General features: G+C 64.4%; 55 protein-coding genes (2 of these 55 running past the window's edge). 27 read left to right on the plus strand and 28 right to left on the minus strand.

The window, feature by feature from the left end:
• Nucleotides 1-868, plus strand: partial view of a GMC family oxidoreductase gene (locus ACP2YO_RS40510; protein ID WP_426436778.1) — the 3' portion only. It extends 701 nt beyond the left edge of the window; 868 of the gene's 1,569 nt are visible here — the last part of the coding sequence; its start codon lies off the left edge, out of view; its stop codon occupies nt 866-868.
• Nucleotides 869-1,055: 187 nt separating this feature from the next.
• Here the strand turns inward: ACP2YO_RS40510 and ACP2YO_RS40515 are convergent, their stop codons facing one another.
• Complete coding sequence (locus ACP2YO_RS40515; protein WP_426436779.1) at nt 1,056-1,379, minus strand: ribbon-helix-helix domain-containing protein; 324 nt, start codon at nt 1,377-1,379, stop codon at nt 1,056-1,058.
• A gap of 225 nt (nt 1,380-1,604) precedes the next feature.
• Between ACP2YO_RS40515 and mutL the strand changes: the two genes are divergently transcribed.
• On the plus strand, nt 1,605-3,422 hold the full coding sequence (mutL, locus tag ACP2YO_RS40520) for a DNA mismatch repair endonuclease MutL (protein ID WP_426436780.1): 1,818 nt from the start codon (nt 1,605-1,607) through the stop codon (nt 3,420-3,422).
• A 90-nt stretch (nt 3,423-3,512) separates the two neighbouring features.
• Here mutL and rsmD read toward each other — a convergent pair whose 3' ends face one another.
• Together rsmD and ACP2YO_RS40530 are read right to left on the minus strand one after the other, a co-directional pair.
• On the minus strand, nt 3,513-4,073 hold the full coding sequence (gene rsmD, locus ACP2YO_RS40525) for a 16S rRNA (guanine(966)-N(2))-methyltransferase RsmD (RefSeq protein WP_426436781.1): 561 nt from the start codon (nt 4,071-4,073) through the stop codon (nt 3,513-3,515).
• A 6-nt stretch (nt 4,074-4,079) separates the two neighbouring features.
• Nucleotides 4,080-6,326, minus strand: a complete 2,247-nt coding sequence (locus tag ACP2YO_RS40530; protein WP_426436782.1) for a pseudouridine synthase — start codon at nt 6,324-6,326, stop codon at nt 4,080-4,082.
• Nucleotides 6,327-6,467: 141 nt separating this feature from the next.
• On the opposite strand from ACP2YO_RS40530, the gene ACP2YO_RS40535 reads away from it, so the two are divergent.
• The gene (locus ACP2YO_RS40535; RefSeq protein WP_426436783.1) at nt 6,468-6,914 is read left to right on the plus strand and encodes a nucleoside deaminase; all 447 of its coding nucleotides are present in this window, start codon (nt 6,468-6,470) and stop codon (nt 6,912-6,914) included.
• A 99-nt stretch (nt 6,915-7,013) separates the two neighbouring features.
• Here ACP2YO_RS40535 and ACP2YO_RS40540 read toward each other — a convergent pair whose 3' ends face one another.
• Entirely contained in the window at nt 7,014-7,919 is a 906-nt protein-coding gene (locus tag ACP2YO_RS40540; protein ID WP_426436784.1) for an alpha/beta fold hydrolase, read from the minus strand.
• Between the two features lie 123 nt (nt 7,920-8,042).
• Between ACP2YO_RS40540 and ACP2YO_RS40545 the strand changes: the two genes are divergently transcribed.
• Complete coding sequence (locus ACP2YO_RS40545; RefSeq protein ID WP_426436785.1) at nt 8,043-9,275, plus strand: acyl-CoA dehydrogenase family protein; 1,233 nt, start codon at nt 8,043-8,045, stop codon at nt 9,273-9,275.
• Nucleotides 9,276-9,371: 96 nt separating this feature from the next.
• Here the strand turns inward: ACP2YO_RS40545 and purD are convergent, their stop codons facing one another.
• Complete coding sequence (gene purD / locus ACP2YO_RS40550) at nt 9,372-10,652, minus strand: phosphoribosylamine--glycine ligase (RefSeq protein ID WP_426436786.1); 1,281 nt, start codon at nt 10,650-10,652, stop codon at nt 9,372-9,374.
• A 164-nt stretch (nt 10,653-10,816) separates the two neighbouring features.
• Here purD and xseA point away from each other — a divergent pair, with 164 nt between their 5' ends.
• On the plus strand, nt 10,817-12,445 hold the full coding sequence (gene xseA / locus ACP2YO_RS40555) for an exodeoxyribonuclease VII large subunit (protein ID WP_426436787.1): 1,629 nt from the start codon (nt 10,817-10,819) through the stop codon (nt 12,443-12,445).
• 1 nt (nt 12,446) lies between these two features.
• Here the strand turns inward: xseA and ACP2YO_RS40560 are convergent, their stop codons facing one another.
• Both ACP2YO_RS40560 and ACP2YO_RS40565 read right to left on the minus strand, forming a co-directional pair.
• Nucleotides 12,447-14,966: a S8 family peptidase gene (locus ACP2YO_RS40560; RefSeq protein ID WP_426436788.1), complete on the minus strand. Its 2,520-nt coding sequence runs from the start codon at nt 14,964-14,966 to the stop codon at nt 12,447-12,449.
• A gap of 3 nt (nt 14,967-14,969) precedes the next feature.
• Nucleotides 14,970-15,971 (minus strand): AAA family ATPase, encoded by a 1,002-nt coding sequence (locus ACP2YO_RS40565; protein WP_426436789.1) that lies wholly within the window; start codon nt 15,969-15,971, stop codon nt 14,970-14,972.
• Nucleotides 15,972-16,203: 232 nt separating this feature from the next.
• Here ACP2YO_RS40565 and ACP2YO_RS40570 point away from each other — a divergent pair, with 232 nt between their 5' ends.
• Complete coding sequence (locus ACP2YO_RS40570; RefSeq protein ID WP_426436790.1) at nt 16,204-16,695, plus strand: LexA family protein; 492 nt, start codon at nt 16,204-16,206, stop codon at nt 16,693-16,695.
• Between the two features lie 146 nt (nt 16,696-16,841).
• Here the strand turns inward: ACP2YO_RS40570 and ACP2YO_RS40575 are convergent, their stop codons facing one another.
• A complete protein-coding gene (locus ACP2YO_RS40575; RefSeq protein WP_426436791.1) occupies nt 16,842-17,675 on the minus strand; it encodes a dienelactone hydrolase family protein in 834 nt (277 codons plus the stop codon).
• Between the two features lie 200 nt (nt 17,676-17,875).
• Here ACP2YO_RS40575 and ACP2YO_RS40580 point away from each other — a divergent pair, with 200 nt between their 5' ends.
• Entirely contained in the window at nt 17,876-18,103 is a 228-nt protein-coding gene (locus ACP2YO_RS40580; protein WP_426436792.1) for a DUF2093 domain-containing protein, read from the plus strand.
• A gap of 6 nt (nt 18,104-18,109) precedes the next feature.
• On the opposite strand, the gene lpxK is transcribed toward ACP2YO_RS40580, so the two are convergent.
• The 6 genes from lpxK to ACP2YO_RS40610 form a co-directional block, all read right to left on the minus strand.
• A complete protein-coding gene (lpxK, locus tag ACP2YO_RS40585; protein ID WP_426436793.1) occupies nt 18,110-19,144 on the minus strand; it encodes a tetraacyldisaccharide 4'-kinase in 1,035 nt (344 codons plus the stop codon).
• Nucleotides 19,137-20,441 (minus strand): 3-deoxy-D-manno-octulosonic acid transferase, encoded by a 1,305-nt coding sequence (locus tag ACP2YO_RS40590; protein WP_426436794.1) that lies wholly within the window; start codon nt 20,439-20,441, stop codon nt 19,137-19,139. Before ACP2YO_RS40590 ends, lpxK begins: the two co-directional genes overlap by 8 nt.
• Complete coding sequence (locus tag ACP2YO_RS40595; RefSeq protein WP_426436795.1) at nt 20,434-21,147, minus strand: lysophospholipid acyltransferase family protein; 714 nt, start codon at nt 21,145-21,147, stop codon at nt 20,434-20,436. The genes ACP2YO_RS40590 and ACP2YO_RS40595 overlap by 8 nt, the downstream gene beginning before the upstream one ends.
• Entirely contained in the window at nt 21,144-21,392 is a 249-nt protein-coding gene (locus ACP2YO_RS40600) for a DUF4170 domain-containing protein (RefSeq protein ID WP_426436796.1), read from the minus strand. Before ACP2YO_RS40600 ends, ACP2YO_RS40595 begins: the two co-directional genes overlap by 4 nt.
• Before the next feature lie 130 nt (nt 21,393-21,522).
• Nucleotides 21,523-22,332 (minus strand): 3'(2'),5'-bisphosphate nucleotidase CysQ, encoded by an 810-nt coding sequence (locus ACP2YO_RS40605; RefSeq protein WP_426436797.1) that lies wholly within the window; start codon nt 22,330-22,332, stop codon nt 21,523-21,525.
• Nucleotides 22,319-23,713, minus strand: coding sequence for a TldD/PmbA family protein (locus tag ACP2YO_RS40610; RefSeq protein WP_426436798.1), 1,395 nt, complete (start codon nt 23,711-23,713; stop codon nt 22,319-22,321). Before ACP2YO_RS40610 ends, ACP2YO_RS40605 begins: the two co-directional genes overlap by 14 nt.
• A gap of 286 nt (nt 23,714-23,999) precedes the next feature.
• On the opposite strand from ACP2YO_RS40610, the gene ACP2YO_RS40615 reads away from it, so the two are divergent.
• Nucleotides 24,000-24,524: a DUF6101 family protein gene (locus tag ACP2YO_RS40615; protein WP_426436799.1), complete on the plus strand. Its 525-nt coding sequence runs from the start codon at nt 24,000-24,002 to the stop codon at nt 24,522-24,524.
• A gap of 381 nt (nt 24,525-24,905) precedes the next feature.
• Here ACP2YO_RS40615 and ubiA read toward each other — a convergent pair whose 3' ends face one another.
• Both ubiA and ACP2YO_RS40625 read right to left on the minus strand, forming a co-directional pair.
• Nucleotides 24,906-25,838: a 4-hydroxybenzoate octaprenyltransferase gene (gene ubiA, locus ACP2YO_RS40620; protein WP_426436800.1), complete on the minus strand. Its 933-nt coding sequence runs from the start codon at nt 25,836-25,838 to the stop codon at nt 24,906-24,908.
• Between the two features lie 10 nt (nt 25,839-25,848).
• Nucleotides 25,849-26,634, minus strand: coding sequence for a hypothetical protein (locus tag ACP2YO_RS40625; RefSeq protein WP_426436801.1), 786 nt, complete (start codon nt 26,632-26,634; stop codon nt 25,849-25,851).
• A 209-nt stretch (nt 26,635-26,843) separates the two neighbouring features.
• Here ACP2YO_RS40625 and ACP2YO_RS40630 point away from each other — a divergent pair, with 209 nt between their 5' ends.
• Nucleotides 26,844-27,593 carry a 16S rRNA (uracil(1498)-N(3))-methyltransferase gene (locus ACP2YO_RS40630; protein ID WP_426436802.1) on the plus strand — a complete coding sequence of 250 codons (750 nt, stop codon included), beginning with the start codon at nt 26,844-26,846 and terminating at the stop codon, nt 27,591-27,593.
• Nucleotides 27,594-27,632: 39 nt separating this feature from the next.
• Here ACP2YO_RS40630 and ACP2YO_RS40635 read toward each other — a convergent pair whose 3' ends face one another.
• Together ACP2YO_RS40635 and ACP2YO_RS40640 are read right to left on the minus strand one after the other, a co-directional pair.
• Nucleotides 27,633-27,935, minus strand: coding sequence for a type II toxin-antitoxin system RelE/ParE family toxin (locus ACP2YO_RS40635; RefSeq protein WP_426436803.1), 303 nt, complete (start codon nt 27,933-27,935; stop codon nt 27,633-27,635).
• A gap of 1 nt (nt 27,936) precedes the next feature.
• On the minus strand, nt 27,937-28,188 hold the full coding sequence (locus tag ACP2YO_RS40640; RefSeq protein WP_426436804.1) for a type II toxin-antitoxin system ParD family antitoxin: 252 nt from the start codon (nt 28,186-28,188) through the stop codon (nt 27,937-27,939).
• Between the two features lie 237 nt (nt 28,189-28,425).
• On the opposite strand from ACP2YO_RS40640, the gene ACP2YO_RS40645 reads away from it, so the two are divergent.
• From ACP2YO_RS40645 to ACP2YO_RS40665, 5 genes are all read left to right on the plus strand, one after another.
• Entirely contained in the window at nt 28,426-29,601 is a 1,176-nt protein-coding gene (locus ACP2YO_RS40645) for an ATP phosphoribosyltransferase regulatory subunit (RefSeq protein ID WP_426436805.1), read from the plus strand.
• Nucleotides 29,598-30,575 carry an ATP phosphoribosyltransferase gene (gene hisG / locus ACP2YO_RS40650; RefSeq protein ID WP_426436806.1) on the plus strand — a complete coding sequence of 326 codons (978 nt, stop codon included), beginning with the start codon at nt 29,598-29,600 and terminating at the stop codon, nt 30,573-30,575. Before ACP2YO_RS40645 ends, hisG begins: the two co-directional genes overlap by 4 nt.
• A gap of 79 nt (nt 30,576-30,654) precedes the next feature.
• Nucleotides 30,655-31,701, plus strand: a complete 1,047-nt coding sequence (locus tag ACP2YO_RS40655) for a glycosyltransferase family 2 protein (RefSeq protein WP_426436807.1) — start codon at nt 30,655-30,657, stop codon at nt 31,699-31,701.
• Nucleotides 31,698-32,543, plus strand: a complete 846-nt coding sequence (locus ACP2YO_RS40660) for a ChbG/HpnK family deacetylase (protein WP_426436808.1) — start codon at nt 31,698-31,700, stop codon at nt 32,541-32,543. Before ACP2YO_RS40655 ends, ACP2YO_RS40660 begins: the two co-directional genes overlap by 4 nt.
• Before the next feature lie 129 nt (nt 32,544-32,672).
• Nucleotides 32,673-33,560, plus strand: coding sequence for a DUF2076 domain-containing protein (locus ACP2YO_RS40665; RefSeq protein WP_426436809.1), 888 nt, complete (start codon nt 32,673-32,675; stop codon nt 33,558-33,560).
• A gap of 68 nt (nt 33,561-33,628) precedes the next feature.
• Here the strand turns inward: ACP2YO_RS40665 and ACP2YO_RS40670 are convergent, their stop codons facing one another.
• The gene (locus ACP2YO_RS40670; RefSeq protein WP_426436810.1) at nt 33,629-34,441 is read right to left on the minus strand and encodes a L,D-transpeptidase; all 813 of its coding nucleotides are present in this window, start codon (nt 34,439-34,441) and stop codon (nt 33,629-33,631) included.
• A 38-nt stretch (nt 34,442-34,479) separates the two neighbouring features.
• Here ACP2YO_RS40670 and ACP2YO_RS40675 point away from each other — a divergent pair, with 38 nt between their 5' ends.
• Both ACP2YO_RS40675 and ACP2YO_RS40680 read left to right on the plus strand, forming a co-directional pair.
• Nucleotides 34,480-34,689, plus strand: coding sequence for a hypothetical protein (locus ACP2YO_RS40675; protein WP_426436811.1), 210 nt, complete (start codon nt 34,480-34,482; stop codon nt 34,687-34,689).
• A 60-nt stretch (nt 34,690-34,749) separates the two neighbouring features.
• Nucleotides 34,750-35,535 (plus strand): protein phosphatase CheZ, encoded by a 786-nt coding sequence (locus ACP2YO_RS40680; protein ID WP_426436812.1) that lies wholly within the window; start codon nt 34,750-34,752, stop codon nt 35,533-35,535.
• 169 nt (nt 35,536-35,704) lie between these two features.
• On the opposite strand, the gene ACP2YO_RS40685 is transcribed toward ACP2YO_RS40680, so the two are convergent.
• Nucleotides 35,705-36,220: a hypothetical protein gene (locus tag ACP2YO_RS40685; protein ID WP_426436813.1), complete on the minus strand. Its 516-nt coding sequence runs from the start codon at nt 36,218-36,220 to the stop codon at nt 35,705-35,707.
• Between the two features lie 316 nt (nt 36,221-36,536).
• Between ACP2YO_RS40685 and ACP2YO_RS40690 the strand changes: the two genes are divergently transcribed.
• From ACP2YO_RS40690 to ACP2YO_RS40700, 3 genes are all read left to right on the plus strand, one after another.
• Nucleotides 36,537-36,833, plus strand: a complete 297-nt coding sequence (locus ACP2YO_RS40690; RefSeq protein ID WP_044538897.1) for a co-chaperone GroES — start codon at nt 36,537-36,539, stop codon at nt 36,831-36,833.
• Nucleotides 36,834-37,024: 191 nt separating this feature from the next.
• The gene (gene groL, locus ACP2YO_RS40695) at nt 37,025-38,671 is read left to right on the plus strand and encodes a chaperonin GroEL (RefSeq protein ID WP_426436814.1); all 1,647 of its coding nucleotides are present in this window, start codon (nt 37,025-37,027) and stop codon (nt 38,669-38,671) included.
• Nucleotides 38,672-38,794: 123 nt separating this feature from the next.
• Nucleotides 38,795-39,991 carry a hypothetical protein gene (locus tag ACP2YO_RS40700; RefSeq protein WP_426436815.1) on the plus strand — a complete coding sequence of 399 codons (1,197 nt, stop codon included), beginning with the start codon at nt 38,795-38,797 and terminating at the stop codon, nt 39,989-39,991.
• Between the two features lie 33 nt (nt 39,992-40,024).
• Here ACP2YO_RS40700 and ACP2YO_RS40705 read toward each other — a convergent pair whose 3' ends face one another.
• Complete coding sequence (locus ACP2YO_RS40705) at nt 40,025-40,222, minus strand: hypothetical protein (protein ID WP_426436816.1); 198 nt, start codon at nt 40,220-40,222, stop codon at nt 40,025-40,027.
• A 247-nt stretch (nt 40,223-40,469) separates the two neighbouring features.
• Here ACP2YO_RS40705 and ACP2YO_RS40710 point away from each other — a divergent pair, with 247 nt between their 5' ends.
• The 3 genes from ACP2YO_RS40710 to ACP2YO_RS40720 all read left to right on the plus strand — a co-directional run bounded on the left by ACP2YO_RS40710 (nt 40,470) and on the right by ACP2YO_RS40720 (nt 42,711).
• On the plus strand, nt 40,470-40,997 hold the full coding sequence (locus ACP2YO_RS40710) for an ester cyclase (RefSeq protein WP_426436817.1): 528 nt from the start codon (nt 40,470-40,472) through the stop codon (nt 40,995-40,997).
• A 428-nt stretch (nt 40,998-41,425) separates the two neighbouring features.
• On the plus strand, nt 41,426-41,809 hold the full coding sequence (locus ACP2YO_RS40715; protein ID WP_426436818.1) for a VOC family protein: 384 nt from the start codon (nt 41,426-41,428) through the stop codon (nt 41,807-41,809).
• 263 nt (nt 41,810-42,072) lie between these two features.
• Nucleotides 42,073-42,711, plus strand: a complete 639-nt coding sequence (locus ACP2YO_RS40720) for a hypothetical protein (protein WP_426436819.1) — start codon at nt 42,073-42,075, stop codon at nt 42,709-42,711.
• A 14-nt stretch (nt 42,712-42,725) separates the two neighbouring features.
• Here the strand turns inward: ACP2YO_RS40720 and ACP2YO_RS40725 are convergent, their stop codons facing one another.
• Nucleotides 42,726-43,139, minus strand: coding sequence for an META domain-containing protein (locus ACP2YO_RS40725; RefSeq protein ID WP_426436820.1), 414 nt, complete (start codon nt 43,137-43,139; stop codon nt 42,726-42,728).
• Nucleotides 43,140-43,298: 159 nt separating this feature from the next.
• On the minus strand, nt 43,299-44,963 hold the full coding sequence (locus ACP2YO_RS40730; RefSeq protein ID WP_426436821.1) for an L-lactate permease: 1,665 nt from the start codon (nt 44,961-44,963) through the stop codon (nt 43,299-43,301).
• Between the two features lie 312 nt (nt 44,964-45,275).
• Here ACP2YO_RS40730 and ACP2YO_RS40735 point away from each other — a divergent pair, with 312 nt between their 5' ends.
• Nucleotides 45,276-47,021, plus strand: a complete 1,746-nt coding sequence (locus ACP2YO_RS40735) for an ABC transporter ATP-binding protein/permease (protein WP_426436822.1) — start codon at nt 45,276-45,278, stop codon at nt 47,019-47,021.
• A 170-nt stretch (nt 47,022-47,191) separates the two neighbouring features.
• Here ACP2YO_RS40735 and ACP2YO_RS40740 read toward each other — a convergent pair whose 3' ends face one another.
• From ACP2YO_RS40740 to ACP2YO_RS40755, 4 genes are all read right to left on the minus strand, one after another.
• Complete coding sequence (locus ACP2YO_RS40740) at nt 47,192-48,181, minus strand: TorF family putative porin (protein ID WP_426436823.1); 990 nt, start codon at nt 48,179-48,181, stop codon at nt 47,192-47,194.
• Nucleotides 48,182-48,606: 425 nt separating this feature from the next.
• Nucleotides 48,607-49,059, minus strand: a complete 453-nt coding sequence (locus tag ACP2YO_RS40745) for a histone (protein ID WP_426436824.1) — start codon at nt 49,057-49,059, stop codon at nt 48,607-48,609.
• 191 nt (nt 49,060-49,250) lie between these two features.
• Entirely contained in the window at nt 49,251-50,567 is a 1,317-nt protein-coding gene (gene glcF, locus ACP2YO_RS40750) for a glycolate oxidase subunit GlcF (RefSeq protein ID WP_426436825.1), read from the minus strand.
• Nucleotides 50,564-51,814, minus strand: a complete 1,251-nt coding sequence (locus ACP2YO_RS40755) for an FAD-binding protein (RefSeq protein ID WP_426436826.1) — start codon at nt 51,812-51,814, stop codon at nt 50,564-50,566. Before ACP2YO_RS40755 ends, glcF begins: the two co-directional genes overlap by 4 nt.
• A 174-nt stretch (nt 51,815-51,988) precedes the next feature.
• On the opposite strand from ACP2YO_RS40755, the gene ACP2YO_RS40760 reads away from it, so the two are divergent.
• The 4 genes from ACP2YO_RS40760 to ACP2YO_RS40775 all read left to right on the plus strand — a co-directional run bounded on the left by ACP2YO_RS40760 (nt 51,989) and on the right by ACP2YO_RS40775 (nt 54,918).
• The gene (locus ACP2YO_RS40760; protein WP_426436827.1) at nt 51,989-52,195 is read left to right on the plus strand and encodes a hypothetical protein; all 207 of its coding nucleotides are present in this window, start codon (nt 51,989-51,991) and stop codon (nt 52,193-52,195) included.
• Nucleotides 52,196-52,557: 362 nt separating this feature from the next.
• A complete protein-coding gene (locus ACP2YO_RS40765) occupies nt 52,558-53,043 on the plus strand; it encodes a putative quinol monooxygenase (RefSeq protein ID WP_426436828.1) in 486 nt (161 codons plus the stop codon).
• A gap of 146 nt (nt 53,044-53,189) precedes the next feature.
• The gene (locus ACP2YO_RS40770) at nt 53,190-54,176 is read left to right on the plus strand and encodes an alpha/beta hydrolase (RefSeq protein ID WP_426436829.1); all 987 of its coding nucleotides are present in this window, start codon (nt 53,190-53,192) and stop codon (nt 54,174-54,176) included.
• A 19-nt stretch (nt 54,177-54,195) separates the two neighbouring features.
• The gene (locus ACP2YO_RS40775; protein WP_426436830.1) at nt 54,196-54,918 is read left to right on the plus strand and encodes an antibiotic biosynthesis monooxygenase family protein; all 723 of its coding nucleotides are present in this window, start codon (nt 54,196-54,198) and stop codon (nt 54,916-54,918) included.
• Between the two features lie 63 nt (nt 54,919-54,981).
• On the opposite strand, the gene ACP2YO_RS40780 is transcribed toward ACP2YO_RS40775, so the two are convergent.
• Nucleotides 54,982-55,614 carry the 3' portion of an acyltransferase family protein gene (locus ACP2YO_RS40780; protein ID WP_426436831.1) on the minus strand. It continues 543 nt past the right edge of the window, so the window shows 633 of its 1,176 coding nt (coding positions 544-1,176); its start codon lies beyond the right edge, outside the window; its stop codon occupies nt 54,982-54,984.

Consider the following 55,614-nt stretch of genomic DNA (forward strand, 5'->3'; position numbering starts at 1 on the left):
CAAGATCGAGCACGATCCGTCCGGCAAGGTAACCGGCGTGGTCTATGCCGACGCAACTGGCGCGATGCAGCGCCAGAAGGCGCGTGTGGTGGCGGTCGCCGGCAATTCGATCGAGAGCCCGCGGCTGTTGCTCAACAGCGCCTCGACCATGTTCCCGGACGGCCTTGCCAATTCATCAGGCCAGGTCGGACGCAACTACATGCGGCACATGACCGGCAGCGTGTACGCCGTGTTCGAGCAATCGGTGCACATGTATCGCGGCACCACGATGGCCGGCATCGTCCGTGACGAGGCAAAGAACAATCCGAAACGCGGCTTCGTCGGCGGCTACGAGATGGAGACGCTGTCGCTCGGCGTGCCATTCATGGCAGCGTTCCTCAATCCCGGCGCGTGGGGCCGCACCTTCACCGGCGCGATGGAAGGCTATCCGCGGATGGCGGGCATGTGGCTGGTCGGCGAGGACATGCCGCAGGAGACCAACCGCGTGACGCTCGACCCGGCGGCCAAGGACAAGTTCGGCATGCCGGTCGCAAGCGTGCATTTCGACGACCATCCGAACGATCTCGCGATGCGAGCGCACGCCTACAAGCAGGGGTCTGCCGTCTACGAGGCGGTCGGCGCTACGGTGACCTACCCCACGCCGCCTTATCCCTCGACCCACAACATGGGCACCAACCGGATGAGCGAGAAGCCGCGGGACGGCGTGGTCAACAAGTTCGGCCAGACCCACGACATCAAGAACCTGTTCGTCTCCGACGGCAGCCAGTTCACCTCGGGTGCGGCCTGCAATCCGACGCTGACGATCGTGTCGCTGGCGATCCGGCAGGCCGACACTATCGCCGGCGCGATGCAGCGGAAGGAGATCTAGAGCGTGATGAGTTTGGTCGGATCGGTTCGCGGCGGTTTCGGTTCACCTCTCCCCGCCGGGGAGAGGTGAACTTTCGGCGCCGTTCGAGCTCGACCTAATCTCCTCACGTTTCAGTTCCCTCTGAAACTCAGACGGCCTTGTCCGGTCAGGACAAGGCCGCTTTTTTGCGTGATCGATGAGCGGAACTCTACTCCGCCGCGTCCATGATCGCCGCCGCGGTCCGGCGATAGTCCGGGACGGCTGCGGGCGCATTCGCCTTGGAACGATAGATCAGGCAGGAGCAGCGCAACAGCGAGGCGAAATTGTTGACCTCGCCGTGATGGTCGAGCACCTCGTTGTGCATGGTGGTCAGGAACTTGGCCAGCGACATGCCTTCCTTGGCCGCAATTTCCTCCAGCGTATCCCAGAACGACATTTCCAGCCGGATCGAGGTGCAGTGGCCATCGATCCGCAACGATCGGGTCTGCGATTCATAGTCGCGTTGCGGCTGGTGCGCGAATAAGTGGCACATGGCGATCCTCCGACAAGATTATAATTTTTCTAAACGATATACCTGCCCGGACGCCCCCACAATCCCACGTAGGACGTAGCCGCCACGGTCGCGAAGATAAGCGTCTTCAAGGCGATAGGCCGGAATCATCCCCAGCTGGAATCAGGCATTCGCAGCGAGCACATGCATTTGCGCTCTCGGCGCTCTAGAATGGGCAAGCCTCGAATCTCCTCACAACGGAGCGCCATGCCCGTCCGCCAGCTCCCCGAACAGGTCGTCAACCGCATCGCCGCCGGCGAGGTGGTCGAACGTCCCGCGAGCGTGGTCAAGGAACTCGTGGAGAATGCGATCGACGCCGGCGCGAGCCGGATCGACGTCTTCACCGATGGCGGCGGGCGGCGCCGGATCAGCATCACCGATGACGGCAGCGGCATGACGCGCGCCGATCTCGCCCTGGCGGTCGACCGTCATGCCACCTCCAAGCTCGACGACGAGGACCTGTTGCGGATCCGGACGCTCGGGTTCCGCGGCGAGGCGCTGCCGTCGATCGGCGCGGTGGCCAGGCTCGCCATCACCACGCGCCACGCGAACGAGCCGCACGCCTGGTCGCTGTCGGTGGATGGCGGCGCGAAATCCGACGTGATGCCGGCGGCGCTCGGCCATGGCACCCGCGTCGAGGTCAACGATCTCTTCTATGCCACACCGGCGCGGCTCAAATTCCTGAAGACCGACCGCACCGAAGCGGAGGCGATCCGCGAGGTGGTGCGGCGCCTTGCCATGGCGCGCCCCGACATCGCCTTCACGCTCGCCGGCGAGGAGCGCGCACCGGTGACCTGGGCGGCAGCGCTGCCCGGCGCCGCCGGTCGGCTGACACGGCTCGGCGATATCCTCGGCGCCGATTTTCGCAGTAGCGCCATCGAGGTCCACGCCGGACGCGAGGGCGTCGCGGTCGAAGGCTTTGCCGCCGCGCCCTCACTCACCCGCGCCAATGCGCTCGGACAATATCTGTTCGTCAACGGCCGCCCGGTCCGTGACAAGCTGATCCTCGGCGCGGTGCGCGCGGCCTATTCCGACTATCTGCCGCGCGACCGCCATCCCGTGGTGGCGCTGTTTGTCACCTGCGATCCCGAAGGTGTCGACGCCAATGTGCATCCGGCCAAGACCGAGGTGCGGTTCCGCAATGCCGGACTGGTTCGCGCGTTGATCGTGCACGCATTGAAGGACGGGCTGGCGCGCGAGGGCAAGCGCACCGCGGCGAACGCCGTCGACGGCACGACGTTGCAGGCGTTCCGCCCGTCGTTCGCACCGCCGCACCCCGGCAATTGGGACTGGCGCAGTTCGCCTTCCTTTCCGGTCAACCCGATGCGCGCGTTCGAGGGTGGCGCGGCGACCGCCTTCGCCGAGCCCGGCCAAGCCGCCTTCGACGTCGGCACGCCGACCGCCGACGTGCGCTTCGAGGCGGCGCCCGCGCCCGATCTGCTCGACCGTCCGCTTGGTGCCGCGCGCACCCAGATCCACGAGACCTATATCGTCTCGCAAACCCGCGACGGCCTCATCGTGGTGGACCAGCATGCCGCACATGAACGTATCGTCTACGAGAAGCTGAAGGCGTCGCTGGCGAAGAACGGCGTGCAGCGGCAGATTCTCCTGATCCCCGAGATCGTCGAGCTCGATGAAGCCACGGTCGAGAAGCTGCACGATCGCTCGGAGGAACTGGCGTCCTTCGGGCTTGCGATCGACTCCTTCGGTCCGGGCGCGGTGGCCGTGCGCGAAACGCCCTCGCTGCTCGGCAAGGCCAACGCGGCCGGACTGCTGCGCGATCTTGCCGAGCACTTGGCGGAGTGGGATGAGGCGTTGCCGCTGGAGCGGCGCCTGATGCATGTCGCCGCCACCATGGCCTGCCACGGCTCGGTCCGCGCTGGCCGGCGCCTCAAGCCGGAAGAGATGAACGCGCTGCTCCGTGAGATGGAAGACACGCCGAACTCCGGCCAGTGCAACCACGGCCGCCCGACCTATGTAGAATTGAAGCTGTCGGACATCGAGAAGCTGTTCGGGCGGAGGTGAACTTCACACGGTTCCGTAGGATGGGTGGAGCGCAGCGATACCCATCATTCGTAACGCGAGGGTGATGGGTATCGCTTCGCTCCACCCATCCTACGAATTCGCAATCCGCAGAAACACGAACTCCGTGTCATCATACGCGCGCCGCTCGAGTTCCTCGAAGCCTTCAGGCGCTGCGAACGCCGCAGCTTTCGCCTCTTCCACTACCAGCAACGCGCCCGGCGTCAGCCAGCCGCCGTCGCGCAGCGAACCGAGCGCCTTGCCGGCGAGCCCCTTGCCATAGGGCGGATCGAGGAACGCCAGCGAGAACGGCTCGACCGGATGCGCAGGCCCAAGATCGGTGGCGTCGCGGCGATAGACCTTTGTCACGCCGCCGAGGCCTAGTGACTCGACGTTGTTGCGCAACAGCGCCCGCGCCTCGGCGCCATTGTCGACGAACAGCGTGAATTTTGCGCCGCGTGAGACGGCTTCAATGCCCAGCGCGCCGGTGCCGGCAAACAGATCGAGCACACGCGCGTCCTCGATCGGGTTAGCATAGGCGTGGACGAGGATGTTGAACACGGACTCGCGCAGGCGGTCCGTGGTCGGCCGGATCTCTTGCGACTGCGGCGACGCAAGATTACGGCCCCGCAATCGTCCTCCGACGACACGCATTGATCTCTACTCGTCCTGCGGCTTGAGATCGCGCTTGCCGTGATAGCCGCGCTTGGGGCGGCGCGGCGGGCCGTAGCCGTTGGCTTCGTCCTCGTTGCGCGCGCGCGCCTCCTCGCTGCCGGTGCGCTGCACCAGCACGCGGCGGCCCTTGCGGTCGTTGATCAGCGCGCTTTTGCCCGCCGGCTTGAACGGCTTCTTGCCTTCAGGCGCGTTGCCCTCGTCTTCGGTCGCGGCCACGCGCTGCTCCGGCCGGTTGAAATCCGCGCCGGCAAGCTTAGCGATCTTCTCGCCGAGCTGTTCGCGCAGCACGCGCGTCTTGACCTCTTCGACCTTGCCCTCCTCGAGCTCGCCGAGCTGGAACGGGCCGTAGGACACCCGGATCAGCCGGTTCACCTCGAGGCCAAGATGCCCCATCACGTTGCGCACCTCGCGGTTCTTGCCTTCGCGGATCGCAAACACCACCCAGACGTTGGCGCCCTGGTCGCGCTCCAGCGTCGCATCGATCGGGCCATATTTGACGCCGTCGACCTCAATGCCGTTCTTCAGCGTGTCGAGTTGTCCCTGCGTCACCTCGCCATGCGCGCGAACGCGGTAGCGCCGCAGCCATCCGGTGTCGGGATGCTCCAGCGTGCGCGCCAGCCCGCCGTCATTGGTGAGCAGCAGCAGGCCCTCGGTGTTGAAATCGAGCCGGCCGATCGAGATCAAACGCGGCAGGCCCTCCGGCAGATTGTCGAACACCGTCGGCCGCCCCTCGGGGTCGGCATGCGTCGTCATCAGCCCGCGCGGCTTGTGATACATGAACAGCCGCGTTCGCTCGCGCGGCGGCAATTGCTTGCCGTCGACGGCCACGACATCGTTCTCGGTGACATCGAGCGCCGGCGAGTTGACCACACGGCCGTTGACGGTGACGCGCCCCTGCGTGACCATCTCCTCGGCATCGCGGCGCGAAGCGAGACCGGCGCGCGCCAGCACCTTTGCGATGCGCTCGCCCGCCTTCTTCGGCTTTGGCTCGGGACGCGAGCGTCTGTCGTCGTCATAGGAACGTTCGCGATAGGCGCCGCGGCCGCCGAAGGCCGGACGTTTCGCGAAGACCTTGCTGTCGTCCTCGTTTTCACGCCGCGGGCGGTCGTCGAAACGGCCTTCGCTGCGCGGGTGTTCCTGCCAGCCGGTGCGGCCTTCGGGCCGGTCGCCACCTTCTTCTTTGCGATCCCCGGAGTCGCCCTTGCGATCCCATCGCGGACGGCTGAATTTCGGGCGGTCGCCCTGTTCACGATCCTCGCGGGGCCGCGAAAACCGCGGCCGCTCCTCGCCACCGCGATCGTCGCGTGGCTTGTCATAACGGGGCTTGTCGAAGCGCGGCCTGTCGAAGTTCCGTGCACCATCGCGGGGCGGGCGCGAGTCGCGGTCACCCCGGTCATCGCGCTTCTGCCACGGCTTGGATTCGCCGCGCGGCGGCCGATCGCCAAAGTCCTTGCGCGGGCCGCGATCTGCCCGGTCGCTCTTGCGATCCGGAGCACCGCGGGAGAATTTCCTGTCGCCGCCGAATTTCCGTTCCGGCCGATCGCCATCACGCGGCGGACGCGGACTATACGGGCGATCACCGCGCGGCCGGTCACCGTCCTTGCGAAAACCTTCGCCGCGCGGCGTGTAGGGCCGCTTCTCGCCATCACGGTCTCGCGGCGTATATGGCTTCCGGTCGCCGAACTTGCGGTCGGACGAGCGCGCCGCCGGGCGCGCGTCGTCGCGATTATTCGGGCGATCGCCGCGGGGCGTGTACGGGCGCTTGCCCTCACGATCTTCGCGCGGCTTGTACGGACGCTTTTCCCGATCACCAGGGGCGCGATCGCGATCAAATCCCGGCCGATCGCCACGGGGCTTGAACGTGCGCTTCTCGCCGTCACCGTCGCGCGCGGGACGCTCACGGAACGGCCGATCGCCGCGGGGACGATCATCGCGGTTGAACCTCGGCTTGTCGGCGAAATCGCGGCGCGGCGCATCGCCGTCCTCGCGTTTGCGGAACGGACGATCACCGCCGAACGCGCGCTTCTCGCCGGTCGAGTCCTTGGCCCCAAAGCCGCGCTTGGCGAACTTCTTCTCCGGCCCACGGGCGGCGCCGGAGCGGCCTTTACCGCCGTCCGCGCGGCCCTTGCCGTCGCTGGCGCGGCCCTTACCGTCGCTGGCGCGGCCCTTGCCGCCAGAGGGACGATCACGCCGGCCGCGGGAATCGTTGTTTTTGTCGCTGTCGCGGGGCATGAATGATCTCGCTGGACGTTCAATTGGGATGCAAGGGTCACCGGACGTACGCGCCCTGTTGGCGGCGCGTTTGACGCAAAACCGGTATCCACTTTTGCTGAAGGCGAAGCTACTAGCAGGTTTCTTCCGATGATACGAGGCATGACAGCCCCTTCTTTTATGGATCTGGCGCTGAAAACGGCCGAAAATGCCGGAAAATCGGGCGAAGTCCCGATCGGATGCGTGATTGTGCGGGGTTACGAGGTGATCGCCACGGCCGGCAACCGCACGCTGACCGACTGCGATCCCACCGCCCATGCCGAGATTCTGGCGCTCCGGCAGGCCGCGGAGACCATCGGCACCGAGCGGCTGGTCGATTGCGACCTCTACGTCACCCTCGAGCCGTGCACGATGTGCGCCGGCGCGATCTCGTTGGCGCGCATCCGCAGGCTCTATTACGGCGCCACCGACCCCAAGGGCGGCGCGGTCGAGTCAGGCGTGCGGTTCTTCGCCCAGCCGACCTGTCACCACGTCCCGGAGGTCTACGGCGCCGTCGGCGAGCGCGAGGCCGCAACGCTGCTGAAGGATTTTTTCAGGGTGCGAAGGTAGGACCTTCCGCGTCATTGCGAGGAGCGATAGCGACGAAGCAATCCATGCCTCCGCCTGCGGTGAGATGGATTGCTTCGCTTCGCTCGCAATGACGGCGGGCTACGCTGCCAGGAAAAACTCCCGCAGCAGCTTCGCCGTCGCGTCCGGAGCTTCCTCGGTGAGAAAATGCCCCGAATCCACCGGCGCGCCGCTTACATTGGTCGCCCATTTCTTCCAGGTATCGAGCGGCGTGGTCGCCGCACTCGCAACGCCGGCATCGCCCCACAGGGCCAGCATCGGAATCGTGATCTTCTTGCCGGCGTCGACATCGGCCTTGTCGATCTCGTAATCGGCATAGGCGCCGGCACGGTAGTCCTCGCACATCGCGTGGATGCGGGCGGGATCGCGGAACGGGGCCAGATAGTGCTCCCGCGCGCGCGGATCGATGGCCGCGAGCGTCTTGCTCTTGGTCTGGCTCGCCATCTTCTCCTTGAGAAAGAACTCGCCCTGCCCCGAGATCAATGTCTCCGGCAGCGGATAAGGCTGCGCCAGGAAGGCCCAATGATAGATCTTCAGTGCTGACAGCCGGTTCAGCCGCTCCCAATAATCATAAGTCGGCGCGATATCGAGCACCGCGAGTTTTGACAGCCGGCCCGGATGATCGAGCGCCAGTCGATACGACACGCGGCCGCCGCGGTCGTGGCCGGCGAGCGCGAAATGCACATGGCCGAGTTGCTCCATCGCCTCGATCATGGTCTTTGCCCACGCGCGCTTGGTGTAGGGCGTGTGGTCCTTGTTGCTGTCCGGCATGTCGGACCAGCCATAGCCCGGCAAATCGGGGATGATCAGCGTGAATCGGTCGTCGAGTTTCGGCGCCACCTGATGCCACATCACATGCGTCGACGAGAATCCGTGCAGCAGCAATAGCGGCGGCCCCTTGCCGCCGACGCGGGCGAAGATGCGGCCCTGCGAGGTATTGATCCATTCTGAAGCGTAGCCGGGAAAAAGATCAGCGAGATCAGGCATCGATGGCTCCTTCCCTGCCGCGGCGCATCCTGCTTCAAACTTTGTTTGGCGTTGCCGCTGGCAGATCGCGGGTTTATGCCATTTCCAAGCTGCGCCAACAACAAACCGAAACGAGGAAGTGCCATGTCGATCGATTTCGAGATTCCCGCCGAAGCCAAGGCGATCCGCGAGAAGGTCCGCAAGTTCGTGCACGACGAGTGCATCCCCGCCGAAAAGGAACTCGACACCAAGCCGCTTGCCGACGTGCTCGGTCCGCTGCGCAAGAAAGCTCGCGCCCAGGGCCTGTGGTGCCCGTTCGTGCCGAAGGAGTATGGCGGTATGGGGCTCGGCCCGCTGGCGAACGCGCTGGTGCAGATGGAGCTCGGCGAAAGCATGCTCGGTGCGCTCTCGATGAACACGCAGGGGCCCGACGACGCCTCGATGATGACGATCCTCGCGCACGGCACGGAGTACCAGAAGGAGAAGTTCCTTAAGCCGCTTCTCAATGGCGAGAAGCGCATCTGCTTCTCTATGACAGAAAAGGCGGCCGGCGCCGACGCCACCGGCATGCAAACCACGGCGGTGAAGGACGGCAACGAGAACTACATCCTCAACGGCGAAAAGTGGTTTTCCTCGTCGGCGAGCGTCGCCGACATGGCGCTGGTGATGGCCAAGACCGATCCGAACGCGCCACGCCACAAGCAGTATTCGACCTTCATCGTCGAGCTGCCGAACCCCGGCTACCGTATCAAGCGCAACGTTGCGAACATGGCGATCGAAGGCCCACATGACGACGTCATCCATGGCGGTCATTCCGAGATCGAGATCAAGGACCTGAAGGTGTCCGCCGACAATCTGCTTGGCGGCGAGGGCAACGGCTTCAACATGGGCCAGCATCGCCTCGCCTATGGCCGGTTGCGCCACGGCATGCATAACGTCGCCAAGGCGCAGCGCGCGCTCGACATGGCCGTCGCCCACGTCACCAAACGCTCGACCTTCGGCCAGTTGCTGGCCGACCGCCAGGGGGTGCAGTTCATGCTCGCCGACTGCGCGAGCGAGCTCTATATCGGCCGGCTGATGCTGCTGCACATCGCCTACAAGGCCGAGAAGGGTCTCGACATCAGACAGGAAAACTCGATCGCGAAAATCTTCCATGCCCACATGGTGCATAAGGTGATCGACACCGCGATCCAGCTCCACGGCGCGCTCGGCTTCAGCCAGGATACGCCGCTCGCCAAATGGTACACGCAAGTGCGCTCGCAGCGGCTGGTCGACGGTCCCGACGAGGTGCACAAATGGAAGATCGGCAAGAACGTCATCAAGGCGTTCCGTGAGCACGGGACAACGGCAAGTGCGGCGGGGGGAGATTTGCTCTAGCTTATCGTCATTGCGAGCGAAGCGAAGCAATCCACTTCTCCGCGCAGGGATAGGTGGATTGCTTCGTCGCTTCGCTCCTCGCAATGACGAGGCGAGCTAACCCTTCCTCTCCACCTCCACCGCCTGCCAGGCGATGTCGCGGCGGCAGAAGCCGTCGGGCCATTTGATCCGGTCGACCGCCTGATAGGCGCGCTCTTGCGCTTCCGTGACCGTCTTGGCCATCGCGCAGACGTTCAACACGCGCCCGCCGTTCGCAAGGATCGCGCCATCCTTCGCCACCGTGCCAGCGTGGAAAATCTCGACGCCCTCGACCTTTGCGGCGTCATCGAGCCCGTCGATCCGCGTGCCCTTGGCGTAGTCGCCCGGATAGCCTTTCGCGGCCAGCACGATGGTCACGGCCGGGTCCGGAAACCAGCGGATGTCAAAGTTCTTCAGCTGCCCATCGCAAGCCGCGAGGAAGGCCGGCACAATGTCCGACATCATCCGCAGCATCAGCACCTGGCATTCGGGATCGCCGAAGCGGACATTGTACTCGAACAGTTTTGGGCCCTGCTCGGTCAGCATCACGCCGGCATAGAGCACACCGGTGAACGGCGTGCCGCGGCTCTTCATGCCCGCGACCGTCGGCAGGATGATCCGCGCCATGATCTGGTCGTGGATCTCCGATGTCACGAACGGGGTCGGCGAATAGGCGCCCATGCCGCCGGTGTTCGGGCCCTCGTCATGGTCGAACACGCGCTTGTGGTCCTGGGCGGTCGCGAGCGGGATTGCGGTCCCGCCGTCGCACAGCGCGAAGAAGCTGATCTCGCGGCCGGACAGGAACTCCTCGATCACGACCTCGGCGCCGGCCGAACCGAACGCGCCGTCGAACATCATGGCGATCGCGGCCTCGGCCTCGGCCAGCGTCTTCGCCACCACGACGCCCTTGCCGGCGGCGAGCCCGTCGGCCTTCACCACGATCGGCGCGCCCTGCGCGCGGACATAAGCCAGCGCGTCGTCGGCATTGTCGAAGCGGCGATAGGCGCCGGTCGGAATGTCGAACTCGCTGCAGAGGTCTTTTGTAAATCCCTTGGAGCCCTCGAGCTGCGCGGCCAACTTGTTTGGCCCAAATGCCTTGATACCGGCGACCGCGAGATCGTCGACGATGCCCGCCGCCAGCGGCGTCTCCGGCCCGACCACAACCAGATCGACCGCGTTGCGCTTGCAGAACTCGATCACCGCGGCATGGTCGGCGACGTCGAGCGCGATGCATTCGGCTTCGCGCGCGATCCCGGCATTGCCCGGCGCACACCAGAGTTTCGTCACCAGCGGAGACGCCGCGATCTTCCACGCCAGCGCATGTTCGCGGCCGCCGGAACCGAGCAGAAGGATGTTCATGAATGCAGCCAATTTGGGGGTACGGCGCCGTTTGGCACGGTGTAGCACGGCCCCGGACCGCCGCAATCGAGCAGTGCGATCCCATGTGGATATGTGAAACCGTGCCCGAAATGGGCCGCCGGGACCTTGCACATGGGAGCGAAAACCCCGATTCTATAAGCCGAATGACTGCTGCCCCGAATCTCGTCAACGCGCCCGAATTCACCGTTTCGGAACTCTCCTCCGCCCTCAAGCGGACCGTGGAGGACCGCTTCGGGCATGTCCGCGTCCGCGGCGAAATCTCCGGTTTTCGCGGGCCGCATTCCTCCGGCCACTGCTATTTCGCGCTGAAGGATGAGAACGCCAAGATCGAGGCGGTGATCTGGAAATTCGCCCACGCCCGGATGCGCTTCAAGCCGCAGGAAGGGCTCGAGGTCATCGCGACCGGCAAGCTGACGACCTATCCGAACTCCTCGAAATACCAGATCGTCATCGACTCGCTGGAACCGGCCGGCGTCGGCGCGCTGATGGCGCTGATGGAAGAGCGCAAGAAGAAGCTCGCGGCCGAGGGCCTGTTCGACGAGGCGCGCAAGCAGCTGTTGCCCTGGCTGCCGGAGGTGATCGGCGTCGTCACCTCGCCGACCGGCGCCGTGATCCGCGATATTTTGCACCGGCTGGAGGATCGTTTTCCCCGCCGCGTGCTGGTCTGGCCGGTCAAGGTGCAGGGCGAAGGTTCGGCCGAGCAGGTCGCAGCCGCCATCCGTGGCTTCAACGCGCTCCCCGAAGGCGGCCGGATTCCGCGGCCTGATTTGCTGATCGTCGCGCGCGGCGGCGGTTCGCTGGAGGACCTCTGGTCGTTCAACGAGGAGATCGTGGTCCGCGCCGCGGCCGAGAGCCATATCCCGCTGATCTCGGCGGTCGGTCACGAGACTGATATCACGCTGATCGACTTCGTCGCCGACAAGCGCGCGCCGACCCCGACGGCCGCCGCCGAAATGGCAGTGCCTGTGCGCAGCGAGCTGATGGTGGAAGTCGCGGGGCTCGCCCGCCGCACCATGGTGTGCTGGCAACGCGGCCAGGAGGCGCGCCGCAACGAGCTGCGCGCAGCGGCCCGCGCGCTGCCCGCGGCAAATGAATTGCTCGCGATTCCCCGGCAACGGCTCGACCATCTCGGTGCGGCGCTGCCGCGCGGGCTGAAGGCCAACACGCACGCGCATTTCCGCCGCTTCGCCGCGAGTAGCGCGCGGCTGACGATCGGCGTGCTGCGCGGCCAGGTCGTGCATGCGCGGCAGCGGCTGACCGCATCGGGCGAACGCATCACCCTGTCGGCGCGCTCGCTGCTTCATCGCCGGCGCGAGCGTTTTGCCGGGCTTGAGATCCGGCTGAAGGCCTCGAAGCTCGCCAATGCCCAGGCCCAGCGCAACGCGATCGCCCGCGATCTCGAACGCACCCACCGCCTTGCCGAGCGCGCCCGCCGGGCGCTGGCAACAGCAATGCAGCGGCTCGAGGCCCGCGTGACCCATAGCGGACAGTTGCTGTCGGCGCTGTCCTATCGCGGCGTGCTGGCGCGCGGCTTTGCGCTGGTTCGCGACGAGCGCGGCCATGCGATCCATGCAGCTGCGGCGGTCGGCCCCGGCGCCAGCCTCTCGATCGAGTTTGCCGACGGCCGCGTGGCGGCCACCGCAGACGCCGATCGAACGCCGGCCACGGCGGCGCCCGCGAGCGAGCCCAAGCCGCAGCCGCCACGTGAGGCAAAGGCTGCGGTCGGTCCCAAGCGCGTCGCCAAGCCGGTCGACCAGGGTAGTTTGTTTTAGTCTAAATCTCGACTTGGACCGGCACTCTGACTGCCGCCGCCGCGACGGGCGTGTGGATGTCGAGTTCCACATTGCTTGTCTTGAGAGTCACGACAAGCGCGTACCGGGCATTGCGATTGCAGGTCTTAGTCGAAGCCCTTCTGCGCCACCAGCCGTTCACCGGCTTCACGCACAACATGCTCCGCTGCAATAACTCGATAGCCCGGCCTTGCCAGACATCGCAATGCACTGACCCTGCTGAGATGCTGTCTTCGCCAAGCATCCATTTGCCATCAGCGGGTTCTCGCGATACGCGCGGGACTGGTGCAGGCTCGGAGGCGTTCACCCGCGCTTTGAACCGGGCGACCGACTCGTTACGTCGCTGATGGTCAAAACGCAGCCCGTAAGACTGATACCGCTGCGGGTCCACGTTTGCCGACAACCCCGGATTTGGGTCGATGAAGTATGACAGGGTCACCTTCAGCTCGACTGGCTCGTTCTCCAACTCTTCGAGCATAGAAGCCGGGATTGGCAAATCGTAGTAATGGCACTCGTTGAAACTGCGACCGCCTTGGGAGCGGAAAGGCTGGATATCAGCCTGCGCAATCAATGCGAGATGATTGCGTGCTGAGGCATTCGCTCGTTCGAAACTCGGCACACCATATCCGAACCTCCGGATCAGATCGTATCTGTTCCGTTTGTTCGGTGTGTCGCGAAACGCCGCCAGCATCGGGTCCGTCCATTCCGCGCTATGGATCATGAGCGCCCGGATGGTTTCGGACCAGTAGTCCGGATGCTCTGCCGACAACTGCGCTGCCATGCGCGCGACCTGTGCCGCTGCTGCGCTGGTCGCATCGAACGGGACAAGTGGTTGTCCCGTGTCGCTGCCAGTGGTCAGAAGAGAAAGCGACCCCATGGTCAGCATTTCCGTTCGGCCAGGATTGACCGCACGGTTGCCCGCTTCCATGACCAGTTCCGGTTTGAACGGGGATAGGCCTTGCGGCCATGTGACGCTTGTGCGGCTGTGCGGACTAAGTTCGCCTGCACCAGCCATCGGCGACCAATCGGTGTATCCGCCGTCCTGAATATCGATAAGGTCGGTATATCCGCCAACCGTCAGTGCGTTCCACGCCTGCGCCGGATCTTCTATTGGATATTCGTCCTGAGAGCGCAGCCTCGTATAGTCAACTTCGCTGACAATATTTCCGGCCGACAAAACGATGAGGCGCTTGGGCCGGACGATATCGGCTTCGTCTTCTTCGCCATCGCGTTCTTCATCGCCATTGGCGCGGTCGTCGTCCGCAATCATCCAGCCGGATGCCGCCTGATCAATGGCCGCGCTCCAGCCCGATGACGTAGCGCCAGACACGTTGTCATTGGTGATTGCCATGCAGTAGACGCGTCTGCGCTCTGGCGCCTCGAATTCCGGCAATACAATCGCGGATTGTGTGAGCACGCCGTAGCTGTTTGGTTCGTTTGCATCAAAACCATCGGGCGGCAGAAACTTCACCGACTCTACCCTGTGAGTCAATGTCCGCTCCTCTGTATCAGCCAGCGCGGCTGTCAAGTCGCCATGCAAAGCCATCCCGGCCATCGCCGTGCCATGTCCTTCCGCATCGTGGTCATCGACATCCCACTCATCGTTCAGGGCATGCATGTCTTGAGTAGATAGCGCGGGCTCAATGAGAGAATGTCCACGGTTTACGCCAGTATCAAAAATGCAAACCGCCGGAGCGTCTGTGCCCGGCCAGATAATACGCTCGGCAAGACCATCAACCCACTCCTGCTGCTCGCCACGCACCTCATCGGTGAAAAATATCGGGTTGTCCGTGCCGAGGCGCAACTCCGCGATGGCATCTGTCGCAAACATCATAAGCTCAATCGTCGTGCGATTGGTCAAAACCGGTACCACGACAATTTCAGGGAAATACAAGCGACGGTCGGCATCAGCAACACGCAGATTGAGACGCGCGCAGACATCCAAAATGGCTGCTTCGCGATCGCGGAAGCACCACAGGCCCCACCACATTTGCGTCTGCGTATCGTCAGGGGTCGGCTTTTGATCAGTCCAAAGCGTCGCTATCCGGACCGTGCGGATTGCTTCGATTGCCTCAACCTTCGTCTTGTTTGGCGGGTTCTGGCTTTCCTCCAGAAGCGCGCCGTTCAGATATTCATCCAGAATTCGCTCGAAAGCCGCGCGCGCGTGATCGGGAACATAGAGCGCAATCGTTCGCCGATTGGTGTCATCGGTCTTTACCGCGCCCGCTCGAATTCCTTGCGTTTTCATGTCAAGTGAATCGGCAGGCGTGCCTCGACGCAGTTCTACTTCGACATAAGCGCCGGTCGCCGGTTCAAGACGTTCGTCCGTCGTCCGCAACTGGTCAGCCGCCGCAAAAGCGACGTTCAGTTCATTTTGGATACGCGCGCCGTGCTCTTCGCGAATACGGACCGCCGGATTGCCGCGAGAGCCTTCACCGGAATAGTCGCTGACAGCAACAGACGCCGTAACATCAATATGAGGAAGCGTGAACCTTGAAGCCATACATTATGAGCTTTCCGAATCCATGAAAGCCGTTCGCATCGAATGACGCTCTTGCAAACGGTCGATAATATCTTCCGTAGTCAATTGCCTGCGCTCATCAAGAATTGCCGTCTTCACCGCATCGTCCGCCCCACGAACGATTTCCGACTGGCTTAAGCCTTCGGCTGCGTGAATGATTTTCTGCCAAGCAGGCTTCACGATCTTCATCGGGCCGACGTTGGCGGCAATAAGAAGTTTGATTTGCGCAGAAGTAGGCGCATCGAATTCAAGAACCTGATCGTACCGGCGCAGCAAGGCGCGGTCGAGCAGTGACGGGTGATTTGTCGAGCAGATTATGACGCTGTCCGTCGAATTGCCTTCTTCCATGAACTGCAAAAACGAATTGAGAACGCGGCGCATTTCCGCCACGTCGTTCGTCGCGGTGCGTTGCCCGCCGACGGCGTCGAATTCGTCGAATAGATATACGCCGCGCCGTTTGGCGGTCTCGTCAAATATCAAGCGCAGCTTCGCAGCCGTCTCGCCCATGTAGCGCGTGATCAAGCCCTCAAGGCGGATGATATAAAGCGGTAGATGCAGCTCTCCTGCGAGTGCTTCTGCCGACATCGTCTTGCCGGAACCGGGCGGGCCGACGAATAAAACGCGGCGGTTCGGCGTCTTACCATGTTCGCGTAGCGAGTCGCGCTTGCGCTGCTGGCGCAGAATGTCCGTAAATCTCGCGAGCAATCGGTCATTCAGGACGACATCCTTGAGCGTGTATCGCGGGTCGCGCAGCTCAAGCAAACCCTCGAGGCTGCCGCGAGGACTTGCAAACGCAATTGGCACCGACGCGCCGCGCGAATTGCGCGCGCGGGCCTTGTCGATCTCAGACCGCAGTTCCTGCGCCGTTTCCTTGCGACCCTGTCGCGCCTCGGAAGCCGCCACCTGCAAAGCAATCGAGAAGAACGCGTCTTCATCGCCTTCGGCGCGGCTTCGCAACATTGCGATGATTTGCTTCGTATTCGACACGGAAACGGACCTTTCGGGGCAATCTTATTATAGCGCGGCCTACCAACGAACGAGTTTTTGCGCCCCTGCAACCGGCCGGAGAGTAGCGGGGAAATCTCAAGGGACTTTCAACGCCCCTAAAGATTCCTCTGGACTAATCTAACAGGCTTCCGAATAATTGTAACAGAAATTCGGGGATGTTATGGCAACTGCAAGAAAAGGCCGGGGACGGCCCGCTAAGCGGCCTACAACGGTGGTCCGGCTACCGATCCCGATAGCCCGGGTCGCCAAACAATTCGCCAGCCAGCCATTTCGGGCGTCCGGCATTACCGCATTTCTTGATGTGGCCACCCGTACCAGCGCCACGATATCCTTGGTCAGCTCCAAGGTCGCCGCAGGGTTTCCATCGCCGGCGGACGACTATTTGGACCGGGCACTCGACTTCAACGAACTGCTCGTAAAAAACCCTGCCGCCACCTTCGCGGTTCGCGTCGCTGGTGACAGCATGATTGGCGCGGGCATTTTTCCTGATGACATCGCTATCGTGGACCGTTCACTGGCCCCGACCGACCGATGCATCATCCTCGCGCTGGTGGACGGTGAGTTCACCTTAAAGAGATATCGCCGGCGCGGCGGCAAGACTTGGCTTCAGGCCGAGAACCCCGACTACAAAGACATTCAGATTACGGACGATGTTCCGTTTGAAGTGTGGGGCGTCGTCAGCAATTCAATCCGCACATTTTGAGGAAACATGCCGGTCCCCATTGCGCTCGTTGACTGCAATAATTTCTACGCGTCCAGCGAGCGCGTCTTTCAGTCCGGATGCGCTACAAGTCAGTTGTGGTGCTCTGGTAACGACGACTGAATCATCACTCGCGCGATCTAGCTAGCCTAGCGCGCCAGCCATTCGGCGACGCGCTTTTGCGCATCCTTTCGCGCGTCGGTGTCGGTGCCGACGTGACCGCGCTCGTCGGCCGCAACTTCGGACGAGGCAGCGATCACATGAAGCGGCAGGTTGGCGCGGTCGAAGCCGTGATAGGCATCGGGATAGACCACGATCCTGGCAAGCGCGCTGCGGCCGCGGGCGCCGTCGACCATCTGATGACAGGCCGACGGTGACGAGACATCGTCGCGACCGCCGATCAGCACCAAGGTCGGCACCCGCGCGCTCCAGCCGAGACCGGAAGACGAGCGGCAGTCCGGATAGAACGCAATCGCCGAGCGGAAATCCGGCTCGGCGTTGCGCGACCACATCTGGGGCCGCACCGCCCACAGCAAGGCGGCAGCGCCATTGCCCCAGCCGACCAGGCTGATGCGATCGTGCGCGGCCCATTTCTGCTGCACCAGCCATTGCCGCGCGGCATTGATGTCGGCCACGCGCTCGCGGCGGATCAGAACCTGATGCTCCTTGGAGCGGCATTGCGGACCAAGCTCGCGCGAGCCGTAACTATCCGGCAACAGCACCGCGCGGCCCGTCTTCAGGAGCTCCTCGGCCCAGTCGCGATAGCGCGGCAGCACCGGCTCGGAATGGCTGGCGAGGCCGCCGCAACCATGCAGCGCGATGACGGTGGGAAACGGACCATCGCCATCGGGCCGGTAGAGCTGCGCGTGCAGCGTCACATTGCCGTCGGAGATTTCGACCTGATGCGGAGCCGGCAGAGGCGCCGCGGCCGCAAGCGGCGCAGCAAACATCGTCAGAAACATGAACGCTGACTTGAGGCGCATCCCGTCCGGCCGTCTCGTTATGGTGCTGGATTCACAGCGAACCACACCTGCAAGGCTATCATGTGCCTCCGCCGCCAAATCATCACAAGTCGGTGGTTTAACGGGCGGACACCGCACCCTATCTGTGATAGACGACTTCATGAACATCCAGTAAGCCTTGCGCGAGGCAAGCGCCGAAATAGGAAGATCGGAACTCAATCGTGCTGAACAAGTTCGGTCCCTCGGGCCATGGCGAAGCGCAGGTGCAGTATCTCGACGGCGACTTCCGCGTGATCTCGCCCGGTACCTATGTGCGCTGCGCGATATCTGATGCGCGGATTCCGCTCGACGAACTGAAGTACTGGAGCGTCGACCTGCAGGAGGCCTACGCCGTTCCGAGTGCGGTGCTGCAGCGCCATTACCCCGGCGCGCTCAAGACGCAAAGCTAACTCCTCTCAAGGCTCGCTCCTCTCTCGCAATCGCCTGTCCCTTGCCCTGAACAGCTGATCGGTCACGAAACGCCGCAGCGCGGCGGCGTCCTCGAATTGCAGCATCACCGGGAATGGCACGATAGCCTGTGCCCAGACGGGCAGGCCATCCGCGCCGCGCAACCGCGCCAGGTCTTTTTCCGTCGTCACCAGCGTCAACCCATCACGCGCAGCGTCCGCCACGAGCTCATCGATCTCGCCGCGCGTAAAGGCATGATGATCGGCAAAGGACCTGCCGCGCACGACCTCGACGCCGTTTGCCCGCAGCGTGTTGAAGAAGCGCGCGGGATCGCCGATGCCGGCGAAGGCAAGGACGCGTTTGCCGCGCAGCACCGCGAGCGAGGCTTCGTCCGGCTTCAGATGCGCGGACAGCACCAGCCTGCCGCGCGACGCGACCTCGGCCGCGATCCTCTCGGCGGCCTGCCCCTCGCCGACGACGATCAGCGCGTCGGTGCGCTCGAGCTGCGGCGGCAGCGGCGCGCGCAACGGGCCCGCCGGAATCACCCGGCCGTTGCCAACGCCGCGCGTGCCGTCGATCACGATCAGCGAGGCATCCTTGACGACAGCTGGATTCTGGAAGCCGTCATCCATCAGGATGACGCTCGCGTTCTGTGCCCGCGCCAGGGTGAGACCCTCGGCGCGGTCGCGTGCGATCACGACCGGCAGCGTCGTCGCCATCATCAGGGGCTCGTCGCCGACATCTGCCGCCATATAGCGTTCCGGATCGACCTGGACCGGGCCGCGTAGCCTGCCGCCGTAGCCGCGGCTGAGCACGACCGGCCGCTCGTCGAGCTCGCGCAGCAGCTTGGCCAGCGCCAGCACGGTCGGCGTCTTGCCGGCGCCACCGACGTGATAATTGCCAACGCAGAGCACGGGAATCCCGGCATCGACGCCGGCGCCCTGCATGCGCTGCGCGGCGACTGCGCCGTAAAGCGCGGCAAGTGGGGTCAACAGATGCGATGTCCAAGACGACGGCCGGTGCCAGAAGGCCGGCTCACGCATTGGCGGCTCCCATCTCGAGCCGCAATTGCAACAGATAGGGCTCCAGCGCCGCAAGCGTGCGGTCGAGCGCACCGCCGAGTTGCTCGACCACGCGTTCGGACGCCGCGAGCGACGTCTCGCGGGCAACAGGATCGGCGAGGAACTGGCCGAGCTGCTTGACCAGCGCTTCCTGGCCATCGGCGCGCCTGCCGCCGCCGGCCCGATCGAGCGCATCATAGACATCGGTGAAATTGAAGACATGCGGACCATGCACGATCGCAGCTCCGAGCTTCACCGCCTCGATCGGATTTTGTCCGCCATGCGCGACCAGCGAGCCGCCCATGAACACGATCGGCGCCAACCGGTAAAACAGGCCGAGCTCGCCCATCGTATCGGCGACATAGATGTCGGTGGTCGCGACCGGCAGGTCCTCATGCGAACGCAGGCCGGGCCGCAGGCCAGCTTCCGTCACCAGCCGCGCGACCGCCTCGCCGCGATCGGCATGGCGCGGCACGATCACCGTCAGCAGACCAGGGAAGAATCCCGAGAGCGTCTTGTGCGCCTCGATCAGGATCTCTTCCTCGCCCGGATGGGTGGATGCCGCGACCACGATCGGGCGGCCGCGCGTCACCGACATCAGCCGCTCCAGCTTGGCGGGATCGGCCGGCGGTGCCGCGACGTCGAGCTTGAGATTGCCCGTGGTGATGACGTTGCGGCCGCCGAGCGCGGCAAAGCGTTCGCCATCGGTGTTCGACTGCGCGAGGCACAGGTCGAAGCGTCCGAGCAGCGCCGAGATGGTGTTGGAGACCCGGCGCCAGCGCGGGAACGAGCGCTGCGACATCCGCCCGTTGATCAGCACCATCGGCAGCCGCCGTGCCGCGCACGACAGGATCAGGTTCGGCCACAGGTCGGACTCGATGAACAGCGCCAGCGAGGGCCGCCAGTGATCGAGAAAACGCGCGACATAGCGCGGCGAGTCATACGGCACGTATTGATGGATCACGTCGGGCGGGAAACGTTTGGCAACGATTGCGGCCGAGGTCACCGTGCCTGAGGTGACGAGAATGCGCAGATTGAGCGCGCGCAAGCGCTCGATCAGCGCCGCGGCCGCCAGCACCTCGCCGACGCTGGCGCCATGGATCCAGACCAGCGGGCCGTGCGGGCGGACATCGGCGCTCATGCCGCGCCGCTCGTCGACCCTTTCAGGGTCTTCCTTGCCGAGCTTGAGCCGCCGCTTGATCAGGGCAGGCGCGAGCGGCACCATCGCGGACGACAGCTTGCGGTAGACGCGCAACGTCATCGGGAGCGAGCTAGCCAAGCGCTGCCTCCGGTCGCCCGACCGCTGCATAGGCGCGTCGGGTCGATTCGTTCAGAAGATGCTCCACCTGCTGCCGAAGCTTTTCCATCGTCTCCGCGTCGGCATCGGGCGGCACACGGACCGGATCAATACCTACCACTGCGCCGCGCCCGAATGGCAAATTGATGGTGGTGGAATCCCAGTTTTTCAACCGGATGAACCGGCTGGTGACCATCGCAAAGGGAATGATCGGCCGGCCGGTTTCCCGCGCCAGCATGATGGGGCCGAGACCGGCGACCCGCGCCCGCTTTGGCACATCGGCCGTGGTCGCGATATTGCAGCCGTCCTGCAGCGCCCGCACCATCTCCATGAAGGCGCCGACGCCGCCCTTGCGGTGGAACCCGCCGGAATGGTCGCCGGAACCTCTGATAGTGCCGATGCCGAGCCGTTCGGCCGCAAGGGCGTTGAATTCACCATCACGGTGGCGGGAAATCAGCACCTTGGCGCGGTAGCTGTCGTTGGTCCTGATGAACGGCGTCATGAAGTGCTGGCCATGCCAGAACACGAAGATCGCCGGCATCATCGGCTCGACCTGCGCGTAGACATCCGGCGGGTCGTAGACAAAGCGGTTGGTCAGCCAGACCAGCCGCAGATACTCGGCCGCAAGCACACCCAGCGCGCGCTGCACGAAGCTGCTGCGCAGCAAATCGCGAAATAGTCGTTTCAATTGGAGTGCTTCGCGTCCTGCTCTGGGTCGAGCAACCGGTGGAGATGTACCACGAAATAGCGCATCTGGGCATTGTCCACGGTCTGCTGCGCCTTCGACCTCCAGGCCGCATAAGCGGTCGCGTAGTTCGGGTACACGCCGACGATCTCGACCTCGTCGAGATTCTTGAAGGTGTTGTGTTCGAGATCGGTCAACTCGCCGCCGATGACCAAATGAAGCAATTGCGGCTGGGCATTGTCTGACATGATGGATCTTTCCTAACGAGATGCCCGGCAAGCAAATTGGGTAACGGTCTTCACAGCTCAGGTCGTAACAAGTCTGGTCGTAACAAGTCTGGTCGCAACGGTCGGACGCGCGGCGCGGATCGAGGTGGCCTCATGGCAATGGACGGTTGCGAAAATGCTCGACAATGCGTGCATGACGATCGCGTCCTGCTGCCACGAGCACCCCATGCGTCACCTCCCGGCGATTGTACTCAATCGCATGCCCCGAGAGCGCCGTCATCTTACCATCGGCTTCCTGCACGATCAAATTCGCGGCCGCAAGGTCCCAATCGCGGCTTTGCCCACCCGCAAAGGCGGCGTCAAGGCTGCCTTGTGCGACCCGGCACAGCCGCAGCGCCAGCGATCCGATCCGGGGAAAGAGCGTGATCTCGTCCGGGGTGTCGCTCAGCCGCTGCACCAGCGGTTTCGGCCCCGCCATGCGCGGGAAATCGAAACCGGTCCCTGCGGTGGCGTGCACGGCCATGTCGTTGCGGGTCGCGCCCTGTCCACGGGCGGCGAAGAAGAACTCGTCGGTCGCCGGCGCGTAAACCGCCGCGAGCACCGGAACGGCCTTTTCAACCAGCGCGACACTGACGCACCAGTCCTCGCGGCCCGCGAGGTAGGCGCGGGTGCCGTCGATTGGATCGACGATCCAGGTCAGCCGCTTGCCAAGCCGCGCCTCGTCGTCGGCGCTCTCCTCCGACAACCAGCCATAGTTGGGCGTTGCCGAGCGCAGCCGTTCCTCGAGCAGGTCGTTGACCGCGATATCGGCTTCCGAAACCGGCGAGGAAGCGCCCTTGATCCAGTTCTTCAGCTCGGTGCGGAACAGCGACAGCGCGAGGCGGCCCGCCTCCTGCACCGACCGGGTCAGCAAAGCGGCGTCGCGCGCCTTGGTCCAGTCGTCCGTATCAGCGTCCGCCAAGCGTCAGTCCCTCGATGCGCAATGTCGGCGCGTTGACGCCGTAGCGGAATTCGAGGTCGTTGGCTGCGACCAGCGACTTGAACATCGGCAGCAAATGGCCCGCGATCGTCACCTCGCTGACCGGATAGGTGATCTCGCCGTTCTCGATCCAGAACCCCGATGCGCCGCGGCTGTAGTCGCCGGTCACGCCGTTGACGCCGGATCCGATCAGATCCGTCACATAGAATCCCTGCTTGATGTCCGAGATCAATTCCTTCGGCGTCGCCGTGCCGGGCTCAAGATGCAGATTGTAGGTTCCCGGCGACGGCGAGGAGGACACGCCGCGATGGGCATGCCCGGTCGTGACCAGGCCAAGCTCGCGCGCCGTCGCGGAGTCCAGGACCCATGTGGTCAGCACGCCTTCGTCGATCAGCGCAATCTTCTTCACCTTGACGCCCTCGGCGTCGAAGGTCTGCGAGCGCAGGCCGCGCACCCGCAACGGATCGTCGATGATGCGGATGTCCCTGGAGAACAGCTGCTCGCCGAGCCGGTCCTTCAGGAAAGAGGTCTTGCGCGCGATCGAGGCGCCGTTGATGGCGCCGACCAGATGGCCGATGATCGAGCCCGCGGCCCGCGGATCGAACACCACAGGCACCTTGCAGGTCTCGACCTTGCGTGGATTGGACCGCGCCACTGCGCGCTCGCCGGCGCTGCGGCCGACGGACGCGGGTGAATCGAGATCGGAGGCATGTGGCGCGCTGGTGAAATCGTAATCGCGCTCCATGCCGGTGCCCTCACCGGAGATCGCGGTCGTCGAGATGCCGTGGCTGGAGCGCAGATAAGAGCCGTGGAAGCCGGTCGATGTCACCAGCACCATGCCGCCGATTCCGGTCGAGGCCGACGCACCGCCGGATTTGCTGACGCCCTTGACCGCAAGCGCCGCAGCCTCTGCCTCCATGGCGCGCTGCTCGAGTTCGGCGGTGGTAGGGACCTTGCGGTCGAGCAGATCGAGATCGGGGAAATCACGCGCATGCAGCGCCGGATCGGCCAGACCAACATATTTGTCGTCGGGCGCCACGCGCGCCATCGCGACCGCGCGTTCGGCAAGCGTGGCGACCCCGTCGCCACTGACGTCATTGGTCGACACCACCGCCTGGCGCCGGCCGACGAACACGCGCAGTCCGACGTCGTCGCCTTCGGAACGCTCGGTCTCCTCGACGCGGCCGTCGCGCACCTCGACGCCTTGCGAGACACCGCGCACCGCGACCGCATCGGCCGCGTCGGCGCCGGCGCGCCTGGCGGCTTCGACCAGGCGCTGCGCGAGATCGCTTAGGGCCGATTGGTCGAACAGGTCGGAGGTATCACCGTGTCGCGACGACGATGCAGATGGTGAAGGGTTCACGAACACATTCCTGCGGATTGGACGGGGATCTGAGGCGAGAGCGGTAACCCAACCAGATGTGCCGGATTCACAGGGATTTCAAGCACTTTACTTCGGCAGAAGACAAAGATTCTCGGCATCAAGGCAAGGCTTCGTCAATCATGCGGGCCAACCTCTTGTCAATCATGCCTGCAGAAGCGGCGCCGGTGACATCGGGTTAACCAGGCTTTTTAAGCCGAAACGGAAACCGCTCGGCTAAGGTCTCACGCATCGACCGGGAACATAATCCCGGCGGGGAGATAAAGCCGTGAGGCGTCAAACACCAACAAGCGGAATCAATTCCGCCGGGTCGAGCTGCGCGTTGCGGCTCGACCCTCTTTCCCTGCCCCTCAGCTTCCATGCGCAGGATGTGCGCGCGGATGGCGGGGTGCGTCAGATCGAGCTTCATCGCGAGCGTGTCGTGCTGCGCCGTGCCATCAAGGGCATGCGGATGGCCGTCAACGTTCGCGTCAGCGATTTCCTCGGCATCGCGGTGCGTGGCATCGACGATGCGCAGATGCTGGTGCTGGTTCACCGCGATCCCTCGCTTGCCATTCCGCTCGGCACCAGCGCCGATGCCGACGAGATCGCGCAGGCCTGGCAGATGTGGAGCGACATCTTCCGTCTTCCGCAACTGACCGAGCAGGCGCCGCGCGAACCGGCGCAGCGCCGCCGTCGCCGCAACGCCATCCGCGCCCGCCGCCCGAAATTCCTGGTCCGCCGCCGCACCGGCTTTCGCCTCAACGAGGCAAGCGTGCATCAGGGCGAGCGCGAGATCATCGCGCAGGATTGAGCTGCGCGGGATTACGTACAGTCCTTTGCGAGTGTCGTCCTTCGTGCTCTCCCCGGTGAGACTAGGGTTGCTTGTCACCGTCTTCGCAACGACGCTTTCGCGTCTTGCGAGGAGACACCTGCCACTGGGGCGTCAGGACCACACGACTTCACCGTCCGCGTCACACGCTCTCGTCAGTTGCGCATTCGGCGTCCACCGCATCCCACCGCGCGTTCGTGACGTGCGCTCGCCCCTCAATCGGGTGGGACGGGGGATTCATACACTGAGTTGCGATTCCAATAAACAGAAATATTTTTTGGTGCAAGGGCTTGCGCCGTCGGGCAAATCAATGATTGGCGTGCTCACCTCACGTTCGATAGAGCGAAGCGGAATGATCGCACCTCACGCGGCGCGCATCACCGCGTCGACCACCAGCGCGGCAAACAGGATCAACCCTGCTGCGCGATTGGACCAGAAGATCCGCAGGCAGAGCGCGGGATCACGGACATCGAGCCGCCTGATCTGCCAGGCCAGTTGAACGGCGAAGGCCGCAAGCCCAATCCAGGCCGGCCAGCGCACGCCCGCGAGCACGAAGGAGACACCGATCAAGAGCACGGCAAGACCGTAGAACACCGCGAGCGCGCGATGGGTGCGGGCGCCGAACAGGCGCGCGGTGGACTTGACGCCGATCAGCGCGTCGTCCTCGGCGTCCTGATGGGCGTAGATGGTGTCGTAACCGATCACCCAGGCAATCGATCCGGCGTAGAGCGCGAGCGCAGTCGCATCGATCCGCGCGAACGTCACCGCAAATCCCATCAGCGCGCCGTAGGAAAAGGCGAGGCCGAGCACGACCTGCGGCCACCAGGTGATGCGCTTCATGAAGGGGTAGATCGCGACGATCACGAGCGAGGCGATGCCGGTCAACACCGCAAAGCGATTGAACTGCAGCAGCACCGCAAGCCCGACCAGGGCCTGCAGGACCATGAAGGCCAGCGCCTGCTTCACGGTCACCTGCCCGGCCGGAATCGGCCGCGACCGGGTGCGCTCGACCTTGGCATCGAGATCGCGATCCGTGATGTCGTTCCAGGTGCAGCCTGCACCGCGCATCACAAAGGCGCCGATCAAGAACAACAGCACGACGAGCGGCAATGATTTGACGTCGTGCGCGACGCCGGCGGCGAGCGCCGCCGACCACCAGCACGGTATCAGAAGCAGCCACGACCCGATCGAGCGGTCGAACCGCGCGAGCCGCAGATAAGGCCGCGACCATGCCGGCGCATGCGTATCGACCCAGTTGCCCGTGGAGTCGGCAACGCGGGTGGAGACGTCGCTCATGGGTAACGGATCATCGGGTGAGGACGTTGCCGTTCAGCGTATCGAAGGTGCTGCCGCCCTTCTTGGTCGCCGTCGCCTCGGGCAACGCTGCCGACGAACCCAGCACGTCGCTCAGGGACGGACCTGCGGGCCCGCGCGGCTGTGCCGCCGCCTGCTGCGCGACGGTACAAACCTTCTTCTGCAAGGCTTCCGTGCTTTTGTGATTATTCTTGAGCTGGTCGGCGATCTGCGCCGGGATGCCGCATTTGGTTGCGTTGACCTCGACGTATTTGATCATCTTGGTTTCGGCTTGGCCGTAATTGCCGATCAGCTTGCAGGCCTCGTCCGGACCGGCATGCCGGTCGCTGGCCGCCTTGATCATCTTGCCGCGCTTTTCAGCCTCCTCGCGCAACGGAACGAAGTTCTTCATGCAGGCTTCCTGTGGGCCACCTTGCGCGGGTCCTGGCGGGGGTGGCGGCGTGAGCGCACCGCCGCCGGCAATGGGTGCGGCACCGTCGCTCGGAAACGCCGATGGCGCCACGCCAACCCTGGTTGCAGGCGCGCCATTGACCGGCGGAAAGGCAGGGTCGGCGGCGGGGCCGGCCCTCGACGTCCGCGCGCCATTGATCGGCGGAAACGCAGGGTCCGCGGCGGTGCCGGCCCTGGACGGCCCCGCACCCTTGACCGCTGGAAACGCAGGGTCATTGGCGGTGCCGGCCTGACCGGGCAACGGGGCCGGAAATGCACTCTGGGCAGCGGCCTGGCCTGCGGACAGGGCGGTCGCGGCAATGGTCAGCACCAGCAGGCGGCGGATCATCGAGGGTGGTTCTCCGGCAAAAGGTCCAGGCAACCCCGGCCGCTTCCAAACGAAGCAACGAAATTTGAGGGGCGTTTTACGATTCCTGCGAACCCTTAACAACCCGTGGATTTGGGCGACAGCGCGGCGTAGAGCCACATTGGCCACATTAAATTGTTCCCGGATTCTAAGTCTTTAGACTAGAAACGGGGCGAAACGGACCATTAAATATGCCTGAACTCGACTTTCGCGCCCCCCGGCTGTTCGTCGAGGCGCCCTTGCGCGCCGGACAAACGGTCGAGCTCGACCGCAACCAGAGCAACTATCTCGGCAACGTGCTGCGGCTGGCGGCCGGCGATACCGTGCTGGTGTTCAACGGGCGTGATGGCGAGTGGCGCGCGGAAATCGGCGGTCGCAAGCGGGCCGACGCGCTCACCATCACCGCGCAGACCCGGCCGCAGGATCACCTGCCCGATATCGCCTACGTGTTTGCGCCGCTGAAGCATGCGCGGCTCGATTACATGGTGCAGAAGGCGGTCGAGATGGGGTGCGCGCGGCTCGTGCCGGTGCTGACGCGATTCACCCAGGTGTCACGGGTCAATGGCGAGCGGATGCGCGCCAATGTGATCGAGGCGGCCGAGCAATGCGGCATCATCGCGCTCGCCGAAGTGGTTGAGCCGATCCCGCTCGAACGGTTCCTCACGGGCCGCGACCCGGCGCGGCTGCTGGTGTTTTGCGACGAGGCCGCCGAGGTCAGAGATCCCGTGCAGGCCTTGCAGGCGGCAGCGGCGACGAAAGCCGCGATCGACGTCCTGATCGGCCCCGAGGGCGGCTTCGCCGAGGAGGAGCGCGCGCTGCTGATGCGCCAGCCCAATATCCTCAGGCTGGCACTCGGGCCGCGAATCCTCCGCGCAGACACAGCCGCAGTGGCGGCGCTGGCGGTGGTGCAAGCGGTGTTGGGGGATTGGGGAAGCGCGTAGATGGGGTAACGGGCCCCGTTACCCCGTCTACGAATTTGCTCACTCGCCGGACAGATCCAGCTCTCCCAGGTTCCGCGCGGCATCGACAATGCGCATGATGCGCACGCCATCTGTGGTCATCTCGTAGAGCGCCAGCCATCGCGCAATCACGAGCATCCTCGCGCCCTCGGCGATATCGGATCGGGCCGGCCCCAACTCGGGAAACCGCGCCAATTGCCGACACCGCTCTTCAATGCGGTCGATCCAATGGTCTGCTCTGGCCGGGCCGTTGCCGGCCGCGATACGAGTCCAGATATCGACGAGATCACGCTCTGCGAGCCGGGAAAGGCGAACCTCTCCCAACTTATTTGCCCGCCGCCTTCAGCAGGGCTCGCCCTTGCGCCTTGATGTCAGCGAAGTCGGCTACACCGGCATCGCCGCTCGCCTGGCCCGCAGCCCAGGCGTTGCGCAGGAACGCCAGCCGCGCCTCTTCCGTCTGCTCCATGATCCGCAGCGCTTCGCGTACGACCTCGCTTGCCGAGGTGTAGCGGCCGCTCGCGACCTTGGCTTTGACGAAGTCACTCAGCTCATCAGTCAGTGAGACGTTCATGTTCATCGCAGGCCTCTCCTCTTCTATTATGGGAGTGGCCACAAAATTTGGCAATCTTTGCCATTGACCTAGGGAATCGAGCGTTCCAGCTAGCCAAGCTGTCGTAAAATCGTTAACGCACGCAATCATTAAGCCATCTGGCCGTTCCCTGTCGAAACCCCTGACCACCCGTGTTAAGGGCTGCGCCAAATCGATCTGGAACCCGGCCCTGGAACCCGTTTTCGGGGCACATTGGACGTCGAGATGAACGAAGCTGCCGCAACGCGCACGCCTCAATCCGCCGGAGGATCAACCTCCTGGGCGGATGCGCTGCTGCTGTCGTTCGCACAAGCCGGCTATCTCCGCGCCGAGCCCGCCATCCTGCAGCCGGCCGAGCCGTTCCTCGACCTCTCCGGCGAGGACATCCGAAAGAGCCTGTATCTGACGACGGACGCGACCGGCGAGGAGCTCTGCCTGCGCCCGGACCTCACAATCCCCGTGGCGCGCGATTACCTTGGCTCCTCGCGCGCGGGCCAGCCGGCCGGCTTCAGCTATCTCGGTCCGGTGTTCCGCTATCGCGGCGGCCGTCCGAGCCAATTCCTGCAGGCCGGCGTCGAATCCTTCGGACGGCAGGACCGCGCCGCGGCCGATGCCGAGATGCTGGCGCTGGCACTGGAGGCGACCACCGCGTTCGGGCTCACCGACGTCGATATCCGCACCGGCGATGTCGCGCTGTTCAACGCGCTGATCGAGGCGCTCGGCCTCTATCCGGTATGGCGGCGGCGACTGATCAAGGATTTCAACCGCAAGGTCTCGTTGACCGACGACATCGAGCAACTGACACTTGCCACCGCGCCGGGCCGCAACGAATATGAGGGGGTGCTCGCCGCGCTCGCCGGTTCCGACCGCAAGGCGGCACTGGCGCTGGTCACCGACCTGATGTCGATCGCCGGCACCACCAATGTCGGCGGACGAACAGTCGCCGAGATTGCCGACCGCTTCCTCGAACAATCCACCTTGAAGGCGGGTGCGCTGCCGCGCGACGCGGTCGACATCATCAAGCGCTTCCTTGTGATCACGGGCGACCCCGACGATGCGATCGCGCAACTGCGTGCGCTCGCCGAGGACGCCAGGCTCGATCTTGCGGCCGCGATCGACCAGTTCGAGAGCCGCGTCGGCTTCATGGCCGCGCGCGGCATCGACACCCATCGGACGCGATTCTCGACCTCGTTCGGCCGCGGCCTCGACTACTACACCGGCTTCGAGTTCGAGCTGCACGCCAAAGCCAACGGCGCCGAGCCGCTGGTGGCGGGCGGGCGCTATGACGGGTTGATGACCCAGCTCGGCTCGGCCAACCCGATCCCCGCGGTTGGCTTCTCGGTCTGGATCGAGGCCTTGACCCGGCAGGGCAAGGCCGCCGCCGGCGGAGGTGCCGCATGAGCACGCCCTTCGTCGTCGCCGTTCCCTCCAAGGGGCGGTTGCAGGAAAATGCCGAAGGCTTCTTTGCCCGCGCCGGGCTGACGCTGTCGAAGGCCGGCGGCGCGCGGGACTATCGCGGCACCATCGCCGGCGTCGACAATGTCGAGATCGCCTATCTCTCGGCGAGCGAGATTGCGGCCAATCTGGCGCGCGGCGCGGTGCATCTCGGCGTCACGGGCGAGGATCTGGTGCGCGAGAGCATCGCGGACGCCGACCGCCGCGTGCTGTTGATCGAGAGCCTCGGCTTCGGCAGCGCCAATGTCGTGGTCGCGGTGCCGCAGGCCTGGATCGACGTCCGCACCATGGCCGATCTCGACGACGTCGCTTCCGGCTTCCGCGAGCAGCACAATCACCGCATGCGGGTCGCGACCAAATACATCAATTTGACACGCAGCTTTTTCGCCAGGCACGGCGTCAGCGACTACCGCATCGTCGAAAGCGCCGGTGCGACCGAAGGCGCGCCCGCGGCCGGCACCGCCGAGCTGATCGTCGACATCACCACGACCGGAGCGACGCTGGCCGCCAACGGGCTCAAGGTGCTCGACGACGGCGTGATCCTGCGCAGCCAGGCCAATCTCGTTGCGTCACGCGATGCCGACTGGTCGAACGGGGCGCGTGAGACCGCGCGTGTGATCCTCGACCATATCGCCGCCCGCGCCCGCGCCAGCAAGTATCGCGAGGTCCGCACCCGCTTTGCCGGCTGCAACGATGCGTTGCTGACCGAGGCGCATAACCGCTTTGGCGTGGTCACCCCGTTCGGCGGGCCGACCTCGTCGGGCATGCTCACGCTGCACTGCCCACCCGGCAAGCTCTACGCGCTCGGCAGCTTCCTGCGCGACCACGGCGCCGATACGGTGTCGGTGGTGTCGCTCGACTACGTGTTCGACCGCGAGAATCCGCTGTTCGCCAGGCTCGAGGCGTTCCTGCGACAATGAGTCGTCGGCGCCGTTCATCCTGGCGACAGACAGCTGCCGGTACCATATTCTGCTCAAGGGACGTGATGGGATCTGATCGATGACGCTGGGCTCCGATGTTTCCAGCCTGACCACGACCGCGGCCAACGCTGCGGCGAAAGGGCTGTCGATTGTCGTGCCCGTCTACAACGAGGCCGCGGGACTGGTTGCGCTGCACCAGCGGCTGGTCGACCTCGCCAGGACGCTGCGCGCCCGCTACGGATTGGCTTGCGAAGTGGTCTATGTCGACGACGGCAGCGTCGACTCGACGCTTGCGATCGCGCGCGGCCTGCCCGCCGACGCGCTCGATGTCCAGGTGGTGTCGCTGTCGCGCAATTTCGGCAAGGAGGCGGCGCTGATGGCCGGCCTCGACCACGCCCGCCGCGGCGCCGTGCTGTTCATGGACGGCGACGGCCAGCATCCGCCCGATCTGGTCGAGCGGCTCGTCGCGCACTGGATCGACGACGGCTACGACGTGGTCTACACGGCAAAGGCCAACCGCGACAATGAATCGGCGGCGCGGCGGCTCGCGGTGCGCGGCTTCTACGCGCTGATCAACTGGGGCGCGCGGCAGAAGATCCCGGAGGATGCCGGCGACTTCCGCCTGCTGTCGCCGCGCGCGGCCGCCGCCTTGCGGCAATTGCCGGAGCGCAACCGCTTCTTCAAAGGCCTGGCGAGCTGGATCGGCTTCAAGCAGATCCGCGTCGACTACGAGCCGGCGCCGCGCGAGCATGGCGTCACCACCTTCAACGCCGGCCGGCTGATCGGCCTGTCGATCGAGGGCCTGACCTCGTTCTCGGTGGCGCCGCTGCGCTTCGCCAGCCTGTTCGGCCTGCTGCTCGCGGTCGGCGCGTTCCTGTTCGGCCTGTCGATCGTGTGGGAGGTGTGGACCACCGGCAAGCAGGTGCCCGGCTATCCCTCGCTCGTGGTCGGCCTGATGACGATCGGCGGCGTGCAGCTGATCATGATCGGCATCGTCGGCGAATATATCGGCAAGATCCTTTCGGAGCTGAAAGCGCGGCCGATCTACTTCGTCGCCGAGCATAGCGAGAAGCACGCCGGCGACGCGGCGGAGCAAACCACCGCCGAGCGGACCGCCGCCGAATGAACGAGGCAGCGCCACCACGCCGGATCTGGCTGTGTGCTGACGACTATGGCTTGAGTGACGGCGTCAACCGCGCGATCCGCGACTTGATCGAGCGCGGCCGCCTCAACGCAACCTCCGTGATGATGGTGACGCCGACGATCGGCCGCGAGGCGGCGGCCGCGCTGCAGGCGTCAGTGGCGAAGAACGCGGCTTGCGCGATCGGGCTGCATGTGACGCTGACCGCGCCGTTCCGGCCGCTGACCCTGCATTTCCGCCCGCTCGACGGCGACATGTTTTTGCCCTTCCAGAAACTTTTGCGCGCGGGGCTGCTGCGGCGGCTCGATGCCGAGCTCGTGCATGCCGAGGTGCTGGCGCAGCTCGATGCCTTCAAGGAGCTGTTCGGCCGCGCGCCCGATTTCGTCGACGGCCATCAGCATGCGCAATTGTTCCCGCAAGCGCGCGACGGATTCTTGCGCGCGGTGAAGGAGCGTGCGCCGGACGCGTGGGTACGCCAGGGCGGGCTCAATTTGCCGCTCACGCAGCGGATCACCGGCGTCAAGACGCTGGTGCTCGATGTGCTCAGCACGCAATTCCGCAACAAGGCAGCGAAGCTCGGCCTGCGCTTCAATCCGACCTTTGCCGGCGCCTATGACTTCACCAGGGAGCCCGATTTCGGGCCGCTGATGCGCGGCTTTCTGAAGGGCCTGCCGGAGGACGGGCTCGTGATGTGCCATCCCGGATTCGTCGACGAGGTGCTGAAAAGCCTCGACCCGCTGACGGCACAGCGCGAGAAGGAATTTGCCTATCTCGCAAGCGATGACTTTCCGGCTCTGCTCGCCCTGAACAATGTTACACTGGCCTGAATTCGTTCATAAAAATCGTCCGGTCGTTTTGTCGCATACATAAATTTAATCCGCTCCCCCACTCCTTGCGCCACAAAGCCCGTCCTACATGTGCGGCGCGCCGATGCGATCGACGCGATGGAGAACGCCATGACACCGCAAGAACGCCAACTGATCGACGATCTGTTCGACCGGCTCGCCAAGCTGGAGAACGCCCCGCGCGACAACGAAGCGATGTCCGCGATCATGCAGGGCCTGCGCACCGCGCCGAATGCGGTCTATGCGCTGGTGCAGACGGCGCTGGTCCAGGACGAGGCGCTGAAGCGTGCCCACGATCATATCCAGGAGCTGGAAGCGCAGCTCAACCAGCAGCCGCCGGCGCAGCAGCAATCCGGTGGCTTCCTCGATTCGATGCGCGGCGCGATTTTCGGCCAGGATCAGTCGCACGGCTCGGTGCCGCCGGTGCGTACCCCCGACATGGGTCGCGATCCGGGCAGCCGCCCGGTCTGGAACTCGGGCCAGGCGATGCAGCAGGCCGGCGGCTACGGCCAGTCTCAGGGTGGCGGCTATGGCCAGTCTCAAGCCGGCGGCTATGGCCAGCCTTACGGCCAGGGAGCACAGCCCTATGGGCAGTCCTATGGCGGCGGCCAGCCTTACGGCGGCGCGCAGCCGGGCGCGTTCGGCGGCGGTGGCGGCTCGTTCCTCGGCACTGCGGCGGCGGCCGCGGCTGGCGTGGTCGGCGGCTCGATGTTGATGAGCAGCATTCGCGGTCTGATGGGTGGCGGCACGCACCAGTCCGTTGCCGACGGCGGTGGACTCCTCGGCGGCGGCTCGCGCCCCTGGGGCGGCGACCAGTCGTCGAGCAGTCTGGCGCGCGACGCCGGGATCAACGACGTCAATTCCTCCGGCCGCGACAATGACCCGGGCTCGCGCGCCGGCGCGTTCGACCAGGCGCAGGCCGACCGGGACAGTGACGACGATCAAGACGCCGACGACCTCGACGACAACGGCGGCGATGACAACAGCGATTACGCGTAAGCGCGATCGCTCAAGCGAAAACGGCCGCTCTCATCGAGCGGCCGTTTTGATTCAAACGAAGCGACCGATCACATCACCACGACCTTAGCACCGACATTGACGCGGCCGTAGAGGTCGATGACGTCCTCGTTGCGCATCCGGATGCAGCCGGAGGAGACGTTGGTGCCGATGGTCCAGGGCTCGTTGGAGCCGTGGATTCGGTAGAGCGAGGATCCCAGATACATCGCGCGCGCGCCGAGCGGATTTTCCGGCCCGCCCTCCATGTGCCGCGGCAGGTCGGGACGGCGCACCAGCATTTCCGGCGGCGGCGTCCAGGCCGGCCATTCCTTCTTCGCCGAGATCGTCTTGATGCCCGCCCAGCTGAAGCCGGGCTTGCCGACGCCGACACCGTAGCGCAGCGCGTGGCCATCACGCTGTACCAGATAGAGGAACTTGTTCGGCGTATCGATGACGATGGTGCCGGCGCCCTCCTTGCCGTGATACTCGACCATCTGCTTTTCATATTTCGGGTCGAACGGACGCTGCCTCGGATCTCCCGCCGCCTCTTCCTGCTGCTGGTAGATCATCTGCTGCTGCGGATCCATCGGCGGCAGCCCGCTGCGGTTGCCGTAATAGTCCGGCTGCTGCTGATACACCGGCTGCTGCCGGTAGCCCTGCGACGACGGGCCGTCACCGAACAGGAATTCGATGAAGCCGCCGCCCATATTGGAGCGCTGCGGCTGCTGCACATAGGCGGTGCGCATCGGCGGTTGCGGCGCCTGTTGGTCGGCGTAGATCACGGTCGGCTCGGCCGGCGGCGCCGCGTCGATCGCAAGGGCATGATGTGGGAACGCAAGCAGGGACGCGCCGGCAAGCAGCGCAAGCGTGGTCTTCTTGGACATCGACGTACTCTGTACTGTTTCGTCGTGACGTGTTTCGCATGGCGCACGGACTGCGCCGCTGCACGTGGTCAATAAGCAATGAAAACCGCATCGGTTTGGTAAACAGATCCGGCGTTTCGATTCACCACGTCGTCGACCACGCGCGGTTTTGTCCGGTAGCGTTTATTTTGGATGAACGCGCGACCGGCATGGTTAACCGCGGTTTGACGGCGCATTTGCGCCATGCGCGCCAAACTGTTCCCGCGTGAACCTGACGTTAAATCGCTTCCGCCTAGAAGAGGCTGATGTGAAGGGGTGGGAATGAAATCATGTCGGTTAGTCGCAAGCGTTTTCGTGTCGAGCAGGCCTTGATGGGCGATGTGCCGATGCCGGAGTCCGTGGCCGCGGACGCTGTCGACATCGGTCCGATGCATCGCGAGATCATGGCGGAGCTTCGCGCCATCCGCGCCCAGATGGCCGGCGGCTCCGCGCCGCGCGCCGCCGTCACTGAATCCATGGAAGCCTCGGTGGCGCGCGAAGTCGCCGAAGCGCATACGCTGCTCGAGACCTATCGCGCCCAGATCGAGCAGTGCGAGAAGCTCAAGGTCGAGCTCGACCTGATCCACGACGCGATCAGCCGCACCAAGCGCGAGATCGCCGTGCTGCACGGCAAGAGCTTCAACGGCGAGGAGATGGCCAAGGTCAATGGCGAGCTCGGCGCCGTGGTCGGCGGCACCGAGGAAGCCACCCAGCAGATCCTCGAGGCGGTGGAAGCGATCGACCAGGCCGCCAGCGCGCTGTCGAAGACCGTCACGCCGGACCAGCAGAAGCTGCTCAGCGAGGAAATCCAGGAGCGCGTGGTCGCGATCTTCGAGGCCTGCAACTTCCAGGACCTCACCGGCCAGCGCATCAGCAAGGTGATGCACACGATGAAATTCATCGAGCAGCACATCAACGAGATGATGAACATCTGGGGCGGCGTCGACGCCATCAAGGCACATGCGCCGCCGATCGTCGACACCCGCCAGGGCGACGACCGCCTGCTCAACGGCCCGAAGCTCGACGGCGACGTCGGCCACGCCTCGCAGGACGACATCGACGCAATGTTCAACTAAGCGCAGGCAGATCGACACAGAAGCGCCGGCCAAGGGGCCGGCGTTTTTTTGGCGACTGTCTATCCGCCCGTCATTGCGAGGAGCGTCAGCGACGAAGCAATCCATACTTCCGCCGCGGGACCCATGGATTGCTTCGCTTCGCTCGCAATGACGACTTGGATAGTCCCCGCTACGCCCGCGGCGCGCAGCGGACGTAGACCATGTTGCCGTAGCGGGTGGCGGCGTCCTTGTCGACGAAGCGGGTGATCATGACGCGGCCGTCGAAGGAGACGATCTCGCGGTCCTGCTCGCCGGGGGTAGGTCCGGGCGGGCCGATATAGTTCTTGCCGCTCGGGGAGCCCTTCAGCCGCAGTTCCTGCGGGGTGGCCTGGTCGGCCAGATGCATGATGACGCCGCCGGACTGTCCGGCGCCGATCACGTAGGGCTGCTTGCACTGGCCGCGCGCGGCGGCCTCGGTGCGGGCGCGGTCGGTGGGATTCTGGAACGAGGCAAGGCCCCAGCGGCCGACAATCTCGTCGGCGCGGATGGTCGCGGGCATTTCCGGACCCCCTCCCTGATCGGCCGCCGGCGCAGTGTTCGACGACAGCGACGGAAGGCTCATGCTGCCGCACGCCCCCAGGAATATCGTCAGCGCCGGGACAGCCGCGAGCCGTGCGACCATTCGCGCGTTGAGTGACCTGATCATTCGCATCCCCCGACAATGGCCCAGCCGCACCCACCTGCAGCCAAGCGTAAAACGCAAGGCGGAGCAACGACGTCCGACAAAATTACGTCATCGCTACGATTCGGTTTCCCTAGCACCATGCTATATTGGCCTCACCAAGGCCTTAACTCCGGTTTGCTTGACAGAAACCGCGCCAGGCCATATTTCCCGCGCACCATTAGCACTCCCACACAACGATTGCTAAGTGCGTTGGGCGTCCTGCCCGGCGCCGACCGGACCGCACTCAACCCCGGTCTCGATGAACCGAACCTGAAACCCAGCCGCAAGAGGGAACGTCATGGCTAAATCCAAATTCCGCCCGCTGCATGACCGTGTCGTGGTCAAGCGTATCGATGCCGAGGCAAAGACCAAGGGCGGCATCATCATTCCGGACTCGGCCAAGGAAAAGCCCTCCCAGGGCGAAATCGTCGCCGTCGGCCCGGGTGGCCGCGACGAGGCCGGCAAGCTGATCCCGATCGACCTCAAGGTCGGCGACCGCGTGCTGTTCGGCAAATGGTCGGGCACCGAGATCAAGCTCGACAGCGAGGAGCTCCTGATCATGAAGGAGTCCGACATCATGGGCGTGCTGGCCTGAGCCCGTAAACCCGAAAGGCCGCCACACTCACAGCTGTCATGCCCGGACTTGATCCGGGCATCCATCACTCTCCGAAGAAAGATGGATTGCCGGGGCATCTAGCACGAAGACGCACTTCGTGCTTCTGCCCGGCAACGACGAATGAAGGCGTGGCGAGCGCATCTGTCCAATTTTCCAGGAGTTCAAAACAAATGGCTGCCAAGGACGTAAAATTCGCCGGAGACGCCCGCGACCGCATGCTGCGCGGTGTCGACGTGCTCGCCAATGCCGTCAAGGTGACGCTCGGCCCGAAGGGCCGCAACGTCGTGATCGACAAGAGCTTCGGCGCGCCGCGCATCACCAAGGACGGCGTCACCGTCGCCAAGGAGATCGAGCTCGACGACAAGTTCGAGAACATGGGCGCGCAGATGCTGCGCGAGGTCGCCTCCAAGACCAACGACACCGCCGGTGACGGCACCACCACCGCGACCGTGCTGGCCCAGGCCATCGTCCGCGAGGGCGCCAAGTCGGTCGCCGCCGGCATGAACCCGATGGACCTCAAGCGCGGCATCGACATCGCGGTATCAGCCGTGGTCAAGGACATCGAGAAGCGTGCCAAGCCGGTCGCCTCCTCCGCCGAGGTCGCCCAGGTCGGCACCATCTCCGCCAACGGCGACGCCGCAATCGGCAAGATGATCGCGCAGGCGATGCAGAAGGTCGGCAATGAGGGTGTGATCACGGTCGAGGAGAACAAGTCGCTCGTCACCGAGGTCGACATCGTCGAGGGCATGAAGTTCGACCGCGGCTACCTCTCGCCCTACTTCATCACCAACGCCGAAAAGATGACCGCCGAGCTCGAGGACGCCTACGTCCTGATCCACGAGAAGAAGCTGTCCGGCCTGCAGGCGATGCTGCCGGTGCTGGAAGCCGTGATGCAGTCCGGCCGTCCGCTCCTGATCCTCGCCGAAGACGTCGAAGGCGAGGCCCTGGCAACGCTGGTGGTGAACCGCCTGCGCGGCGGGCTCAAGGTCGCCGCGGTCAAGGCGCCGGGCTTCGGCGATCGCCGCAAGGCGATGCTGGAGGACATCGCGATCCTGACCGGTGGTCAGATGATCTCCGATGAACTCGGCATGAAGCTCGAAAGCGTCACCATCAACATGCTGGGACGCGCCGGCAAGATCGTGATCGACAAGGAGAACACCACGATCGTCAAGGGTGCCGGCAAGAAGAAGGACATCGAGTCCCGTGTCGGCCAGATCAAGGCGCAGATCGAGGAGACCACCTCGGACTACGACCGTGAAAAGCTCCAGGAGCGTCTGGCCAAGCTCGCCGGCGGCGTCGCTGTCATCAAGGTCGGCGGCGCGACCGAGATCGAGGTCAAGGAGAAGAAGGACCGTGTCGAGGACGCGCTGAATGCGACCCGCGCCGCGGTGCAGGAAGGCATCGTGCCGGGCGGCGGCGTGGCGCTCTTGCGCGCCAAGAAGGCGGTCGGCCGCATCACCAACGGCAATGCCGACGTTCAGGCCGGCATCAACATCGTGCTCAAGGCGCTGGAAGCTCCGATCCGCCAGATCTCGGAGAATGCCGGCGTCGAGGGTTCGATCGTGGTCGGCAAGGTCCTCGAGAACAAGTCGGAGACCTTCGGCTTCGACGCCCAGACCGAGGACTATGTCGACATGATCGCGAAGGGCATCATCGACCCCGCCAAGGTGGTGCGCACCGCGCTGCAGGACGCCTCCTCCGTGGCCGGCCTGCTGGTGACCACCGAAGCCATGGTCGCCGAACTGCCCAAGGAAGCGGCCCCGGCAATGCCCGGTGGCGGCGGCATGGGTGGAATGGGCGGCATGGGCGGCTTCTAAACCATCCAGTCAGCGCCATTTGCATCGAGATCGAAGGCCGCCTCCGGGCGGCCTTCTTTTTTGGTCAATGACAGAGAGGTTTGCTAGTTACGAACACCGATTCGCCCGTCGAGGACTCATCGTATGCGCACGCTCCCGCTCCTCCTGCTCGGTCTTGTTGTTGCCTCAGCTCCCGCGCTTGCCCAGATCAAGCTCCAGCAGAAGGCCGGAACCGGTGGCCCCGAGACGCGCTATTTCACCGCGATGGACGGGCTGATGGACGGCAATGCCGACGTCATCCTGAAGGAGACCCGGCAGGGCAAGACCGTCACCGCGGCCGTGCTCGACGTCTGCTATCCCGCCGACAAGACCTCCGACCGCAAGGACCGCTTCGTCGCCACCCTCACCGTCAACGGCCAGACCCTCTCCGGTTCCACGCAGTCCGTCGCCGACAAGCAGCCGGTCACCGTCAAGCTGACCCGCAAGCCGACCGGCGACACGTTCGAATTCCGCGGCCAGATCGCGGTCGGCCAGAACGTGACCGAGGTCGCCTCGTCCGACAATTCGGACCTCAGCGAGAAGGAATTCCAGGACAACCAGACCTCCGACGACGGCATCACGCCGCAGCCAAAGGACTTCACCGACGTCTCGCCGGAATCGCTCGGCGTGCGGGTGAAGCTCGATGCAGCGTCCGACTTCCTCAAGAGCCTGAAGGGCGAGTCGGTCGAGATCGGCACCAGCAGCCTCGCCGTGACCTGCGACGCGATGCGGGCCGGCGAGCAAACCATCAGCCTTACCGTCGATCCCGAGCACGCATCCGCGCTGCTCGCCAAGGCGAAATCGGCCCCGGGGGTGACGGCGGCCGGCTGGACCAGCGGCGTGGTCGAGATGGACCGCACCCTCCGCTTCGCCGCCGCCGACTGGCGCGACGGCGACAAGATCGACAAGGACAAGATCGCAGCCACGATCTCGGGCGTGCTGGCGAAAACCCTGTCGGCCAAGCCGGCATCCGCGACCTGGAACGCCAACACCGGCAAGCTGAAACTGGTTCTGAAGCGGCCGAGCGGGGTCTATCCGAGCCTTGGTCTCACCGAGAATCTCGAAATCACCGCGCTGGTCTCACCCGACAGACCAGGCGCCATCGATCGGCTGATGCTTTGGGTCTCGAGCCCGGCGACCTCGACCACGGACGACAGCGCCGGCGCGAAGCTGAACCTGTCCGACGACTCCACCAGCGACGAGGAAGGCGGCGAACCGAAGAACGATAACGGCTCGATCAACGCGCTGACCAAGGAATTCAAGGGGCAGCGCTGGGACGCCGACAAGTCGGTGTGGAAATAATCTCGTCGTTCGCCATCCGCACGTTCGACTGCATCAGGCCCTTCTCTTCCTCAACGGCTCGACGTTGGTGATGGCTGCCTCGGAAGCGGGGTCGGGACCGGCCTGAGTCATGCCGTCGTCTCTGACAAAGAGTTCGGAACGTGGATCGATCGCAAGACGCTCGAACAACGCCTGCAACTCGGGTCGAAATCCGTCGCCGCACAGCGCGGCGATCGAGTGGAATTTGCGCATGCTGTACTCCTCTTGTGCTTGAGGCATCGTAGGAGTCTTGCCGCAGCCGACCACCCGATTGCCGACAGCACCGACACTTGTTTGAAACGATTCCGCGATGACTAGCGATGCGATCGCACACAACGCTCGCACGTCTATCCGGGAATCGGGTGGCGCGACGCGCGTCTCGGAGTGCTTACTCCACGCACCGAAACAACGCCGGCGTCGACAATCGCGAAGCCGGCAACGCGCGAATGGAGACGATCCGATGTCAGAGGATAACAAGAGCATCGTAGGGCAATGGTTCAAGGAGTTTTGGGGAAACCCCTGGAATCCGCGCATCGTCAACGAGCTCGCCACAGCCGACATTGTCGTGCACTACCCGATGCATGAACCGAAGCGCGGACGTGCGGCGGTCCTGAATTTCATGACGGAGTTTCGCGAAGCCTTTCCCGATCTGAATTTTTGGGGCGTTGGCGATCTCATCGCGGAAGGCGACTACGTCGTCGGCCGATGGGAAGGCGGCGGCACCCACACAGGTCCGGCATTCAGCGATTTTCGCCTCGGTTCGATTCCCGCGGCCTCCGATCGCAAGATGAGATTCGCAGGCACGACCGTGCTGCGTCTGCAGCAGGGACGGATCGCCGAGGAGTTGGGACAGGAAGACGCGCTGAGCGCCATGCTTCAGCTCGGCCTGATCCGTATGCCCGAAGCGATGGAGTCTCAGGCACGGCCCGGCGGTGCGCTGCCGGCAGGATGGAACAACATGCCGGGATCTGCGGAAGCAGGTCGCTAGACTAGTTAGAAGAACTTGGGACATCCATTCTGACGGTAGTTATCCGGAATCCACAGACGGACAGCATTCCCTTAAGCTGGCTTCATCCAGCGCGGGGCTGAGGATTTCATTCCCGAAGCAATTTGCCGCGAAGGGCCGTTGATGATTCATCAACGGCCCTTTTGGTTTCGCAGGCCGGATCTCATTCGTTGCGACACGCGCCGCTGCATGATAGTTAATGCGCGCCGAAAATAGGTATGGCCGGATTGGTAAGCCCGGCCGGTTCCCGAAGTCAGGGAATTCTAGCCCCGCTTGCGGATGGACCCACGGCCGGACGGAGTGACGAAGTCGTCACGCTGCCGGTTGGGTCGTGCATCGCGGATTTTTGGCTCTTCCGTCAGCGTCGTCGTCGCTTCCGTCCGTTCCTCAAACCGGAACGGATGACAAGCATGAAACTGAAACATCTCAATCTCGCCACCTCGGACGTCAGCGCCCTCGCGGCTTTTTTCCAGCGCTTCCTCGCCTTCAAATGCCTGCTCGAGCGCGGCTCGGGCGCCTTCACGATCCTCGGCAATGACGACGATTTCGTGCTGACCCTGATGAAGCGGAAGAAGAGCGATCCGGACGTCTATCCGGAGACCTTCCATGTCGGCTTTTATGTCGATGACAGGACCGCCGTGCAGGCCAAGCACGACGAGCTGATGGCGGCAGGTCTGTCGCCGCAGGAGATCCAGGAGGCCGGACGCAGCGGGCGCGGCGCGCATTTCTACTGCACCGCTCCCGGCGATATCCTGGTCGAGATCGCCACGCCGCCGGAGCTTCACGACGCGTAAGATCGGACTCCGCTCGTCATGCCTGGCCATGGGCCGGGCATGACGATGCGGAATGCGATCGATCCGAGGACCTCCCCGCCGCGGCGTGCGACGAGCGGCGCTGACGGTGCACGTCCGTCAATGCGCGGTCCGCCACCGACAGGCACGTTTTGCCGCAGTTCGGTCATCAAAAATTAAGCCTCGATTCAGTTTCGGGGATCATCATCGCGCAGCCGAACACAGGTCACGCCATGCAAGACCGCGAGCCGAGTAGCCTTGGAAGCATGTGGTCAGAAGACGCGGCTGCCGGTCGATTGCCGGAGCAGCCGGCGGACCTGTGGGACCTTTCAGGCAACAATCGCGATGCGGCCCTGTTGTTGCGCGAGCCTTACGGCGATCGCATCGGCACCGTTTTGCTGGCGGCAACGGCGCTGGCGGCAAGCTTCGTGCTGGGATGGGCCGGCGGGCTGAACTGGCACCAGTTCCCGGGTGCCTCAGGCCCGAGCGCGGTCGCTCAGAAGGAAGCCCCTGCCCCACGCGTTGCGGAGACGAAGCCGAGCATCAAGAGCGAAGGCGCGCGACGGACCGCGTCCAACGCGGATCCGATCGTCACCAGCAGCCTTCCCAGGACCACTGCAAGTCCGCGCCTGGCTGCATTGGGGGCCGCGCCGACAACCCTGAACGCGCAAGCTGCCGCGCTGAAGCAGCCGCTGGCGGCGACGCCGGAGACGCGGCCGAGCACCATTCCCGGATGGTCGGTCGTCGAAGTCCGCGACGGCACGGCCGTGCTCGAAGGTCCCGAAGGGGTCCGGATGGCCGCACGCGGCGACACCCTTCCCGGGATCGGGCGGATCGACTCGATCGTGCGCTGGGGCAATCGCTGGATCGTTGCCACCGCCAGCGGATTGATCGCGACGCCGTAACCGCAGCTGATGCGTCAGTTGGTGTTGATCTGGAAGCGCAGCGACTTGCTGCCGGTTAAAGTGACCAGATCGCCCTGCCGCCGCCAGGTCGTCAAATCGCTGAGCGCAGCGAGCAGATCGCTGTCGGCCTGTGCCCTATCCGGCGGGCAGGAGCGATTTTCCATTGCGCCGGGGATGAAGATGATGGTGTTACCGGCCACCGAAAACTGGCCCTTGCCACCATTGCACCAGAGCTCGATCGAGACTTCGCCATTGTCGCCGATCTCGAGCGAGGGAACCCGCTTGGATCCCGGCATGCGGGCGGTGTCCAGTGTCATCAGGAAGCCGAACGGGAATTCTTCCTGGGCCTGGGCCGGGATCGACCCCAGCGCCGTGCTCACCAACACGAGGGCGGCAACGCCCTTCAAAATACGTCCGATTGAAATCATGCCATTCCTCGAAACCGCGATCTCGCCTTGGGGCCGCCTTGGGCCGCCTTGTATGGGACGAGGCAGCGCTTGGCCAGATTGGCCGCGCGAGAAAAATTCCTTGAAAAGCAAATCCCCGCGAGCGCTTGCCCGCGGGGATCGTTTCGGCCGATTGCGCGGCTATTTCAGCACCATCTCGGTGAACGGATACACATAGGCCTGCAGCGTCACGAACAGGCCGACCAGGCACGCCAGCACGATCGAGTGCAGGAACACGTAGCGCAGGATCGAGCCTTCGTGCCCGTACCAATTGGTTGCGGTCGAGGCGACCACGATCGATTGCGCGTCGATCATCTTGCCCATCACGCCGCCCGAGGAGTTCGCCGCCGCCATCAGGATCGGCGACAGGCCGAGTTGCTGCGAGGTGATCTTCTGCAGATTGCCGAACAGGATGTTCGAGGAGGTATCCGATCCGGTCAGCGCCACGCCGAGCCAGCCGAGCAGCGTGCCGAAGAAGGGATAGAGCACGCCGGTCGCGGCGAAGGCGAGGCCGAGGGTGGCGTCGACGCCGGAGAGCCGGGTCAGCGTGCCGATCGCCAGCATCGCCGAGATCGTGATCAGCGAGATCGCGCACAGCCTGATGGTGCGGCCATACTCGGCAATCAGCTTGAGCGGCGAGAAGCCCATCAGCAGACCCGAGATGATCGCCGCGATCAGCAATCCGGTGCCGGTGAACGACAGATAGGTGAAGCCGAATATGGCGCCTTCCGGCGTCGGCCTGGGGACCACCGGCGGCACCTTGTTGATCAGATTGTGCAGCTCGGGCACCGGATATCGCCAGACGAAGTTGGCATCCGCCCAGGCCTTGAAGGCGCCGTTGCCCCAGATCAGCATCAGGATGCAGACGATGATCCACGGCAGCAATGCGCTCCACAACTCGCCTTGCGTCAACGGCGTCTTGTCGAGCGGCTTTGCCGCCGCCATCGTCGCGGCCGAGTCGTCGCGGCCGCGCAGCGCCGGCGACAGCCAGAGCTGCCTCGGCTGCCAGACCTTCAGGAACAGGATCAGGCATCCCATCGAGATCAGCGACGCCCCGATATCGACGATCCAGGGATTGATGTAGTTCGAGATCACGAATTGCGGGACCGCGAACGACACGCCGGTGACCAGGGTCGCCGGCCAGACCTCCTTCATGCCCTTCCAGCCCGCGAACGCACACACCACCCAGAACGGCACGATCAGCGAGAACAGCGGCAATTGCCGTCCGACCATCGCGCCGAGAATATAGGGATCGAGCCCGGTCACCGAGGCGAGGCCCTGGATCGGCGTGCCGAGCGCTCCGAAGGCGACCGGTGCGGTGTTGGCGATCAGCGACAGGCCGGAGGCCGCGAGCGGCGAGAAGCCGAGCCCGATCAGCACCGCGCCCGTGATCGCGACCGGCGTGCCGAAGCCGGAGGCGCCCTCGAAGAAGGCGCCGAACGAAAACGCGATCAGCAGCAGCTGCAGGCGGCGATCCTCGGTGACACCGCCGACCGCGCGCTTCAGCAGCTCGAACTTCCCGCATCTCACCGTCACCTGGTAGAGGAAGATGACGTTCAGCACGATCCAGCCGATCGGGAAGAACCCGGTCACGATACCTAGGATCGATGCGCGGATCGACATATTGGTCGGCATGCTGAAGATGAAGATCGTGATCAGATTGGTCACGATCACGGCGACGATCGCGGCGATATGCGCCTTCACCTTGCCGCTGGCGATCAGGACCAGCAGCGTGACCACCGGAACGGCAGCCGCAATGGTCGACAGCGCCGCATTGCCCAGCGGATTGTAGATTTGATTCCACATAGGTGGATCCTTCCTCACGCGTTATAGGGCGCGATGGCCGGCGTGATCGGCCCATATGCGCCTGGCGTGATCGCGGGAGTCCGTCCGATGTGCTGAGCCACGGCTCAAGAATGGACGATCGTTAAGGGATCGCTCACATCCTCGCGACAAACAAAGGTCCCCCGCCCCTCGCCGTTGTCGGCATGCTAGGGTTGACTCGAACGCCGGGACAAGCGAACGCTTGCATGCCAGTGCTACGACTTTAGTCTAGACACCTCCCGATTGTCCCGATTCTTCAGGCCTTTGCTGGCCATTCCCCGGAGACGATAATCTGTGAACAACATTCGCTCGACGCTCACGACGGTGTGGCGCATCGCTTCGCCTTATTTCAACTCCGAGGACAAATGGGCAGGCCGTATTCTGCTTGCCACGCTGATCGCGATGGAGCTGGTATCAGTCGGACTCGACGTGTTGCTCAATCAATGGCGTAACCGCTTCTATACTGCGCTCCAGGATAAGGATTGGGACACTTTCAAGCGCGAGATGTTGGTGTTCTGTCTGCTGGCTGGAGCATCGGTGGTGCTTGGAATCTATCAGCTCTATCTGAACCAGTGGCTGCAGATCCGCTGGCGCAACTGGATGACCGGCAAATATCTCCGCCAGTGGATGCATGGCGCCAATCACTACCGCATGCAGCTTGTCGGCGATGCCGCTGACAACCCCGATCAGCGCATGAGCGACGACGTCAAGCTGTTCGTCGGCCAAACGCTGGCGATCGGCATCGGGCTGTTGAACTCGATCGTCTCGCTCGTCTCGTTCGTGGTGATCCTGTGGGGATTGTCGAAGGTTCTGCCGCTGCTGCTGTTCGGCGTCGATTTTTCGATTCCGGGCTATCTGGTCTGGGGCGCGATCGTCTACGCCGTGCTCGGGACGCTGCTAACGCAGTGGATCGGCTCACCGCTGGTCAATCTCAACTTCGAACAGCAGCGGTTGGAGGCGGATTTCCGCTACAACCTCGTCCGCGTGCGCGAGAACTCGGAACAGATTGCGCTGCTCAGGGGCGAGAATGCGGAGCGCGAACGGCTATCGGAGCGTTTCGGCCGCGTGATCGGCAACTGGTACGGCCTCATGAGCCGGACCAAGCGGCTGACGGCTTTCACGGGAAGCTATGCCCAGGCGTCGGTGGTGTTTCCTTTCGCGCTGGCAGGGCCGGCCTATTTCGTCAGCAAGACGGTCCAGCTCGGCGCACTGATCCAGATCGCCGAGGCCTTCGGCAAAGTGCAGGACTCGCTCTCGTTCTTCGTATCGGCCTACCGCAGCCTGGCTGAGTGGCGCGCGACGGTCGCCCGTCTCGACGGATTCGAGAGCTCGATCGCGAGCGCGGAAAAGCTGGGCGACGACCCCGCCTCGATTCACACCAGGCCCGCCTCCGGCGGAGAAATCGCGCTGCCGCAGCTTCTGGTCAAGCTGCCCAATGGTGCACCGCTGGTCTCGGCCGACCACTTCAGCCTGCGTCCCGGCGAAATGACGCTGGTGACCGGCCCCTCCGGCGCCGGCAAGTCGACGCTGTTCCGCGCGGTGGCCGGTATCTGGCCATTCGGGAACGGCGCGATCGAGATCCCGGCCAATACGACGTTGATGATGCTGCCACAGCGCCCCTATCTTCCGATCGGGTCGCTGCATGACGCGGTGGTGTATCCGGGCGAAGCTGCGCAGTATGACGCGCAGCGGGTCCGCGACGTGCTCACTGCGGTCGGCCTCCCGCAACTCGCCCCACGGCTCGACGAGCTGGCGCACTGGAACCGGATGCTCTCGCTTGGCGAGCAGCAACGTCTCGGCATTGCGCGGGCGCTGCTGCACGCACCGCACTTCCTGTTCCTGGACGAGGCGACCGCCTCGCTCGACGAGCCCTCGGAGGCCGCCCTCTACCGGCTCATCGCCGAGAAGCTACCCGCGACCACGGTCGTCTCGATCGGCCACCGCTCGACGCTCACGGCCTTCCATCAACGCAACGTCGCGCTGGTCCGCGACGGCGACCGCTTCACGCTGCGTGATGCAACCAAGGTCGCCGCGTTGTAGGCTGCGAAGAAGCTAGGTTGAATCGGTCCGGCGGCCGACGCGTTGCACCTCTCCCCGTCGGGGAGAGGTGGGCGTTCGCGGCGCCAGCTCAGCTCGATCATCCAGCGCGTTGCCCAAAACAAAAGGGGCGGCAGATGGCTCTGCCGCCCCTCGGTCTCCGGAAGGAGAGATTACTTCAGGTTGGACATCGCGGTCAGGTCGAACGAGAGCTTGGCGACACCGGCCGCGCCGCACCAGTTGGAGCTGGTGCCGCCCGGGTTGATCGGAGTCACGCTGGTCGTGCCGCTTGCGTCGAAGGAGCTGGTGAAGGCGCTGCAATTACCCTTCGACAGGTCGGTGTCGGAGTAGCGCAGATCGAGCGTGAATACCTTGTAGGTGAAACCGATGCCGATGTTCCAGGTGTTGTAGTCGGCATATTTGATGCCGTTCGGGAACGCCGGAACACCGTAGAAGCTGTCGGACGTACCGAGCCACTGCCGGCCGAACTCGCCCGACACATACATGCCGATGCCGCTGCTGCCGAATACGGTGCTGGGCGCGGTGTACTTGCCGATGATCGAGGAGTAGTTGCCCCAGGCACCGCTATTGAGGAAGTTCGGCGAGTAGTACTCGTCGACGGTGAACGCCCAGTTGTCGTTGATGGTGTAGGTGGCCTTGCCGTAGACTTCAAAGAACGAGACGTCCCTCTTCATCACGTTGCCGTTCGGCAGGAAGTTGGCGGCGCACTCCGCGCTGAGCGGATTGCCGGCGGTGTCGGCGGGCGCGCCGAAGTAGCAGGTCCCACCCGGATACAGGTAACCCCAGACACCGATGTCGAAGGCGAAGGCGCCGAAGGTCGGGCGGATACCGCCGTAGACGTCGACTTCAGCCGCGGCGCGATTGGCGAACGAAATGCTTTCGGTCGACGTACCGATGTAGAGCTGCAGGTCCTTGGTGACGTTGTAGCGCGGCTCGAAATAGGCGGTGACCGACGGATTGTGGTTGGACTGGGTGACGCCTCGGAAAATGTAGTCGTTCATAACGCCGGCGCCGAAGGCGATATCCCAGGGATCGAACGGGGCCGGCGGCGGCGCCTTGACGGCCTTCACGGCCATATCCGCTGCCATCGCCGAGCTCGAGATCATTGCTAGCGCCGTTGCTAACAAAGCCAGTTTCTTCATGACGATCCCCATTTACTTTCCAGACAGCCCAGTTCCGGTGGCCCCCCGGGGCACGCGACAACCGACTGCAACCACGTCGTGTGTGTTCAATCTGAAACGCCCACACGAAGCGGTGAAGCGAAAAAGACAAGCAGATGCCGACTTTTTAGGCGATTCGAGTGTCGCGACGCATGTTGGTTGGCGGGTGTTGCATTGACACCACAACTTTGAAACCGCCCCGTGGCGGTTGAGCCGAAGGATCGGGAGCAGGAACCGGCGCGGAGCCATCGCCGTGCCCTGCCGACGGACGTTCAGGGTGCTCCGGCCGAATCGTCTGGCCTGCAAAATCGCTGCCGGGCGGTCGGCGACACGGAAAAAGCCGCAGCGAAATCCGCTGCGGCTTGCAATCAGTCCAATGGCCAACCCTGTTCCGGGCTGGAAGACGGCTAGTGGTGCTCGCCTCCCTCGGGGGAGCTGTAGCTCGGGGCCGGTTCGTGGCTCGGTGTTGTAGCCCAGCTCGACGCCGGCTGCGGCGCAGGTTCGGACGCAGCAGGAACGGCGGCTGGCGCAGCCGGTTTCGGCTTCTTCGGCGCGCTCTTCTTGGCGGCTGGCTTGGGTGCTGCGGCGTTGGGTGGCGCTACCACGGGCGCGGCTGGCTTAGGTGCAGCAGCCTTGGATACAGCAGCCTTGGGTGCAGCAGCCTTGGGTGCAGCAGTTTTCTTGGGGGCAGCCTTCTTGGCGACCTTCTTCGGCGCCTTCTTGGCTTTCTTCGCCGACTTCTTGGCGGCCTTCTTCACCGATTTCTTGGCTGATTTCTTGGCCGACTTCTTCTTCGCCGCTACCGCCTTCTTGGCCTTCTTGCTTTTCTTCGCCTTCTTCGCCTTCTTCGACTTCGCCATCTTAGTCCTCCTGTTGCCGCTGATGTGAGTCCGCCGCACGCAGTGAAGTGGCCGCTTGCCGGAACGGGAACGTGCCTCGCGAGAAACGCCGTGTCCCTTCGCTCGTCGGGCATGATCCTGTCGGAGCGCCGGTCCCCACGTTTACCTCAACGCAAAGCTCCAGGTCCGGATCATGCTCGAATGGCAGTCGGTCAATTCAATCCTGGCCGGGGACCTCCTGTCGCCCAATCGAGAAGCTCAATCGTGTGCACCACAGGAACTGACGTACCGCCGGCAATCTGAATCATGCATCCAATATTGCCCGCAGCGATCATGTCCGGTTCGACCATCGCGATGTTGGCGACCTTGCGATCGCGCAATCTGCTCGCAATGTCGGGCTGGAGAATGTTGTAGGTCCCCGCCGAACCGCAACACAAATGGCTCTCAGGTACATCTTTCACCACGAATCCATTCTTGGAAAGCAATTCTTTCGGAAGTTCAGTTATTTTCTGTCCGTGCTGCAACGAACAGGCGGAGTGATAGGCGATGGTGACGTCGCCTTTTTGCGTCGATGGTGCGAGCTCGATGCCGGCAAGGTACTCGCTGATATCCTTTGCCAGCGCGGAGATTCGTGCAGCCGGTTCGGCGAACGCGCGGTCCTCGCGCAGCAGATAGCCGTAGTCCTTGACGACCGTTCCGCAGCCCGAGGTCGTGACCAGGATGGCGTCCAGGCCATTCGCGTCCGCTTCCCTTTGCCACACCGAGACGTTGGCCCGCGCGCGCGCCAGCGCGTCGCCGTCCTGCCCCATGTGGTGGGTCAGCGCGCCGCAGCATTGCTCGCCCTTGACCAGCACCACCTCGATGCCGTGCCGGGTCAGCACGTTGATGGCGGCCTGATTGATGCGTGGCGCCAGCACCTGCTGGGCGCAGCCCTGCAGCAGCGCGACCCGGCCGCGCCGCCGGCCGAGCGGCGCAAACACGGTTCCCGCGGCCGCTCCCGGCCGCGGCAGACTGCGCGGCGCCAGCGCCAGCATCGCCTGGATTCGCCGCAACAGGCCGGGGGTCGCCGCACCGACCGACGGTGTCGGCAACAGCGCCGCAAGCGGGCGGCCGAGCCGCGCCAGCATCATGCTGATCCGGAACAGGCCCGGCCGCGGCAGCACGTAGGCCAGCACCGACCGCACCAGCCGTTCGGTCAGCGGCCGAGCATAATCCCGCTCGATCCGGACCCGCGCCTGGTCGACGAGATGCATATAGTTCACGCCGGACGGACAGGTGGTCATGCAGGCGAGGCACGACAGGCAGCGGTCGATATGCTTCACTACCTCGGAGGTCGGCGGCGTGTCCTTCTCCAGCATCTCCTTGATCAGATAGATCCGCCCGCGCGGGCTATCGAGCTCGTCGCCGAGCAGGACATAGGTCGGACAGGTCGCGGTGCAGAAGCCGCAATGCACGCAGGCGCGCAGTATCTTGTCGGCTTCCTTGATGTCGGGATCGGCGAGCTGGGCGAGCGAGAATTCGGTCTTCATGCGGCCCCACCTCTGCCCATCCGGCCGCGGTTGAGGATCGACCTGGGATCGAAGCTCGCCCGGACGCGCTCGCCGAGCGCGGCAAGTCCGGCGGCCTGCGGCTGGAACACATCGACATGGCGGCGCACATTCTCGGCGGCGCGGATCAGGGTGGCGTGTCCGCCGACGGCGTCGACCCGGCTGCGAACCAGCACGGCCTGCGCGTCGGGCTTTGCGCCAGCCTTGGGCGGCAGCGCGGCCCAGATCAGCCCGCCGCCCCAGTCGTAGACCACGTCGCCGCCGGTGTCGCGCGCCAGCGCCTCGCCAAGCGCGCCGCCCGCCGCCGGCGGGCAGACGATGCGCCAGACCGGCCATGCCCCGAGCGCGCCATTCGCCGCGAACGACTGCACGTCGCGCAAGCCGGCCCAGATCGCAGCCGAGACAGCATCCTCAAGAACCTCGACCGTCCCAAACGCGGACAGCGCCTTGCCAAGCGAACCCGCCCGGTGTGCTGCCGACGCCGCGATACCCTCGAGCCGCACCAGCGTCACCGACTGGCCCGGCCCCGAGAGCCCGGCGAGCGCGCCAGCGCCGGTGCGGAAGGCTGAAGGCGGCAGATGGGCCGCGCCCGAGACATCAAAGGGCGAGCCGAGCGCCGCGGTCATCGCCCCGTTCGCGGTGACGTCGTCGAGCCCCCGCAAAGCCAGCGTGCGCTCGCTTTCGGGCTTGGGCATCACCTTCAGGGTCACCTCGGTCATGACCGCGAGCGTGCCCCAGGACCCGGTCAGCAGCTTGCAGAGGTCGTAGCCGGTAACGTTCTTCACCACCTTGCCGCCGGTCTTGAAGCTGTCGCCGAAGCCGGACACCGCGTGCGCGCCGAGCAGGTGGTCGCGGGCGCCGCCGGCCTTGATGCGGCGGGGACCGGCCAAGCCCGCGCCGATCATGCCGCCGACCGTGCCGACGGCGGGTGTGCCGAGCAGCACGGACGTGTCCATGGGCTCGAAGGCGAATTGCTGGTTTTTGGCGTCGATCAGCGACTGCGCGTCGGCGAGCGGCGCCCCCGCCTGCACCGTGATGATCAGCTCGTGCGGCTCGTAGGCGGTGACGGCGTTCAGCGCCGAGAGGTCCAGCACCGCATTGGTCGCCATCGGATGGCCGATCGCGCGCTTCGATCCATGGCCGATGATCTCGAGCGGCTGCTCGCTGGCGACAGCCGCGCGCACCACCTCTTCGACGTCTTTGGCGTCTCTTACCTTGAGCGTGTCCACGGCTGTAGCCGGTAGCCAAATTTGACTCCGAAATCAAATGCGCGCGCCAAATAGAGTCCTGAATGCTGCCGGCCCGGCCTCGGTGATTTCGACCGAGCGGCCCTGCGGCCGGCGCCGGATCCAGTCCCGCTGGAAGGCGAGGTCGGCGAGCGCAGCCCCTACCCGTCCGGCCAAATGCGGACGCCGCTCGCTCCAGTCGAGACACGGGCGACAAAACGGCCGCCGGCTCCGAGGGGACGCGGCCAGATCGGCGCCCAGACCGATCAGGAAACCGACGCCTCCGGCCGTCATCTCACCGCCATCGGCATCGAGCACCAGATGGCCATGGTCCCGCATGGCGTCGGTCAGCGCGACGCCGAGTTCGCCGGCAAGATGTCGTAGCAGGTTCGCGCCCGGCGCATCTGCGCATCGATCCTCGAGGCCGGCCGGAACCGTGGCAACCGGTGACGGCCACGGTCATGAGGCGTTCCAGCATCTGCGATATTGGCACGACCAGGGTCGGCAACGAGATGCGCGACCTCGGCAAGCTGCGGGGCGATGGTCATGATCATCCTCTCCGGTCAATTCGCAACGTAACCCATCGCGTGCTACGGCGTTCTGCCCGGACGTTTCGACCGCGATCGAACTGTTCACGACATCGACACTTAGATCGCTGCCGAAGTTAATCCGCCGAACGATCGAGTATCTCCTGAGTTGCGGTTCGGCCCAGCGAGAAGGTCGGGACCGATCATTTGGAGGAGATCATGCAGCGTTCGGAAGTTACCGCCACGACGACGATGTTCACCCGACGATCGGCCATCGGCTCATTCGCGGCGATCATGACGTTCGCCGGCGTCTCGCCCTGGGCCGGATCGCAAGCTCGATCCGAGCAAAACAACGGAGGAATGCCAATGAAGCACTATGCGATGAGCACGAGAACCATCAGCGACGCCGTCAACACCGGCGGTCTTCTGGTTGTGGCGCAGTGGGAGGCAAAGGAGGGGCAAGCCGACAGGATCGCCGAAATTCTCGACGGCTTCCTGCCCGAGGCGCAGAAAGACCCCGGTGCGAAGCTGTTTCTGATCAGCCGCGGCAAGGACAATCCGGCGCAGTTCCTGTTCTACGAATTGTTCCACGATGAGGCGGCCCTGAAGGCGCATCAGGAGAGCGCTTACTTCAAGACCTACATCGCCGACCAGGCACTGCCTCTGCTCGCGAAACGCGAGCGCGCCCAATACGTTCTGATCTGAACGGCACCGGCCGAGAGCATCGAGACACTTCGACGGCAATCGAAATGATTGCCAGAAACCGATGCCTCCGAAGCGGGTTGTCGAGACAGCATGTCCCGACAACCGGAATCCTCACGGAATCTGCAATCGCAACCATTGGTCTTCGCATGACGGATTATTCGACCACGACAAAGCTCGATCCTCGCGAACAGCACTTTCGCATTCCGGGACCACGCAACGGCCTGTCCCTGTTCCTTCGTTTCCTGGGCGGGAAAGGCGACACGCCTCGCCGATCCGTTCTCTACGTACACGGCGCGACCTTTCCATCGGCCCTTTCGATCGCGCATCGCTTCGACGGCAAATCATGGCGCGATGCGCTGGTCGAGGCCGGCTTCGATGTCTGGGGTCTTGACTTCTATGGCTTCGGTCATTCAGACCGCTATCCCGAAATGTCGCACCCGGCGAAGGACAACCCGCCGCTTTGCGTTGCCGCGGATGCTGCGACGCAGGTCGAGGCGGCGGCGCGCTTTATTCTCGGTCACCAGAACACCGAAAAGCTTTCGCTGATCTCGCATTCCTGGGGCTCGATGCCGATGGCGAAGTTTGCGGGAGCTCACCCTGCCCTGGTCGACCGTCTCGTCATGTTCGGTCCGATCGGCCGTCGCGGACCGCGGCGCTACGAGACCGCGCCGACGTTCCCGGCCTGGCGTATCGTGAGCGCCGAAGACCAATGGAAGCGCTTCGTCGAGGACGTGCCACAGAACGAGCCGCCGGTGCTTTCGCGTGCTCATTTCGAGGAATGGAGCCGGTCTTATCTCGATAGCGATCCGGAGAGCCGCTCGCGCGATCCTGCCGGGGTCAAGGTGCCGCTGGGCCCGTTCAGCGAGATCCTGCAGGCGTGGCACGGCAACCTTGCCTACGACCCCTCACAAATCCGCGCGCCCGTTGCCATCATGCGAGGCGAATGGGACGGGCTGATGCTCGACGACGACGCCAAATGGCTGTTCGACGCCTTCAGCAACGCTCCCGAGAAACGCGACATCAAGATATCGCGCGGCACCCACTTGATGCACCTCGAGACGATGCGTCATGCGCTCTGGCGCGAAAGCATCAACTTCCTCCGGAGCGACGACGTCTCGCCGGCATCCAACTAAACCCTGGAAAGGATCAACCATGTTCTCCGTGATCTTTGAAGTTCATCCCAACGACGGCCGCAAGGACGACTATCTGGCGTTGGCCAAGCATCTGAAGCCGATCCTCGAATCGATCGATGGTTTCGTCGACAATGAGAGATTCGAAAGCTTGCTCAGGCCCGGCTGGGTTCTGTCGCATTCGACGTGGCGCGACGAGAAATCCGTTGTCCGCTGGCGCACCGAGGGCGAGCACCACACCGTCCAGGAGAAGGGGCGGTTCGAGATCTTCTCGGACTACCACTTGCGGATCGGTGACGTCACGGCCGACACCAACCCGCCGAAGCAGGCCCCGGTTCTGGAACGGCGCTTCGACGAGACCGAAATCGGCAACGCAAAGCTTGTCACCTTCACCGAGATCGTGCCGATCGAGGGTGCGGCGTTCGCAAACCAGGCGGATTTGTTGCCGGCCCATCTCGGCCTTGACCTCACCAGCGGCGCAGTCACCGGCCACGATGTTTGGACCAGCATCCACAATCCCGGCAAGCTGGCGCTGCTGGTCGGGTGGAAGGACGCAACGGCGGCCGACGGCTGGCAACCGAAGCGGATCCACGGCATCGAGGGCCTGCGCCATCGCAAGGTGCGCGTGGTGCGTGACTACGGCCGCTTCGATCGCCGCGAAGCGCCGCAATACTATCCCGACGTCAAGGGACGGGACACCAAGCATCCGAAGCCGGTCTCCAAGGCAGCGGCCGCGGCCAGCTAAAACCGCGGGAAAGCCAGCTTGCCTGAAGACGGAACAGTGCGGCCCTGCCGCACCGTTCCAGCGCTAAATGACAGCACGCAGCGGCGATTTGCGCAGCACAAACGCGGAGGCTGCGAAACTGCCGATGGCGGTGACCACGGTCAAAAGCAGCGCCTTGGCAATGGCGCCCCATGCCAGTGTGTGCAGCAGGATTGCCGCGCCGATCAGTACCGGCGGATGAATGAGATAGACGCCGAAAGCGTTGTCCGACAGCCATTTCGAAACCGGCCCCTGCCGGTCGAAGTGACGCCGATAGACGGCGAGCATCAACAGGCCCATGCCGACGCATACCAGCGCCTCCCACACGCACTTGCCGGCGCTGACCCAGTTGAGGCCACCGGAATAGCGCTGCGTGTCGCCCCCAAGCCCGCCGCCGAACAGGATGAGCGCGCCGATCAGGGGAACCGAAGCCGCCAGAGCAAACGAAGCAATACGTATGCAGAAGCGCTCGGGCAACCCGATCAGCCAGTCGCCGCGATAGCCGAGCAGGCCTGCCGCGAACATCAGGATATATTGCGGAAAGTCGCCAGGATGAACGTTGAGCACCGCGGCGCCTTCGTCGACCCGAATGCGGACCAGAAAGGTCGCCGCCGCCATCCCGAGGATGAATCCGGCCACCTTGAAGAGGCTCGCACGATCGTCACCGAGCGCAATCCG

The organism is Bradyrhizobium genosp. P, from assembly GCF_049949265.1.
In the GTDB taxonomy this organism is placed as follows: Bacteria; Pseudomonadota; Alphaproteobacteria; order Rhizobiales; family Xanthobacteraceae; genus Bradyrhizobium.

What these genes read in the sequence shown, in the direction of transcription:
- ubiA (WP_426436800.1), bottom strand. Translation starts at nt 25,838, where the DNA reads ATGAGCGACGTCTCCACCCGCGTTGCCGACTCCACGGGCAACTGGGTC.
- hisG (WP_426436806.1), top strand. Translation starts at nt 29,598, where the DNA reads ATGAGCACGCCCTTCGTCGTCGCCGTTCCCTCCAAGGGGCGGTTGCAG.
- ACP2YO_RS40685 (WP_426436813.1), bottom strand. Translation starts at nt 36,220, where the DNA reads ATGATCAGGTCACTCAACGCGCGAATGGTCGCACGGCTCGCGGCTGTC.
- ACP2YO_RS40760 (WP_426436827.1), top strand. Translation starts at nt 51,989, where the DNA reads ATGCGGACGCCGCTCGCTCCAGTCGAGACACGGGCGACAAAACGGCCG.
- ACP2YO_RS40560 (WP_426436788.1), bottom strand. Translation starts at nt 14,966, where the DNA reads ATGGCTTCAAGGTTCACGCTTCCTCATATTGATGTTACGGCGTCTGTT.
- purD (WP_426436786.1), bottom strand. Translation starts at nt 10,652, where the DNA reads ATGAACATCCTTCTGCTCGGTTCCGGCGGCCGCGAACATGCGCTGGCG.
- ACP2YO_RS40630 (WP_426436802.1), top strand. Translation starts at nt 26,844, where the DNA reads ATGCCTGAACTCGACTTTCGCGCCCCCCGGCTGTTCGTCGAGGCGCCC.
- ACP2YO_RS40745 (WP_426436824.1), bottom strand. Translation starts at nt 49,059, where the DNA reads ATGGCGAAGTCGAAGAAGGCGAAGAAGGCGAAGAAAAGCAAGAAGGCC.
- ACP2YO_RS40715 (WP_426436818.1), top strand. Translation starts at nt 41,426, where the DNA reads ATGAAACTGAAACATCTCAATCTCGCCACCTCGGACGTCAGCGCCCTC.
- ACP2YO_RS40740 (WP_426436823.1), bottom strand. Translation starts at nt 48,181, where the DNA reads ATGAAGAAACTGGCTTTGTTAGCAACGGCGCTAGCAATGATCTCGAGC.
- ACP2YO_RS40720 (WP_426436819.1), top strand. Translation starts at nt 42,073, where the DNA reads ATGTGGTCAGAAGACGCGGCTGCCGGTCGATTGCCGGAGCAGCCGGCG.
- ACP2YO_RS40710 (WP_426436817.1), top strand. Translation starts at nt 40,470, where the DNA reads ATGTCAGAGGATAACAAGAGCATCGTAGGGCAATGGTTCAAGGAGTTT.
- ACP2YO_RS40770 (WP_426436829.1), top strand. Translation starts at nt 53,190, where the DNA reads ATGACGGATTATTCGACCACGACAAAGCTCGATCCTCGCGAACAGCAC.
- ACP2YO_RS40515 (WP_426436779.1), bottom strand. Translation starts at nt 1,379, where the DNA reads ATGTGCCACTTATTCGCGCACCAGCCGCAACGCGACTATGAATCGCAG.
- ACP2YO_RS40665 (WP_426436809.1), top strand. Translation starts at nt 32,673, where the DNA reads ATGACACCGCAAGAACGCCAACTGATCGACGATCTGTTCGACCGGCTC.
- ACP2YO_RS40725 (WP_426436820.1), bottom strand. Translation starts at nt 43,139, where the DNA reads ATGATTTCAATCGGACGTATTTTGAAGGGCGTTGCCGCCCTCGTGTTG.
- xseA (WP_426436787.1), top strand. Translation starts at nt 10,817, where the DNA reads ATGACTGCTGCCCCGAATCTCGTCAACGCGCCCGAATTCACCGTTTCG.
- ACP2YO_RS40700 (WP_426436815.1), top strand. Translation starts at nt 38,795, where the DNA reads ATGCGCACGCTCCCGCTCCTCCTGCTCGGTCTTGTTGTTGCCTCAGCT.
- glcF (WP_426436825.1), bottom strand. Translation starts at nt 50,567, where the DNA reads ATGAAGACCGAATTCTCGCTCGCCCAGCTCGCCGATCCCGACATCAAG.
- ACP2YO_RS40640 (WP_426436804.1), bottom strand. Translation starts at nt 28,188, where the DNA reads ATGAACATGAACGTCTCACTGACTGATGAGCTGAGTGACTTCGTCAAA.
- ACP2YO_RS40645 (WP_426436805.1), top strand. Translation starts at nt 28,426, where the DNA reads ATGAACGAAGCTGCCGCAACGCGCACGCCTCAATCCGCCGGAGGATCA.
- ACP2YO_RS40730 (WP_426436821.1), bottom strand. Translation starts at nt 44,963, where the DNA reads ATGTGGAATCAAATCTACAATCCGCTGGGCAATGCGGCGCTGTCGACC.
- rsmD (WP_426436781.1), bottom strand. Translation starts at nt 4,073, where the DNA reads ATGCGTGTCGTCGGAGGACGATTGCGGGGCCGTAATCTTGCGTCGCCG.
- ACP2YO_RS40535 (WP_426436783.1), top strand. Translation starts at nt 6,468, where the DNA reads ATGACAGCCCCTTCTTTTATGGATCTGGCGCTGAAAACGGCCGAAAAT.
- ACP2YO_RS40765 (WP_426436828.1), top strand. Translation starts at nt 52,558, where the DNA reads ATGCAGCGTTCGGAAGTTACCGCCACGACGACGATGTTCACCCGACGA.
- ACP2YO_RS40625 (WP_426436801.1), bottom strand. Translation starts at nt 26,634, where the DNA reads ATGATCCGCCGCCTGCTGGTGCTGACCATTGCCGCGACCGCCCTGTCC.
- ACP2YO_RS40545 (WP_426436785.1), top strand. Translation starts at nt 8,043, where the DNA reads ATGTCGATCGATTTCGAGATTCCCGCCGAAGCCAAGGCGATCCGCGAG.
- ACP2YO_RS40530 (WP_426436782.1), bottom strand. Translation starts at nt 6,326, where the DNA reads ATGCCCCGCGACAGCGACAAAAACAACGATTCCCGCGGCCGGCGTGAT.
- ACP2YO_RS40675 (WP_426436811.1), top strand. Translation starts at nt 34,480, where the DNA reads ATGGCGCACGGACTGCGCCGCTGCACGTGGTCAATAAGCAATGAAAAC.
- ACP2YO_RS40540 (WP_426436784.1), bottom strand. Translation starts at nt 7,919, where the DNA reads ATGCCTGATCTCGCTGATCTTTTTCCCGGCTACGCTTCAGAATGGATC.
- ACP2YO_RS40705 (WP_426436816.1), bottom strand. Translation starts at nt 40,222, where the DNA reads ATGCGCAAATTCCACTCGATCGCCGCGCTGTGCGGCGACGGATTTCGA.
- ACP2YO_RS40575 (WP_426436791.1), bottom strand. Translation starts at nt 17,675, where the DNA reads ATGCGCCTCAAGTCAGCGTTCATGTTTCTGACGATGTTTGCTGCGCCG.
- ACP2YO_RS40670 (WP_426436810.1), bottom strand. Translation starts at nt 34,441, where the DNA reads ATGTCCAAGAAGACCACGCTTGCGCTGCTTGCCGGCGCGTCCCTGCTT.
- ACP2YO_RS40690 (WP_044538897.1), top strand. Translation starts at nt 36,537, where the DNA reads ATGGCTAAATCCAAATTCCGCCCGCTGCATGACCGTGTCGTGGTCAAG.
- ACP2YO_RS40655 (WP_426436807.1), top strand. Translation starts at nt 30,655, where the DNA reads ATGACGCTGGGCTCCGATGTTTCCAGCCTGACCACGACCGCGGCCAAC.
- lpxK (WP_426436793.1), bottom strand. Translation starts at nt 19,144, where the DNA reads ATGCGTGAGCCGGCCTTCTGGCACCGGCCGTCGTCTTGGACATCGCAT.
- ACP2YO_RS40660 (WP_426436808.1), top strand. Translation starts at nt 31,698, where the DNA reads ATGAACGAGGCAGCGCCACCACGCCGGATCTGGCTGTGTGCTGACGAC.
- ACP2YO_RS40680 (WP_426436812.1), top strand. Translation starts at nt 34,750, where the DNA reads ATGTCGGTTAGTCGCAAGCGTTTTCGTGTCGAGCAGGCCTTGATGGGC.
- ACP2YO_RS40775 (WP_426436830.1), top strand. Translation starts at nt 54,196, where the DNA reads ATGTTCTCCGTGATCTTTGAAGTTCATCCCAACGACGGCCGCAAGGAC.
- mutL (WP_426436780.1), top strand. Translation starts at nt 1,605, where the DNA reads ATGCCCGTCCGCCAGCTCCCCGAACAGGTCGTCAACCGCATCGCCGCC.
- ACP2YO_RS40600 (WP_426436796.1), bottom strand. Translation starts at nt 21,392, where the DNA reads ATGTCAGACAATGCCCAGCCGCAATTGCTTCATTTGGTCATCGGCGGC.
- groL (WP_426436814.1), top strand. Translation starts at nt 37,025, where the DNA reads ATGGCTGCCAAGGACGTAAAATTCGCCGGAGACGCCCGCGACCGCATG.